At 60.6% G+C, this 56,174-nt stretch carries 59 protein-coding genes and 3 pseudogenes (2 of these 62 running past the window's edge); 41 read left to right on the plus strand and 21 right to left on the minus strand.

What is annotated here, in order from left to right; genetic code table 11:
• From M8J71_RS10915 to M8J71_RS10935, 5 genes are all read left to right on the plus strand, one after another.
• Positions 1 to 511 carry the 3' portion of a single-stranded DNA-binding protein gene (locus M8J71_RS10915; protein ID WP_256247939.1) on the plus strand. 74 nt of this gene lie to the left of the window's left edge, so only the last 511 of its 585 coding nucleotides appear in the window; its start codon lies off the left edge, out of view; its stop codon occupies positions 509 to 511.
• Between the two features lie 79 nt (positions 512 to 590).
• Positions 591 to 782, plus strand: coding sequence for a hypothetical protein (locus M8J71_RS10920; protein ID WP_256247940.1), 192 nt, complete (start codon positions 591 to 593; stop codon positions 780 to 782).
• Between the two features lie 22 nt (positions 783 to 804).
• Positions 805 to 1,260, plus strand: a complete 456-nt coding sequence (locus M8J71_RS10925) for a hypothetical protein (RefSeq protein ID WP_256247941.1) — start codon at positions 805 to 807, stop codon at positions 1,258 to 1,260.
• Positions 1,261 to 1,275: 15 nt separating this feature from the next.
• Positions 1,276 to 1,545: a ParB family protein gene (locus tag M8J71_RS10930; protein WP_256247942.1), complete on the plus strand. Its 270-nt coding sequence runs from the start codon at positions 1,276 to 1,278 to the stop codon at positions 1,543 to 1,545.
• A 3-nt stretch (positions 1,546 to 1,548) separates the two neighbouring features.
• Positions 1,549 to 1,836, plus strand: coding sequence for a helix-turn-helix domain-containing protein (locus tag M8J71_RS10935; protein WP_256247943.1), 288 nt, complete (start codon positions 1,549 to 1,551; stop codon positions 1,834 to 1,836).
• An 8-nt stretch (positions 1,837 to 1,844) separates the two neighbouring features.
• Here the strand turns inward: M8J71_RS10935 and M8J71_RS10940 are convergent, their stop codons facing one another.
• Complete coding sequence (locus M8J71_RS10940; protein ID WP_256247944.1) at positions 1,845 to 2,039, minus strand: hypothetical protein; 195 nt, start codon at positions 2,037 to 2,039, stop codon at positions 1,845 to 1,847.
• A gap of 283 nt (positions 2,040 to 2,322) precedes the next feature.
• Positions 2,323 to 2,631, minus strand: coding sequence for a hypothetical protein (locus tag M8J71_RS10945; RefSeq protein ID WP_256247945.1), 309 nt, complete (start codon positions 2,629 to 2,631; stop codon positions 2,323 to 2,325).
• Positions 2,632 to 2,897: 266 nt separating this feature from the next.
• Here M8J71_RS10945 and M8J71_RS10950 point away from each other — a divergent pair, with 266 nt between their 5' ends.
• The 3 genes from M8J71_RS10950 to M8J71_RS10960 are packed head-to-tail and all read left to right on the plus strand — an operon-like array spanning position 2,898 to position 6,195.
• On the plus strand, positions 2,898 to 3,290 hold the full coding sequence (locus M8J71_RS10950; RefSeq protein WP_256247946.1) for a MobC family plasmid mobilization relaxosome protein: 393 nt from the start codon (positions 2,898 to 2,900) through the stop codon (positions 3,288 to 3,290).
• A gap of 4 nt (positions 3,291 to 3,294) precedes the next feature.
• A complete protein-coding gene (locus M8J71_RS10955) occupies positions 3,295 to 4,932 on the plus strand; it encodes a relaxase/mobilization nuclease domain-containing protein (RefSeq protein ID WP_256247947.1) in 1,638 nt (545 codons plus the stop codon).
• 30 nt (positions 4,933 to 4,962) lie between these two features.
• On the plus strand, positions 4,963 to 6,195 hold the full coding sequence (locus M8J71_RS10960) for a hypothetical protein (RefSeq protein ID WP_256247948.1): 1,233 nt from the start codon (positions 4,963 to 4,965) through the stop codon (positions 6,193 to 6,195).
• A 55-nt stretch (positions 6,196 to 6,250) separates the two neighbouring features.
• Here the strand turns inward: M8J71_RS10960 and M8J71_RS10965 are convergent, their stop codons facing one another.
• A complete protein-coding gene (locus tag M8J71_RS10965) occupies positions 6,251 to 6,880 on the minus strand; it encodes a helicase associated domain-containing protein (RefSeq protein ID WP_256248970.1) in 630 nt (209 codons plus the stop codon).
• A 326-nt stretch (positions 6,881 to 7,206) separates the two neighbouring features.
• Between M8J71_RS10965 and M8J71_RS10970 the strand changes: the two genes are divergently transcribed.
• Both M8J71_RS10970 and M8J71_RS10975 read left to right on the plus strand, forming a co-directional pair.
• Positions 7,207 to 8,253, plus strand: coding sequence for a PASTA domain-containing protein (locus M8J71_RS10970; protein WP_256247949.1), 1,047 nt, complete (start codon positions 7,207 to 7,209; stop codon positions 8,251 to 8,253).
• 217 nt (positions 8,254 to 8,470) lie between these two features.
• Positions 8,471 to 9,271 carry a PDDEXK nuclease domain-containing protein gene (locus M8J71_RS10975; RefSeq protein ID WP_256247950.1) on the plus strand — a complete coding sequence of 267 codons (801 nt, stop codon included), beginning with the start codon at positions 8,471 to 8,473 and terminating at the stop codon, positions 9,269 to 9,271.
• Position 9,272: 1 nt separating this feature from the next.
• On the opposite strand, the gene M8J71_RS10980 is transcribed toward M8J71_RS10975, so the two are convergent.
• Both M8J71_RS10980 and M8J71_RS10985 read right to left on the minus strand, forming a co-directional pair.
• Positions 9,273 to 11,567 carry a tyrosine-type recombinase/integrase gene (locus M8J71_RS10980; RefSeq protein ID WP_256247951.1) on the minus strand — a complete coding sequence of 765 codons (2,295 nt, stop codon included), beginning with the start codon at positions 11,565 to 11,567 and terminating at the stop codon, positions 9,273 to 9,275.
• 160 nt (positions 11,568 to 11,727) lie between these two features.
• Positions 11,728 to 12,639, minus strand: coding sequence for a tyrosine-type recombinase/integrase (locus M8J71_RS10985; RefSeq protein WP_256247952.1), 912 nt, complete (start codon positions 12,637 to 12,639; stop codon positions 11,728 to 11,730).
• 337 nt (positions 12,640 to 12,976) lie between these two features.
• On the opposite strand from M8J71_RS10985, the gene M8J71_RS10990 reads away from it, so the two are divergent.
• Positions 12,977 to 14,026: a PDDEXK nuclease domain-containing protein gene (locus tag M8J71_RS10990; protein WP_256247953.1), complete on the plus strand. Its 1,050-nt coding sequence runs from the start codon at positions 12,977 to 12,979 to the stop codon at positions 14,024 to 14,026.
• A 16-nt stretch (positions 14,027 to 14,042) separates the two neighbouring features.
• Here M8J71_RS10990 and M8J71_RS10995 read toward each other — a convergent pair whose 3' ends face one another.
• A complete protein-coding gene (locus M8J71_RS10995; RefSeq protein WP_256247954.1) occupies positions 14,043 to 15,176 on the minus strand; it encodes a tyrosine-type recombinase/integrase in 1,134 nt (377 codons plus the stop codon).
• 222 nt (positions 15,177 to 15,398) lie between these two features.
• Between M8J71_RS10995 and M8J71_RS11000 the strand changes: the two genes are divergently transcribed.
• The 8 genes and pseudogenes from M8J71_RS11000 to M8J71_RS11035 all read left to right on the plus strand — a co-directional run bounded on the left by M8J71_RS11000 (position 15,399) and on the right by M8J71_RS11035 (position 22,493).
• Positions 15,399 to 15,800, plus strand: coding sequence for a hypothetical protein (locus M8J71_RS11000; protein WP_256247955.1), 402 nt, complete (start codon positions 15,399 to 15,401; stop codon positions 15,798 to 15,800).
• Positions 15,797 to 16,555 carry a hypothetical protein gene (locus M8J71_RS11005; RefSeq protein ID WP_256247956.1) on the plus strand — a complete coding sequence of 253 codons (759 nt, stop codon included), beginning with the start codon at positions 15,797 to 15,799 and terminating at the stop codon, positions 16,553 to 16,555. Before M8J71_RS11000 ends, M8J71_RS11005 begins: the two co-directional genes overlap by 4 nt.
• Before the next feature lie 283 nt (positions 16,556 to 16,838).
• A complete protein-coding gene (locus tag M8J71_RS11010) occupies positions 16,839 to 17,558 on the plus strand; it encodes a hypothetical protein (RefSeq protein WP_256247957.1) in 720 nt (239 codons plus the stop codon).
• Positions 17,548 to 18,714, plus strand: coding sequence for a helix-turn-helix domain-containing protein (locus M8J71_RS11015; RefSeq protein ID WP_256247958.1), 1,167 nt, complete (start codon positions 17,548 to 17,550; stop codon positions 18,712 to 18,714). The genes M8J71_RS11010 and M8J71_RS11015 overlap by 11 nt, the downstream gene beginning before the upstream one ends.
• Positions 18,715 to 19,009: 295 nt before the next feature.
• Positions 19,010 to 20,530 (plus strand): AAA family ATPase, encoded by a 1,521-nt coding sequence (locus M8J71_RS11020; protein ID WP_256247959.1) that lies wholly within the window; start codon positions 19,010 to 19,012, stop codon positions 20,528 to 20,530.
• Between the two features lie 64 nt (positions 20,531 to 20,594).
• Positions 20,595 to 21,356 (plus strand): HNH endonuclease, encoded by a 762-nt coding sequence (locus M8J71_RS11025; RefSeq protein ID WP_256247960.1) that lies wholly within the window; start codon positions 20,595 to 20,597, stop codon positions 21,354 to 21,356.
• Between the two features lie 291 nt (positions 21,357 to 21,647).
• Positions 21,648 to 21,965 (plus strand): annotated as a pseudogene (locus tag M8J71_RS11030) (PDDEXK nuclease domain-containing protein); the annotation flags it as partial.
• Between the two features lie 327 nt (positions 21,966 to 22,292).
• Positions 22,293 to 22,493 (plus strand): hypothetical protein, encoded by a 201-nt coding sequence (locus M8J71_RS11035; protein ID WP_256247961.1) that lies wholly within the window; start codon positions 22,293 to 22,295, stop codon positions 22,491 to 22,493.
• Positions 22,494 to 23,182: 689 nt separating this feature from the next.
• On the opposite strand, the gene M8J71_RS11040 is transcribed toward M8J71_RS11035, so the two are convergent.
• The 3 genes from M8J71_RS11040 to M8J71_RS11050 form a co-directional block, all read right to left on the minus strand.
• Positions 23,183 to 23,932, minus strand: a complete 750-nt coding sequence (locus M8J71_RS11040) for a hypothetical protein (RefSeq protein ID WP_256247962.1) — start codon at positions 23,930 to 23,932, stop codon at positions 23,183 to 23,185.
• Positions 23,933 to 24,054: 122 nt separating this feature from the next.
• Positions 24,055 to 25,460, minus strand: a protein-coding gene (locus M8J71_RS11045; protein WP_256248971.1) for an IS3 family transposase whose coding sequence is annotated in 2 segments (ribosomal slippage) — positions 24,055 to 25,121 and positions 25,121 to 25,460 — 1,407 coding nt in all. Because the reading frame shifts where the segments join, the coding sequence is not laid out codon by codon here.
• Positions 25,461 to 25,504: 44 nt separating this feature from the next.
• Complete coding sequence (locus M8J71_RS11050) at positions 25,505 to 26,308, minus strand: SIR2 family protein (protein ID WP_256247963.1); 804 nt, start codon at positions 26,306 to 26,308, stop codon at positions 25,505 to 25,507.
• A 744-nt stretch (positions 26,309 to 27,052) separates the two neighbouring features.
• Between M8J71_RS11050 and M8J71_RS11055 the strand changes: the two genes are divergently transcribed.
• The 6 genes from M8J71_RS11055 to M8J71_RS11080 all read left to right on the plus strand — a co-directional run bounded on the left by M8J71_RS11055 (position 27,053) and on the right by M8J71_RS11080 (position 32,461).
• Positions 27,053 to 27,541, plus strand: a complete 489-nt coding sequence (locus tag M8J71_RS11055) for a TIR domain-containing protein (protein ID WP_256247964.1) — start codon at positions 27,053 to 27,055, stop codon at positions 27,539 to 27,541.
• The gene (locus M8J71_RS11060) at positions 27,519 to 27,968 is read left to right on the plus strand and encodes an HIT family protein (RefSeq protein ID WP_256247965.1); all 450 of its coding nucleotides are present in this window, start codon (positions 27,519 to 27,521) and stop codon (positions 27,966 to 27,968) included. Before M8J71_RS11055 ends, M8J71_RS11060 begins: the two co-directional genes overlap by 23 nt.
• Positions 27,965 to 28,450: a hypothetical protein gene (locus M8J71_RS11065; protein WP_256247966.1), complete on the plus strand. Its 486-nt coding sequence runs from the start codon at positions 27,965 to 27,967 to the stop codon at positions 28,448 to 28,450. Before M8J71_RS11060 ends, M8J71_RS11065 begins: the two co-directional genes overlap by 4 nt.
• A 422-nt stretch (positions 28,451 to 28,872) precedes the next feature.
• Positions 28,873 to 29,904, plus strand: coding sequence for a UDP-glucose 4-epimerase GalE (gene galE / locus M8J71_RS11070; RefSeq protein ID WP_256247967.1), 1,032 nt, complete (start codon positions 28,873 to 28,875; stop codon positions 29,902 to 29,904).
• A 473-nt stretch (positions 29,905 to 30,377) separates the two neighbouring features.
• Complete coding sequence (locus tag M8J71_RS11075; protein ID WP_256247968.1) at positions 30,378 to 31,256, plus strand: ATP-grasp domain-containing protein; 879 nt, start codon at positions 30,378 to 30,380, stop codon at positions 31,254 to 31,256.
• Positions 31,253 to 32,461, plus strand: a complete 1,209-nt coding sequence (locus tag M8J71_RS11080; protein ID WP_256247969.1) for a DegT/DnrJ/EryC1/StrS family aminotransferase — start codon at positions 31,253 to 31,255, stop codon at positions 32,459 to 32,461. The genes M8J71_RS11075 and M8J71_RS11080 overlap by 4 nt, the downstream gene beginning before the upstream one ends.
• 317 nt (positions 32,462 to 32,778) lie before the next feature.
• Here M8J71_RS11080 and M8J71_RS11085 read toward each other — a convergent pair whose 3' ends face one another.
• Together M8J71_RS11085 and M8J71_RS11090 are read right to left on the minus strand one after the other, a co-directional pair.
• Entirely contained in the window at positions 32,779 to 34,107 is a 1,329-nt protein-coding gene (locus M8J71_RS11085) for a glycosyltransferase family 4 protein (RefSeq protein ID WP_256248972.1), read from the minus strand.
• A 19-nt stretch (positions 34,108 to 34,126) separates the two neighbouring features.
• Positions 34,127 to 34,972: a hypothetical protein gene (locus tag M8J71_RS11090; RefSeq protein ID WP_256247970.1), complete on the minus strand. Its 846-nt coding sequence runs from the start codon at positions 34,970 to 34,972 to the stop codon at positions 34,127 to 34,129.
• A gap of 544 nt (positions 34,973 to 35,516) precedes the next feature.
• On the opposite strand from M8J71_RS11090, the gene M8J71_RS11095 reads away from it, so the two are divergent.
• The 5 genes from M8J71_RS11095 to M8J71_RS11115 all read left to right on the plus strand — a co-directional run bounded on the left by M8J71_RS11095 (position 35,517) and on the right by M8J71_RS11115 (position 40,318).
• Positions 35,517 to 36,524, plus strand: a complete 1,008-nt coding sequence (locus M8J71_RS11095) for a Gfo/Idh/MocA family protein (protein WP_256247971.1) — start codon at positions 35,517 to 35,519, stop codon at positions 36,522 to 36,524.
• Between the two features lie 200 nt (positions 36,525 to 36,724).
• Positions 36,725 to 37,135 (plus strand): hypothetical protein, encoded by a 411-nt coding sequence (locus M8J71_RS11100; RefSeq protein WP_256247972.1) that lies wholly within the window; start codon positions 36,725 to 36,727, stop codon positions 37,133 to 37,135.
• A gap of 238 nt (positions 37,136 to 37,373) precedes the next feature.
• Positions 37,374 to 38,498 carry a tyrosine-type recombinase/integrase gene (locus M8J71_RS11105; RefSeq protein WP_256247973.1) on the plus strand — a complete coding sequence of 375 codons (1,125 nt, stop codon included), beginning with the start codon at positions 37,374 to 37,376 and terminating at the stop codon, positions 38,496 to 38,498.
• Positions 38,491 to 38,844, plus strand: coding sequence for a helix-turn-helix domain-containing protein (locus M8J71_RS11110; RefSeq protein ID WP_256247974.1), 354 nt, complete (start codon positions 38,491 to 38,493; stop codon positions 38,842 to 38,844). Before M8J71_RS11105 ends, M8J71_RS11110 begins: the two co-directional genes overlap by 8 nt.
• Positions 38,837 to 40,318, plus strand: coding sequence for a Fis family transcriptional regulator (locus tag M8J71_RS11115; protein ID WP_256247975.1), 1,482 nt, complete (start codon positions 38,837 to 38,839; stop codon positions 40,316 to 40,318). The genes M8J71_RS11110 and M8J71_RS11115 overlap by 8 nt, the downstream gene beginning before the upstream one ends.
• Positions 40,319 to 40,372: 54 nt before the next feature.
• Here M8J71_RS11115 and M8J71_RS11120 read toward each other — a convergent pair whose 3' ends face one another.
• From M8J71_RS11120 to M8J71_RS11130, 3 genes are all read right to left on the minus strand, one after another.
• Entirely contained in the window at positions 40,373 to 40,651 is a 279-nt protein-coding gene (locus M8J71_RS11120; protein WP_256247976.1) for a hypothetical protein, read from the minus strand.
• Positions 40,652 to 41,267: 616 nt separating this feature from the next.
• On the minus strand, positions 41,268 to 42,329 hold the full coding sequence (locus tag M8J71_RS11125; protein ID WP_256247977.1) for a Gfo/Idh/MocA family protein: 1,062 nt from the start codon (positions 42,327 to 42,329) through the stop codon (positions 41,268 to 41,270).
• Positions 42,330 to 42,743: 414 nt separating this feature from the next.
• Positions 42,744 to 43,205 carry a heme-binding protein gene (locus M8J71_RS11130; protein ID WP_256247978.1) on the minus strand — a complete coding sequence of 154 codons (462 nt, stop codon included), beginning with the start codon at positions 43,203 to 43,205 and terminating at the stop codon, positions 42,744 to 42,746.
• On the opposite strand from M8J71_RS11130, the gene M8J71_RS11135 reads away from it, so the two are divergent.
• The 4 genes and pseudogenes from M8J71_RS11135 to M8J71_RS11150 all read left to right on the plus strand — a co-directional run bounded on the left by M8J71_RS11135 (position 43,195) and on the right by M8J71_RS11150 (position 46,855).
• Positions 43,195 to 44,058 (plus strand): TetR/AcrR family transcriptional regulator, encoded by an 864-nt coding sequence (locus M8J71_RS11135; RefSeq protein ID WP_374114837.1) that lies wholly within the window; start codon positions 43,195 to 43,197, stop codon positions 44,056 to 44,058. The genes M8J71_RS11130 and M8J71_RS11135 overlap by 11 nt on opposite strands.
• Positions 44,055 to 44,531: pseudogene (locus M8J71_RS11140) on the plus strand (MFS transporter); the annotation flags it as partial. The gene M8J71_RS11135 and the pseudogene M8J71_RS11140, both read left to right, overlap by 4 nt.
• 35 nt (positions 44,532 to 44,566) lie before the next feature.
• Complete coding sequence (locus tag M8J71_RS11145; RefSeq protein WP_256247979.1) at positions 44,567 to 45,664, plus strand: alkaline phosphatase; 1,098 nt, start codon at positions 44,567 to 44,569, stop codon at positions 45,662 to 45,664.
• Between the two features lie 417 nt (positions 45,665 to 46,081).
• On the plus strand, positions 46,082 to 46,855 hold the full coding sequence (locus M8J71_RS11150; protein WP_256247980.1) for a CPBP family intramembrane glutamic endopeptidase: 774 nt from the start codon (positions 46,082 to 46,084) through the stop codon (positions 46,853 to 46,855).
• Positions 46,856 to 47,077: 222 nt separating this feature from the next.
• Here M8J71_RS11150 and M8J71_RS11155 read toward each other — a convergent pair whose 3' ends face one another.
• Entirely contained in the window at positions 47,078 to 47,515 is a 438-nt protein-coding gene (locus tag M8J71_RS11155; protein ID WP_256247981.1) for a protein phosphatase 2C family protein, read from the minus strand.
• A gap of 770 nt (positions 47,516 to 48,285) precedes the next feature.
• Positions 48,286 to 48,462: a hypothetical protein gene (locus M8J71_RS11160; protein WP_256247982.1), complete on the minus strand. Its 177-nt coding sequence runs from the start codon at positions 48,460 to 48,462 to the stop codon at positions 48,286 to 48,288.
• A 149-nt stretch (positions 48,463 to 48,611) separates the two neighbouring features.
• Here M8J71_RS11160 and M8J71_RS11165 point away from each other — a divergent pair, with 149 nt between their 5' ends.
• The gene (locus M8J71_RS11165; RefSeq protein WP_256247983.1) at positions 48,612 to 49,634 is read left to right on the plus strand and encodes an HAD-IC family P-type ATPase; all 1,023 of its coding nucleotides are present in this window, start codon (positions 48,612 to 48,614) and stop codon (positions 49,632 to 49,634) included.
• Between the two features lie 49 nt (positions 49,635 to 49,683).
• Positions 49,684 to 49,905: pseudogene (locus M8J71_RS11170) on the plus strand (HAD family hydrolase); the annotation flags it as partial.
• 88 nt (positions 49,906 to 49,993) lie between these two features.
• Here the strand turns inward: M8J71_RS11170 and M8J71_RS11175 are convergent.
• Positions 49,994 to 50,317 carry an ester cyclase gene (locus tag M8J71_RS11175; protein ID WP_256247984.1) on the minus strand — a complete coding sequence of 108 codons (324 nt, stop codon included), beginning with the start codon at positions 50,315 to 50,317 and terminating at the stop codon, positions 49,994 to 49,996.
• Between the two features lie 114 nt (positions 50,318 to 50,431).
• On the opposite strand from M8J71_RS11175, the gene M8J71_RS11180 reads away from it, so the two are divergent.
• On the plus strand, positions 50,432 to 50,893 hold the full coding sequence (locus M8J71_RS11180) for a MerR family transcriptional regulator (RefSeq protein WP_256247985.1): 462 nt from the start codon (positions 50,432 to 50,434) through the stop codon (positions 50,891 to 50,893).
• Positions 50,894 to 50,895: 2 nt separating this feature from the next.
• Positions 50,896 to 51,888, plus strand: coding sequence for an arsenic resistance protein (locus M8J71_RS11185; RefSeq protein WP_256247986.1), 993 nt, complete (start codon positions 50,896 to 50,898; stop codon positions 51,886 to 51,888).
• Between the two features lie 56 nt (positions 51,889 to 51,944).
• On the opposite strand, the gene M8J71_RS11190 is transcribed toward M8J71_RS11185, so the two are convergent.
• From M8J71_RS11190 to M8J71_RS11205, 4 genes are all read right to left on the minus strand, one after another.
• Positions 51,945 to 52,475 (minus strand): DinB family protein, encoded by a 531-nt coding sequence (locus tag M8J71_RS11190; protein WP_256247987.1) that lies wholly within the window; start codon positions 52,473 to 52,475, stop codon positions 51,945 to 51,947.
• A gap of 23 nt (positions 52,476 to 52,498) precedes the next feature.
• The gene (locus tag M8J71_RS11195; RefSeq protein WP_256248975.1) at positions 52,499 to 52,984 is read right to left on the minus strand and encodes a GNAT family N-acetyltransferase; all 486 of its coding nucleotides are present in this window, start codon (positions 52,982 to 52,984) and stop codon (positions 52,499 to 52,501) included.
• A 23-nt stretch (positions 52,985 to 53,007) separates the two neighbouring features.
• Entirely contained in the window at positions 53,008 to 53,358 is a 351-nt protein-coding gene (locus M8J71_RS11200) for an ArsR/SmtB family transcription factor (protein ID WP_256247988.1), read from the minus strand.
• A gap of 63 nt (positions 53,359 to 53,421) precedes the next feature.
• Positions 53,422 to 54,162: an aquaporin gene (locus M8J71_RS11205; protein WP_256247989.1), complete on the minus strand. Its 741-nt coding sequence runs from the start codon at positions 54,160 to 54,162 to the stop codon at positions 53,422 to 53,424.
• A 46-nt stretch (positions 54,163 to 54,208) separates the two neighbouring features.
• Between M8J71_RS11205 and M8J71_RS11210 the strand changes: the two genes are divergently transcribed.
• The 3 genes from M8J71_RS11210 to trxB all read left to right on the plus strand — a co-directional run.
• Positions 54,209 to 54,880, plus strand: coding sequence for an arsenate reductase/protein-tyrosine-phosphatase family protein (locus M8J71_RS11210; RefSeq protein WP_256247990.1), 672 nt, complete (start codon positions 54,209 to 54,211; stop codon positions 54,878 to 54,880).
• Between the two features lie 191 nt (positions 54,881 to 55,071).
• Positions 55,072 to 55,494, plus strand: coding sequence for an arsenate reductase ArsC (locus M8J71_RS11215; protein WP_256247991.1), 423 nt, complete (start codon positions 55,072 to 55,074; stop codon positions 55,492 to 55,494).
• Between the two features lie 26 nt (positions 55,495 to 55,520).
• Positions 55,521 to 56,174, plus strand: partial view of a thioredoxin-disulfide reductase gene (trxB, locus tag M8J71_RS11220; protein ID WP_256247992.1) — the 5' portion only. 324 nt of this gene lie beyond the right edge of the window; the window shows 654 of its 978 coding nt (coding positions 1-654); the start codon lies at positions 55,521 to 55,523; the stop codon falls past the right edge of the window.

A 56,174-nucleotide genomic window follows, 5' to 3' on the forward strand; every position in this document is an offset into this window, starting at 1 on the left:
ATCCGCGGTCGCGAACTTCACTATTGCATCGACGCCGCGCGTCTTCGATCAGGCCTCTGGTGAGTGGAAGGACGGCGAAACTCTTTTCCTCCGGTCTACGGTCTGGCGGGAAGCGGCGGAGTACGTTGCAGCTTCGTTGACTAAGGGCAGCCGCGTGGTGGCGAGCGGCCGACTGAAGCCGCGCACGTACGAGACGAAGGCGGGGGAGAAGCGCACCGTGATCGAGTTCGAGGTTGACGAGATCGGGCTGTCTCTTCGGTATGCGGCGGCTCAGGCTGTTGGGTCGGAAGCGAAGCGGCCGGTCCAGGATCAACCTCAGGTACAGGACGGGGCGCCGGCACGGGAAGAAGCACCGGGTGGTGAGGCCCCGCGTATCGGTTGGCGGGACCGGGTCAAGGCGTTGAGCGAAACCGGCGACGACGGTTACGCCGACGATGACCCCTGGTTCGGCAAGAACGCCGCGGGGGCGGGGTACGCCCAGGCGGCTCGGTCCGCCGAACCCTCGTTCTAAAGCGCTGCACCCTGTCGGGGTCAGCAGATACGCTGACCCCGACAGGCTTCACTCTTACCCTTCAATGACTGGATCCCGAATGGCCGAGAACTTGCCCACCTTTGAAGAAATGCGCGCCGGCGCTTTCTCGCTCTTGGGGGACGCGGAAGACGAGCTCCGTTCCGACTGGCAGGCCGGGACCGGACCCACCGCGGAACAAGGCCGTGCTGCCAGCGAAGCCAAGCAAGCCATCGCCCAAGCCAAAGCCGCCCTCGACCGCGCCGCCCGATGACAGACGAGCTAAGGACATGACAATGACGCATGCAGATGACCTTCGCGCTTGGGCCAGGGGCTCCTACAACACGATCGAGGCGGCCACTGAGCTGTTGCTTCGCGCTTTCGGTGGTCGTTATGCCACCCCCGGCAACTCCTGGGTGCACATCAGTGAGGACCCGGAGGGGCCTCACAAGGTGCGGGCGTGGATCGATTTTGAATCGATCCCGGAAGAGGTAGGGGTGCTCTCCGGCCGTGAGCGCCCGTCCCTGCTGATCGCAGCTTCTATCGCGGAGAATGTTCCGGTGGTTTTGGGCGAGGTTGTGCCGGGGCTGGACAGGGAGAACCCGGACCTGGTGCTGGCTGGGATCGCTCGTGCCGGCGGAAGCCACCAGCACTCGGATATCCGCGAAACGCCGGACGGTTCCATGACGCTGCGCCCAGGTTACTTGGACAGTCTGCATCCCTGGCCCAATGCCTTGCGTGCGGTGAAGTAAGAGCGGTTCGGAGCGATGGCAGAGAAGCCGCGGAAGGTCGGCCCTTTCACGCCCTACTACACCGAGGAGCAGGGGGGGCAGGTCCGTGCAGCGTTTGTCGCGGCCGGGAAGGCGGAGGGTGATGCGAGCGTGTCAGACTTCATCATCCGGGCCACGATGCGTGAGGTGAAGCGGCTGCAGCGCAAGTACAACGGCGGCAAGCCGTGGCCGGCCGTGAAGGCCGGCGAACTGCGCCGCGGACAGAGAACAATGGATGAGATGCAGCACCGAAACGAGGAACCATAAACCGTGGCGAAACGGACTGAAGAAGCGACCACAGCGGCCGTGCCCGGCACGGCGCCCTTCCCAAAGATGCTCACCCTGGACGAAGTCCAGGAGATCCTGAACCTGGGTAAACCACTGGTTTATGCCCTGGTGAAAAGCGGGGAATTGCGGGCAGCCCAATTCGGCGGCCGCGGGATCTGGCGGGTACGCCAAGACGACCTGGCAGCGTACATTGACGCCGCCTATGAGAAGACCGCCGAGCGCATCGCAGCTGGCCAGATTCCCGAAAGCGACGCACCCGCCGACGATTAGAAGAAGATTCAGACGACGAGCGGCTCGAAGGCCGGCACCCACGGGTGCCGGCCTTCGTCGTCTTCACACCTTCTCCTGGCGCCCCGTTGCCTCATGGTGCCCCGTGCCAGGAACACGCGCGTGTGCGTCAACTGGTGGTGGCCAAAGCCAACACCGCAGCTCCAGAAGTCATCCACCACCGACGGTTCCGGTTCCCGTCCCACGCCGCCCCCTCGGTGCTGGACGTGTATTGTCCCGGCTGAAAGAAACGCTGCCGCCCTTTTGGTTCGTCGGCAGCGGCGGTGTTGGCCCATGTGAAACCGGCCCGTTGGTGACCGCGTGCGTTCCCAGGCTGTGCACAGTCGCCGGTCCCGGGGGTGACCTTCCCGCCCGTGGTGAGCTGGCGATTGTGTGCAGCCGGTCGGGGTGGGTCCCGTCGTCCACCTGGGTGCGGGAAAAGCCCGGAGGAGTTAGCTTTTGCCGTGCCCATGTGGGCGAGGGGCAAGACTACTCGGCCCCGGTAGCCCCACCGTCAGAGGACGGCGAACCATCGGCCATTGATCGGGTAGTGGCCGGTTTCCGGCGGCGCGTCGCGGCGCCGGACTCGAGCCCGAGTTTCTTCAGTTCCTCGGGGCTCCACCCGTCCTTGGTGGCGCGCACGTAGGCGCGCTTGTCTTCACGTTCGGCGTCGGCGAGCTGTTCGCGCAGGTCGGTGATCCGCTGCCTGGTCTTGACCAGGTTTGTGACGGACTCGACCCGCGAATCCAGCAGGGCGCGGGCCTGGTTGCGGGTCTGTTCAATATCAATGGTTGGCATGCCCCCACCGTAACCACAGCGAAGGCCGCTTCTGGGGGAGCGACGCGCAGCGGCGGCCCAATTCCCAACCCCAGACGCGCCTGACCCCGGAAAGGATGCTAAGCCGACTTCGGCGGAGCAAGCTATACATTTACGGGGCCGTAAATGGTGTGTCGCTCACGGCACTGTGGTTGTTCGCTTGGCACACTGGCTTGTGTGGTTCCCGGTTTCGGGGTCGCTGCGCTGGGCTTTTGAAGTGCTGTGCTGTTGAGGGATTGGAGGAGTGCGTGTCTGAAGAGGGTGAGAAGCCGCGCTCCAGGCTCTCGAAGCGGCGGCGGGCGAATGCTCCGGCGGGGTCGAAGAAGCGCCGCGGTGTGTGGGTGACGGCGGAGGAGGAAGCGGCCTTGGTTGCGAAGGCTGCCCGGCAGAAGGTCACGGTCCCGAACCTGCTGCTGACCGCTGCGCTGTCGGAAGGCTCGGAGACGCCGACCGAGCGCAGGGCGGCGATGGCCGAACTGATGGCGATCCATACGTTGCTGGCGCGGGTGTCGAACAACGTCAACCAGATCGCCCGGCACGCGAACGCGGGAGATGAGTTCCCGCAGGACGCCAAGGCTGTACTGGCGTATGTGCGCGGGGTTGCGATGCGTATTGACCGGACGATCGAGGGGCTGATGTAGGCCCATGATTCCGAACATCACCCGCGGCTCCCGGATGTCAGGGCTCATGCTGTACCTGGCTTCGACCGATGCTGATAAGACGAAGAACGCGCACACTGACCCGCACCTGGTGGCCGGGGACGCGGCGATCATGGCCTGGTACGACGACGGTGTCCTGGACAAAGACGATGCGGTCGCGATCGCGAAGCATTTGGACCAGCCGCGCAAGGCCTTCGGGGTCGAGGTGCTGCAGAAGGATTTCCGCTGGGACCCGATCAAGAAAGAACGCGTACCGAACGGGCACAAGCAGGCCGATGTGTGGCACTGTTCCCTGAGCCTCCGTGCCGAAGAAGGAGCCCTGACGGATCAGCAGTGGGGCGACATCGCGAACGACTTCGTCGACGCCATGGGGTTCACTGAGGCAAGCGGAAAAGCCCAGTGCCGGTGGGTAGCGATCAACCACGGCACGTCTGAGAACGGCAACCACCACATCCACATCGCCGTGTCCCTCGTCCGCGAAGACGGCACCAAAGCCTCCACCCACGGCGACTACAAACGCGCCCAACAGACCTGCCGCGAACTGGAAACCAAGTACGGGCTCGAAGAGCTCTCCAGTGTGCACGCGACCCGCGGCTACCACCGGGCCGAGAAGGCCACCGCCGTCAGGGACGACCGCGAAATGCACCGCGCCTCCCTGGCCCGCAAGGTGCGCGCCAGCGCCAGCGCATCAGCCACCGAAGCGGAGTTCGTCCGCCGCGCCCGCGACACCGGACTGTTGCTCCGGCCGCGCTACGCGAAGAACACCACCGACGTCATCGTTGGCTACTCCGTTGCCGAGCGCCCCAAGCCGGGAGAGCGGCCTATCTGGTTCGGCGGCGGCACGCTCGCGTCGGACCTGAAGCTCGGTGCATTACGCGAGGAATGGATGGACTCCCCACACCTGGCAACCGAGGCCGCCGCGGAATGGAACGCCGCCGCGCGCAACAAACGCAAGGTCTCCAGGACCGGGCCCGAGAACGCCACCCCAACAGCTGATGTGTGGGTGGAATACACCCGCAACGCCACCGCACTGGCCGACCAGCTGCGCACCATTCCGCGTGAGGATCACGCAACCTGGGCGAAAGCAGCACGTGAAGTATCCGGCGCCTTCGCGGCATGGTCATACCGGCTGGAGGCCACGCCAGGGCCGCTAGCCGCCACAGCCGCCGAACTGTCCCGCACAGCCCAACTTCGGGCACCCCGGCAGCACGGCAAACCCGTCGCGCTGCCCTCCATTGCCGGCGCGGCCATGTTGTTCATGGCAGCGTCGAGCAAGGACAAAACGGCCGCGCAAACAGCACTTATGGTGCAGCTGATCAACACCGCCTTCGCGGTGTACGAAATGCACGCCCAGTCCGGCCGGGCACGCGAAGCCCAGCGCATCCGATCAGTGGTCGAAAACCAGCTGGCCCCGTTCACCGCGACGATGCCCAAGGCCGTCCTTGTAGGAGCAGAGCAACAGCCGGCCGAAGCGGCTGCGGTGCGGCCGAGGGCAGTTGATATTGCCCGCCGCGGCATGGCCCCGATCCGTCCCGGTTCGGTGGTTCCCACAACACCTACACCGGCAACACCAGCGAAGACCTATCAGCCCGGCCGCGATACCGGGCCGGGCCTCGACCGATAAGAATCACACCACCAGTGCAAGGGGAACACCATGAGTGAATCAGACGGCATCGACGACGTTCTAGACAACGGGATGCGGCAATCCTTGATGATCGCCTCACGCATCGCAGAGACGCTGGCCCGCCGCCGACAGGAAGCCCAGCGACAGCAGGAACACCAGGACATCCAAACAGCACACGAAGCCCGGGCACGTCTGGCGGCCGAACGCTCCGCAGCGCACGCCGTCCTCGCACCCGTACAGAGGGATGAGTGGTGGGACAAGGCGCTGCCGGCCGACATCGCCACGGCACACGCCGTCGCCGAAGGCTGGAAGGACCACGAGCCTGCCGCCCTTGAAGCCTCCCTGAAAATCCGGCTTGAAGTCCTTGCCCGGTACGGCATCGACACCAAGGACGTCGGGACGGACGCCACCAACCTTGAAGCGGGGATCAAAACGGCCGCAGGCGAGAAGGCCGCGCTGGACGAGGTGGCGCGCCGTGAGGAGGAGACACGTCAGGCAGCCGCCGAACACGAGAAAGCAATGCAGCTGCTGACAGCGGCCCGGGCCGAAGAACTCCGCAAGCAGGCCGCGGCACTGGCGCCGGAAATGGAGCGCCATCAAGTGCCGGTCGAGTACCTGGCCAACCCCGAACTGGCACAGGCCCTCCAGCGCGCCCACGATGCCAAAACGCCCAAAGCCGTGGCGGCGGCAGACGCTGAGATCAAAGAGCGACTGTTCCTCATCGGCAAGGAAGGTATCAACGGCCCCGACATGGAGCAGCTGCGCAAAGAAACCGCCGCCAATGTCAACGGCGCCGACGACTCCCACTTCAAGGATCCCGCGTTCGTGAACGCAGCGAAGGAGATGCACGAAGCCAAACTCCTGGCCGAGGGCGGCTTCACAGGCTCACAGTGGGCATCGATGGAACAGCGGTATGAACGGGCCGAAAAGGAACTCTTCGCCCGCATCGAAGGACTCGGCCGAGAAATTGAAAACCGCGTCACCGGCAAGGACAGTAACCGCCTCAGCGACCAAGGGCTGAAAGCTGAGAGGGAATCAGCTGCCGGCTACGGTACAGCCGAACACCACGCAAAATTCGCGGAGTCCCTGGAGGGAACCGGCGCGAACGAAGCCCAGATCCGGGGCCGGCTCACAGCAGCCCGGAGCGAAGGAACCCACCCTAACGCAGCAGTCACCATGGGCAAAGGCGCGGCCAAGGCCAGGAAGAGCCGTGCGGGGGCAGCCGTGGGAGCCGAAAGGTCCAAGGGCGGACCCAGCCGATAAACACAGGAAGGCAAACAGGCGAGGGCGGGACCGCAGCGTCTCCGTTTCGCATGGTCTACCTGTCGCCAGGGCTTGGTGTTCGTCGTGGTCGGCGGCCACGTGGCCGGCCCTCGCGCCATCCCGGCAGGACCTCATTCAGCAGAGACTCCTTCTCCGGGGCCAGCTTTCCTTGGTTGTAGTTGATCCGTTGGGCGTGCAGCCACACGCCCAGGACGCGTTCGTCCGCATCCGGGGTCTTCTGATGACGCGGCCACTCGCCGCCATCACCCCGGATGTCCTTCACCTGCTGCAAGCGCTTCTGCCACCTGGCCTCGTCCTCGGCCTTCCGCTTCGACGCCAGGTCCCAACCGGGAATCACATCCAGCCCGTCCCGGAAAGCGGGGGAGAGGGTGCCCGCCTGCGCTTCCCTGCGCCGGCGGTAAAGCCACCTGCCCAGCGCCGCCTCACGGGGTGACTTCGCATGGGCCGATGGCAGCCGACCGCAGGTGCCGTAGAAGTAGACAACGTCTTGCATCATCCGCAGAGCCGCCGCGGATGGTCCCACACGCTTCGGCAGCGCAGCCGCATGCTCGGCTTCGAGCTCCGGTTCGAGCTTCTTCGCGACTTGCAGGTGATAGCGCACGGTGGTGGCGGGAGCTGCGTCCAGCACCGCGATCCTCGAGGGAGCGATACCCCTCCGGTACATCTCCACCCACTCAGGGTAAGGAGCTGCGCGCCGAGCATCCGTCATACCTGCCGACACCTCGCCACGGCCAACCCCCATTGTTCTGCACAACTGTTGCGCTTCAAATAACCTACGACGAACCCAAGCACGCACACGCTTTCACAGCAGGTGAAAGGACAGGAACAGGGGGTGGCGCAGCGAGGTGGACCAGCTCGGACAGCCGAGTAACGGTCACAAGTCTTGGACTAGCGTTTCGAGGGTCCGTCGAATAGCGGAACCATTTAGGGGCCAAGTGTGCGCGCCGCATAGGATGTGAGCGCATGTAAGGTCTGGGGCTGGGGGAAGAAGTGAAATACAAGGTCATCGCGGTGGCTGCTGCCGCCGGGTTGCTGCTGAGTGGATGTGGTGGCTCTGCCCCGGAATCGACCTCCTCTTCCTCGTCGGTAACTCCCACTCCGTCCGAAGCGCCGAAGACCATCCCGAACCTGGCTGGCCGCCCGTTCCCGGAAGCCCGCGGTATGCTGGTCGCCGCCCGAATCGAGTACGAGGCAGTGGGTATCGACGGCAAGATGTTTGCCGGCGGCACCGGCGATGCCTCGAAAGTCCTCGAAACGGAACCTGCCGCAGGAGAGAAAGTTGAGCTCGGCGAAAAGGTGACGGTCAAGATCGATAACACTCAGGGCGCCGTCGATGCCGCGGCGGCCGTCAAAGTAGCCGCAGCAAAGCGGGCTGTGCGGTACAACTTCAAGTGCTCCGCGTCCGAGAGTGCGATCACAGCGAAAGACAACCAGTCCTTCAACTCGGTTTCAAAGATCTGGGCCGCTTCGGATTTCGCAAAGTTCAAGTCCTGCGACCTCCGTGTTGATGGCACCTGGTACCGGGACAAGTACACCCTGGAGCCGGACGAGGCGGCCGTGGTGCAGCAGATGGGCGCCGACGGCGGTGACATCAGCCTTCCCTCCTCCGCGTACGGGGGCGTCTTGCTGCTGTGCGCGCTGCCGCCGAAGGATGGATGGGACACCAAATATGGGGAGTACCCCTCGGGTGGGCCGAAGGTCAGAGCGGAGGCCAAAGCCGCGGCCGCCATGTGCCCTGACGCGCCCCATATCGCCGAACTGGTTCGGGTCGCCGGAGGTGTACCTCCTGCACCCAAGACCTTAATGGGAGATGGGACCTTCGTAGTGGGCAGGGACATCGCAGAGGGCACCTACCAGGTGAGCGTGCCGGCTGGCGCCAACGGCGTGCATGACTGCTACTGGGAACGCACGGGCCCTCAGGGCGGAACGATTGACAATGACTTCATCTCGTTCGCTCCCCAGGGGCCAGTGGTTACGATCTACGCGGGTGAGGGCTTCGTAAGCAAGCGTTGCGGAAGTTGGACCAAGGTGGGATGACTGGCCGGTACTCCTACGCGCAAGGGCACTTTTGCTCTGCACTCCTGTTCGTAATCCGCGACATAGATTGTCCCGAAACCTCAGGGCTTCGAGACAGACGGCAGATCATTCATCTGACTGCTACAACAACCGATTTAGGTTGACGTTTAGCAGGACGAGCAAACGACGGCCACAGTGAGTGTCCGCCAGGTCGGTGCCCGTCGATAGGATCGAATCCATGACTGATGCCGGCGACCTCGCCCTTCCCAGCGGCTACACCGATCTCCTCAGCGAGCTCAAGAATCGGGTGAGGGCTGCCCGTACCCAGGCGATCAGGACCGTCAACACTCAGCTCATTGCACTGTATTGGTCTGTTGGGAAAACGATCTTGGAGCGGCAAGCTGTTGAAGGTTGGGGGAGTGGCGTCATCGGCAGGCTGGCCGAAGACCTGGGTGCAGAGTTTCCCGATATGAAGGGCTTGTCACGGTCGAACCTGCAGTACATGCGCAGCTTCGCTGAGGCCTGGCCGGCATTCGATCCAAATGTCCCACAGCCTGTGGGACATTTGCCGTGGGGCCACATCCGCACCATCCTCGACAGACGGCTCGACGGGGAGGCAAGGGACTCGTACGCCGCCGCTGCCGTCCAGCACGGCTGGTCTCGCAACGTCCTCATGAACATGATCATGAACAAAACCTTGGAACGCACGGGTGCGGCGCCCTCAAACTTTATGCAACACCTCGTTGCACCGGACTCAGAGCTCGCCCAGCAAGTCGCCAAGGACCCCTACAACTTCGAATTCCTCGGCCTCTCCGGGGAAGTCGCTGAACGAGAACTCGAAAACGCCCTTACCAGCAGAATCACCGAAACCCTCCGCGAACTCGGACCCGGCTTCGCCTTCGTCGGCCGCCAAGTCCACTTCGACGTCGACGGTGACGACTTCTACGTCGACCTGCTCTTCTTCCACATCGAACAATCCCGCTTTAACTGCACTAAGGGTTTGTGTGGGCTGGGGCAGGAGTTTGTTTTAGCTGCCTGACCTAGTGTGCGTTGTAGAGTTCGGCGCCATCGCTGACCCGTTCGTTGATTTGGGTTGCCTGGACCTGTTTCTCTCGGATGTGGCGCAGTGATTCCTCGAGCGCGGCGACTTCGCCGAGCCACGTCTTTTGCTTGGCCTCCTCGAGACGGGCGACCGCGTTCGTCTCCAACTCGTGCAGCCGTGGTAGCTGAGCCGGGTCGACTTGAAGCATGGGGCAGCGCACACAAGCATGTTCATGGATGCAGGGAGTGCCGTAGGGGCGGTGGCATGTTCCGAGGGCAACCCTCCTGAGGGTGAAGTGGTTTTCGAATTCCGCCCATTCTTCTGAGGTCGGATCCCGGTACTCCTGAGAGGGCCGAAAGACTCGTCGGTTGTCGATGAAGGTGCGGTAATTTTTGATGACCTGCTCGGGGTAGACGGCGATGTAGCCCTGCGTCGTATTGAGGTTGAGGTGGCCGAGTAGGTGCTGGGCAATGTGGACGGGAAGACCACTGTTGACGGTTTCCGTTGCGAAGATGCGGCGCAGGTCGTGTGGGGTGAAGCTCAGCGGTGTTCCGTCGACGTCCCTGCAGTCCGTTTTGGCCGCCAAGGCCCGGAGGAGGCTCCGAGCACCTGCTGTGGAAAGTACCCGGGGGACTCCGCCAAGCCTGAGCTGGAAGAGGTGAGGAAGCTTGGCTCCCCAACTGCGTTCCAGCGGGTCGAAGCGGCTCACGAGGGGAAGCGTGTCATCCGGTCCCTTCACCCTGCGAATAATGGTGGCCAGGACTGAGGCTAGTTCGGGGGAGGCCGGGATGAGCCGTTCCCTGTCGGTTTTCGATGGAGCGACGTGCAGCAGGACTGTAGCTTCTCCAGCAGTCGGATCGTAACGCCGGATGGAGGTATGGGTCAGTTCAACGAGTTCCTCAACACGCAGTCCTGTCAGGCGGAGGACCTCGAGAATCGCCCAGCTCCAGAACGCCGTTTCTTCCGCGCGGTGCAACCGTATGACCGCGCCAGTCTCCAGGTTCTGAACCGATGGCCACCCGTTGTCCCGGTAGTGGCCGCGGACCACGCGGCGGTACGTCGTCCCCTGAATGGTCAGGAGTTCACCTTCCGCTGCCAGGGATGCTGTTTGGAGAAGAGCGGCCGTTTCGGTGCGCTCCTTCGCGGCCGCGGAGACGAGGGAATTTAGCCAAGGTGCAAGGGTTCGGGTGCGCTGATGCATATGCGACTGCCGTTGGTGCTTTTGCTTGGCCAGGCTGCTGGTTTCGCCCACACTGACTGGCGACGGACAGGCCCACAGCGCCCACCGCTCGGGCTCTGCGATCGCCCACTGGGCAAGGTCGGTGTAGAACGCCCGCACCGCGGTCAGGTGCGCAAAGTAGTCTCGGCGTTCCCGGCCTCCAGGCAGGTACCGAAGGCGCTGCTTCCAAGCTGTCGCGGTGTCGTGCGGGAGCCTGATGCTGTCCTGCCCTGGATGATGGCGTTCAACGTCAGCCCAGAAGTTCCGGACCAGCATGCGGGTCAGTCCGACCAACGACGAGTAATCGAGAGCGGCAGCTCTCTCCGTAAGGTAGTCGATGAGCAACGAACGGATCCTTGAGTTACTCACCCCGTACGCGTCGACGAGCTGTGGAACCGTGCGTTGTCCCTTCAGCAGCAGCGCACGGTAGTCGACGGGCTCCCCTAAAAGCGCCCCGCAGGCCTGGAGTGCTTGCCAGACCACGCCGACCGACCGGGTTCTGCCCAAGGCTTTCCATTCAGCTTCGGCACTAAGGAACTGTGATGCCGTGACACTCAGCAACGGGACGCCTGTGCGGATCCGCAGGAGGGTCATTGCGTTCAGGGCTGTCATTTTGGAGGTTTTCGACAGGCGAAAAGTACCGAGCTTTGCATCCAACAGGGCAAACGCTTCGGAGTCGACAACCCTTCTGTACGTGATGAACAAGTGCGGCGGGGTGGCGGTCCGCAGCCAAAACATGGACGGCCGGACGACGCCAAGAACGACAAGCGCGATCACGGCACTGCCTTGCAGCGACTTCCTATACGGAATGAGCTCCTGTTGCCCCCATGACGTGCCGGCCTGGTCGCAACCTGCCGCAATCCAACGCTGCTGCCAGTTCTCGCCGGGGAAAGAGCCGAGCCATTCCAGGAGTTGGGCCAAACCTTTTGCTCGTTCCACCTGCCTTTTCCTGGTGCTTAGGAGCAGTTCGGCGGAGCGGGCAGTAATTTCGTTCAGGCTCCATTGGGCGCCGTCAGGGGTGGAGCGTGACACCCGAGGGGTCGAGATCTCCGGGCCGGTCACGGCGGCCGTCATGGCAAGGTACCGAAGAGTTCGGCCATGTCGGACGGGTCGTATCCCCAAGCGCGTGTTGGTGTTGAGGCAGGGGGCGCCTCGTGGTGCTGCAGGACGCGTTGAACCATGTCTTGGGTGTTGGTGTGGATGTATTTGGATGTCGTGGTGAGGTGCTTGTGCCTTAGGACGGCCTGTACGTCGGTAAGAGGGATGGACGGGTCATTGGCAGCCGGGAGGCGCAGGTATGGCGGAAATCGTGCAGCGTTATGCCGGTACCCAGGGTCTTGTTGACTCGTACCAGCATTGCCCGCAAAGCAGAGTATTGGAGTGGGCGGTAGGGCCGTCGAAGGGTACGCCACAGGGCGTCCTCAGGCGAGTTCAAGGGCATCTCGCCAAGGTAGAGCCTCAGCCAGGTCAATGAGTCCGGGGACGTGGGCACCCATTGGTAAACGCGAGTCCCTTTGGATACGACCGCGATTGTATGGCTGCCCCAGTCGACGTCCCGGGTCTTCATTCCGAGCAGTTCGCTTGCGCGGGCGCCTGTGGCGAGGTACATGGCCACCAGCGCTTTGTCGCGTGTTGAGGTCAGGGTCGTGAAGACCCGGTTTACGAGGTCATGTGAAAGCGCCCGGGGTGCCCCGGTGATGACGCGCTGCCGGTATGGCGCCCGCTTCCGCGGCTGGTAAGGGGCCAGCGGATTGTGATGTTCGTATCGGCGCATCCCCATGGCAGCACTAGGTACCGGATTCGCGACCGGCCCCTGCCCCAGGCGGGCGTGATGTTCATAGAACACAAAAAGTACCGAGAGCATGTGGTTGATGGAGGTGGGGCTGTACGCCCGACTGCCTGCCTGATGTGGCTGCCTCATCCAGAGGACCAGGTCGCGTACGTCCTCGCGTGTCGCGGCGTCCCAGCGGATCCCGACGGCGGCCATGAATCTCCACCAGCGAAGTAAGTCGAATGCGTAGGAACGGAGGGTCTGCGGGCTGCAGTCATTAGTGGCCAGCGTGAGCAGGAAGTCGTCGATGTCCTTGGCATCGGCGGTCAGGCCGGTGATACGCCATGGCAAAGAGCTGTCCGCCGTCTTGGTCACGCGGCCGATCTTGGGCAAGTCCGCGCCCGGTAGAACACGTGGAGAACGGAACTCCTGACGGGAATCGGTCCAGTCCATAACTGAGCCTTGCAGAACGGTAGCCCGTCGGCTGTACGACACTCCGCCATGCGCCGAACCTTGGGTGAGCGGCCATCTGTGCGCCAAAGCCGGCTGATCCTCTGTCTGCCGCCCAAACTGTCCAAAGTTCTCTGGACTATCTGCTGCAAGAATTGGGAGCCATGCAGCAGTGGGTTCTGAATTGTCCAAAGTTCTTTGGACTATTGAGGCGCAGGCCGTGCCGAGGGGCCCTGTCGGCTCCAGCGACTAAGGTGGGGGCGTGCCCCGGATCGAACCTGAACTGCCTACCGGCTATGCCGGCATCCTCGTTTCCCTCAAGGAACTCGTCAGCTCGGCGCAGTTCCGCGCTCAGCAGGCCGCGAGCAATGCCATGGTCCAGATGTATTGGGAGATCGGGTCCACGATCCTGGAACGGCAGGCAGCCCAGCCTTGGGGGACCAAGGTTCTGCAGCGACTGGCGGCGGACATGAAATCGGCCTTTCCGCACATGCGTGGCTTCTCTCGTTCAAACCTCTTCTATATGCGGGCATTCGCAGGAGCCTGGGACTTGTCCGACCCCGCGGACCGGGCCCGGGTGGGCGGCCTGCCTTGGGGTCACATCATTGAACTGCTCAAACTGAGGGACCCGGAGATCCGCAATTGGTATGCGGAACGAGCAGGCGAGCACAACTGGAGGCTTGAAGTCCTCGAGCACCAGATCACCACAGGACTTCATCGCAGGGCTGGCGCTGCACCGAACAACCTTGAAGAACGTCTGTCCGAGGATGGGGCGGCCTTGGCGCGCAGTGTGGCCAAGGATCCTTTGGTCTTCGACTTTCTGGGCTTGACCAAGGAAGTCGAAGAACTGGCTATGGAGGAGGCCATGACCCAGCGGATGTCTCAGACTTTGGCTGAGTTCGGTCGAGGGTTCGCGTTCTATGGCCGGCAGTTCCACCTCGATGTAGAAGGTGAGGACTTCTACATTGACCTTCTCCTGGTACACGTGCCGACCAACCGTTTTGTGGTCGTGGAGCTCAAGTCCGGCAAGTTCAGACCCGAGCACCTTGGACAGTTGAACTTCTACGTGGCAGCCGTCAACGGCCTGGTGAAGTTCCCAGGGATGGCCCCCACAGTGGGCATACTCGTGTGTGGGTCAAAGCATGAGCCGACAGTAAGGTACGCATTGGACGGGTCGTCCCAACCGGTCGCCGTCAGTTCCTACACCTACGACTCGCTGCCTCCGGAGGAACGGGCGGCGCTGCCATCGCCAGAGGCAATTACTGCGGCGCTTGAGCAGGGGACAGTGGCAGACTCCAATGACGATGACTGAAAACGGGATACACAAGTTATGAAATGAAGCCTCTGATGGACCGTTCGGTGGCGTCGGCACCATCTTGGAGTGCTTGGGGCATGAGATGCCCGTACACCTGCTCAGTAGTTCGAACGGATGCATGGCCCAAGCGGCGGGAGATTGCGAAGAGGGAAATTACGCCGTCTTGGATGAGCCATGACGCATGGGTATGCCGGAGATCATGGATTCGTGGCGTTTTCGTCAGGCCGCGGGAGTGAGCGGCTCGGACGGCTGGCACCCACTGATGTTGCCAGAATGGTTTGTGAGCGATTCGGCGGCCGTCGGTTGTTGTGAACAGCAGGTCGCTGCCTGACCGGCTTGCAACTAGGGGGATGAGGAGGTTTACCAGGGCGGGGTTGAGCCCGATAGTGCGCTTTCCTGCCCCAGTTTTGGTCGGCCCTATGTAGTAGTGGGATTGCCCGTCGCGTTTCCACGCTTTGTTGATTCGTGCGGTTGGCGGCTTGGAGAGCAGATCGATGTCGGCGACCTTGAGTGCGGTTGCTTCGCCAAATCTGGTTCCTGTCATGACCAGGAATTGGGCCAACGTCTTGTACTGCTCATTCATCCCTTGCATGAGCAGGCTGAACTCGGCATGGGTGAGGAACATGGCATCGTCCTCTGCCCTTTCAACCGTAGGAAGGGGGACTCCGCGGCAGGGATTGCGGGAGACGTACTCAAGTAACTCCGCGGTCTTCATCGCAGCCGACAGCAGTCCATGCATGTTGTGAATACTTTTAGGCGCGACACCCTCGGTGGTAAGGCCCTTGACCCAATGCATGATTTCGCGATGCCCGAGCTCGTCAACCGGGATGTGACCGATCGTGTTCCGGATATGCAGGTCGAGAATACGCTGATACGTCCCGATGGTCCCGGGGGAGGGACGAACCAACAGGTCGATGTGTTCTTGCACTAGTTTCGCGACGTTGGGAAGGCCGGGCTTCCCCAGATAGTCGGCAGGCGGAGACAACTTCTGAATCCGCCCCTCGTGATTGAGGTACCACAGAAGGCTGCGAGCTTCCTGCTCTGAGCGCACGGTCAGACGGTGCTGATGACCGGATTTATAGTCCCGCCATCGCACGGAGAAAGCTGTAGTCCCATCCCAACGGGCGCGAGTCACAACGCTGGCCACGAGGACAGGCTACGTCCAAAGGGAATAGTAGTCAGCAGGTGAACTGAATGTGATGTGGCCCGGCCAACGCATTATCCCTCTCCAGGTTGCTCCCTCACCTGGACCGAATGTCTGAGCGCCGTGGCACGTTCTTGCCCCCGGTACAGGAGTTGTTTTAGAAGCTGCCACTGCGACGCGCCCTGGTCAAGCCACTGTCCCGGCCAGCTGCGTTACGCTCCAGCTGTGACCCATGATGCTCCTACCAGCGCCGATGAAGCAGCCGCTAAACTCTCTAGTATCTGTCTGAGGGACTTTTCCGCTCCTTATGATGCTGATGCCGGTGAGGTCATGAAGTTCAGCGTCGCTCGTGACGAGTGGCCTGTTCCCTATCTCATTCGCTACGCCTTACTACTCATTGGCCTCGAGGACATGGGCCGGTGGGACAAGACGGCTTTCCGCATACCCTTCCGTTACCGTGGCCGAGCGGCTGCCATCACCTATGAGAAGTTTGGCATGCGGTTCTACTTGCAGCACGCCTCCCAGGATGAGGCTGACAGAACGGCGGCCGTAAAGGCTCATCGGGAAATCGTCGACAACTGCAATCCGCTGTACGGATTATCGAATCGAGGATACTCAAGCCCTTGAGCAAGGAACAGGTCAGCGCCGGCAACGTCACAATCGTCAACCAATACGGAACACTGCGCCGATCCTACGAGTACTTTCGAGAGGCCGCCGGTCTCGCGTTCGGTGGCGAAGGAAGGCATCCCAAGAACAGCCCCTCCCTTAACGGCGGTTTCTACTTCATGCCCGAACAAACCGAGGGCTTCTATAACCTGGTTGCCGCAATCAACGCCTATCTAAGCCTGCTGGAGCACACCCTCGTGCTGGCGCTGCCGTTCATCGAATTCGAGCCCGCGGGGGCAAACCTAACAGACTTCATCTCTTCACGATGGGGAGACAAGTACAAGCGTGTATTCGGCAGCCACGATCGTGCAGCAAACAGGCACAGAGATGCTTTGTTTCGACTAGTGGAAACCTGGCGCAATACGTACTCCCACGGAGGTTTCGACAAGCGACACTCGACTATCTATTTCCACATGCCAGAAGTTGGCGCCATACCTGCCGCATTCTCCGACGCCCGCAACAGCCCCCACTTCCAATTCATACCTGCCCGGGAGAGTGACTTTGACGAAGCGATGGAGATCCTAGATGCTGTAGACGAGTGGCTGAAATCTGGCCCCCTGCATGACGCCATGCTGTGGATCATTGGCGGACTCGATGTGAGATACGACCAAGAATTTAGAGACGAACTTGGAATTGCGCGCCACGCTGGCAAGCTCAAAGAACTAATCGACCACCAAAATCATCTTTGGGAACGGTCTGCCAACATGGACTGGTAAATGGGCTAGCCCGTGACTCCTTTGGTCTGGTTTCCCAGCCAGTCCCCGTCTCTTCGAACTTCATCAGTCCTGGGCTACGACCACTCCTTGCGCTACTTGTTACATAGTTTTGCTAGGGGCCATCCCAGGGGGATGCCAGATCTGCTGTTAACCCGTTGGCGAGTCAGGGATTGCCGAGTTGTACCTCCCGCACCGATTCAACCGACACGCGCAAAGTGTCGGTTATGCGACAGTTTCTAAAGCATTGGGGTATGTTGGGAGTCGAAACTCAAAGGGAGGCAGTTTGGAAAACTCGACGGACACGCAATGGTGGTTGGAGCGCTACGGCCGGTTAGGCCATTTCATGCGCAAAGTGACCATAGAATCCTTGCGCAACGCACATGAGGAGCACGCAAATGCCCAGGCCCAGATAACGGCCAATCACAGCAGGGTATACGGTCCCGTCAATTTCAGCGCTCAGGATTTTTTTCACGCAGCCCTTAAGAGCCGCGCCGAAGTGAGCTTTGAACGTCCTCGACCGGGTGCCTCCAGACTTCCAGTTGTTAATGGCCGCGCAGTTGTCTTTTGGCGCTATGCCAACAAGGAAGGCGTCGACGTCTTAACTAAGACATTTGGAACATCAGGGCACAGGATCGCGGCCTTCAACATGGAGAGGACTGCACGCCAGGAGGTGCTGGACTTAGACATTGACGAGGATTTACAGCTGACGGCAGCAGACGTGGCATTTCTTGAGAAAATGGAGGAAGTCATTGCCACGGAGGAGGAAGAGGCTGTCTACCCCGTTACGGTAGTTGCCTATTCGAGCAACGTGAGCGGTCTGTACAACATCCTCTGCGCCGACGCGAAGTTGAATAACGACGGGACCCTTGGCTTGAGTGACATCAATAGCCTTGTCACAGACCTTCGGGAGCAGCCGCTGGCACGATCTAGCGAGTCCAAGCGTTTCGACCAAGCGCCAAAGAAGCAGTTTAACTTGAAATCGAAGACGGGAAATGAAGGATAAGTCAGGGCTGCAACTGCAGTTATTTTCAGATGACGTTCTGCTTTCCGCCCGAGCAGTTCATGATGATTTTGAACCGCGCAGACTTGGGCAGGCTCGACGGTTAGCTGGACTGACCAAGCAGGCGCTTGGAGAGGCGATCGGCGTTTCCGGCGCCTCCATCGGCCAATATGAAGCTGCCGTAAGCGTTCCCGGCGCACCCGTTATTGCCGCCTTGGCTCGCCAACTGGGCATGCCTGTGGCGTTCTTCACGCCTGGGCGTCCAATGGGCCAGATTGACGCCAGCCAAGCGCATTTCCGAAGTCTGCGCTCTACCCGTTCTTCTGAGAAGCTAAAGGCAGCTACATACGCCGAGTGGCTTTGGGAGCTCTCTCTAGCCATAGAGAAACGTGTTCTGCTCCCTGAGCCGAACGTTCCTTCTTTGGATGACAGTTCTGATCCCATGACACCCGCTGAAGCAGCTATGGCTCTCCGCGACTACTGGGATCTTGGCCCCGGCCCACTGAGACACCTAACACTGACGATGGAGCACAACGGGATTCTGGTGAGCTGCATGCCTTTCGAAAATGACCGGCATGCTCCAGTGCGTGTGGACGCTTTTTCCACGTCTGCGCTTGAGCGTCCCATAGTCGTGACTACTTCGGAACGGGCGAAATCGGTGTATCGACACCGCTTTACGTGTGCTCACGAACTTGGCCACCTCGTTTTACACCGGGACGTCCTTCCTGGGGATCCAAAGCAGGAACGGGAGGCAGACATTTTCGCGGCCGAATTCTTGACCCCTCGATCTGAGATTGAACCGCTGCTGCCGTCTACAATGAACCTTGCTCGCTTGGGCCGGATCAGCCTGGAGTGGGGCGTATCCACGGAGTCTCTTATTTACCGCATGCAGGAAGTGAAGGGTGTGGCAGATGTGTCTGTTCGCCGGGCCTACCAAAAGATCCGCGAGCAGAACCGTTTAGGAACACGCCGGGATCCGACGACAGCGGATTCGTCTGGGGAGCAGCCTTCGTTGCTAAAAGAAGCGATGTCGATGGCTCAGCGCAATGGCTTCTCCATTGTGGATCTTGCTAATGAACTTCGTTGGCCGCTGCAGCGAGTTCGGGAACTCTTGAGCATTGACGACGGCCGCCCGAGACTACGCCTCGTAGACAGCTGAAAGCCAGTCGCAACACACGTAGCATGAGCTCAAGGCAACCGGCCCTTAGGTGCTTCGGACGCCAAAGTGGATGCAAGCGCTGCAGCTCTTGATCATCCAGTGAAGTAAGTACGAACGATATACGGAGCGCCACTATGATCGAAGCGCAGCCCCCGGAGGCTTAAGCAGTTCAACAGGTCCATTCGGCATCTGCCAAGACCGATAAGTCTGACCGATGCATGTATCCAGACAACAACAGCAGGGGAGGGGCCAGCAAGTGAAATGTCGCGTGCTAACCCGAGGAGAACCTATTGATTTGGATCAGGCAGACACTCTCTACCTCCGCGCGAGCAATTGGGATGATTGGTTCAAATTTGAAACCTCATTTTATGTCTCCTATGTAGACAAAAAAGGCAAAGAGCATTCGATAGGAGGAACCAAGATCGGTCGCTTCGGCCTTCGTCCGGCCGGGGCAGGAGAAGTGCCGGAAGAGGGATACCGTCGACCCAATCCACCTCTGTCGTTTGTGAAGCTGCCAGCGGAGTTTTTCTCCCTAGGGCAGGACCCGAGCTTTTATGAAAACTTAGGAGAAATTAGTCCACATACTCGCGATCGGGCACTTGAGGCTCTGCGGGACGTCGCCTACGATCCTGCCCTCCTGGCGCGAGCGGAAGCCGAAGAAGTCATGCGCGTATCCCTACTGAGAGAGGTCCCGCTGCTGACGGTTCGAGACCAGTTCGCCCGCCTTGCTCGGGGCGGTGCAAGACTTACTCCATACAGCTTTAGGTATAAGGGCAAGCCTGTTGGCGATCACGCCTTTGAGTTGAATTTCGAAGTCCAACCTAACTCCTTGCCACCGAGTAACATCCAAGTCTTGATTGGTCGTAATGGTGTAGGTAAAAGTACATTGCTCAACACATTGGCGAAGGCCTTGGTTCTGCGCGCGCAAAAAGCAGCTAAGGAGGGAAACCGTGGTACAGCAAAGACCGGTTTGGATATCTCGAACCTTGTATCTGTTTCGTTCAGCGCCTTTGACGCGTTTGAACCGGTAAGCGTCCCGCAGGACAGAACGAAGGGGCTCAGTTACCACTACGTTGGCCTAAAAAAAATCGCACCAAAGCGTGATGATTCACCAATCAAGGATCAGGCTGCACTTTCCCGAGAAATGACTATGTCGGCACGGGTATGTCTTCAAGGTGCTCGTCGCCTTAGATGGTTGCGTGCCATCTCCCTTCTAGAAACTGATCCCATATTTGCAGAAGCCGACTTGGCTGATTTGATCCAGGAAGACGACGATGAAGCATTCCTCGACCAGCTTCCAGCTCTCTTTCGTCGTCTAAGCTCAGGCCACAAAATAGTGCTACTCACCGTCACTCGGTTGGTCGAGACTGTAGAGGAAAAAAGCTTGGTGTTACTGGATGAGCCAGAGACTCACCTACACCCACCACTTTTGTCGGCATTCATTCGTTCGCTTAGTGATCTGTTGACTAATCGCAATGGACTGGCCATTGTGGCAACTCATTCGCCGGTAGTTCTGCAGGAGGTTCCGCGCTCTTGCGTATGGAAGCTGAACAGATCCGGGAAGATCATGACAGCGGTCAGGCCGGTTCTTGAGACCTTCGCAGAGAACGTAGGTACTCTGACTGACGACGTTTTCGGTCTTGAAGTGACATCAACAGGCTTCCACCGAATGTTGACGGATGCGGCCAACACTTACCGGCAGTACGAGCTTGCGCTTGCTGCATTCGGCGGCCAACTTGGAGCCGAGGGCAAAGCACTTCTCAGGACGCGGGTGGCCCTCCAGAACCGTGATTCGTCCAACCATGTGGCCGGTTAGCCCTCCCAGGCACACCGCACGGGAAACGGCGGAAGAATGTGTCAATGGAATAAAAAACGCTGATTTGCGTCGCAAGGTCATCAGGGCATTAGAGGACATTGAAACGAACAATGGTACCTTTAAGAGTTATATATCGCAGAATCTCGGACACGCTCTATCGGAGGAGAGCCTGCAGGTCTCTGGTGTGTCGAAAGACGACTTCATCTGGCTTTATACGACACAATTAGCAAAGCGGACTAGGCCAGCCCGAGTCATATACGACTCAATTGTCCAAGCCGCGCCGAACGGGCTCTGCTGCTACTGCCAATATGGCAAAGCCTCGACTTTGGATCACTTTGTGCCCAAGGCTGTTGTCTCTGCCCTGGCTATCGATCCCTGGAACCTCGTGCCGGCGTGCAGCGACTGCAACCACGAAATGCTGGATGAGTTCAGCAACCAAGAAGAGCGGCAATTTCTTCATCCATATTTTATCCCTGCGATTGGACGCTGGTTATACGCAGAAGTAGTGGAGGGATCCCCGGCTACATTGCAGTTTTTCGCGAATCCCGATAGCGCGTTGCCAGATGCCCTTCGCCATCGAATATCCAATCAGCATACTGAGCTGAAGTTAAGCGGCCTCTATGCCATAGTTTCCGCTCAAGATCTAGCCGAGATCTCAAACAATGTCCGTCGCATTTACGCTGCCGGGGGCGCTTCAGCTGTTCAGGATCATTTAAGGGAGATGTCGCAGGATTGCTTTGCTGCCGACGTAAATAACAGACGTGGTGTGCTCTACGAAGCGCTTGCGAACAGCCCTTGGTACTACGGCGGCGGCTTTAATGAATAACCCAGCGAAAACGCGCTCGTAGATCAGCAGCTTTGGACAGTTGCGGCACGAAGGACAACCAGCAGCGTGCGCCGCCGAACAACAGGCGCTGCCCAACAACGGACATCTCGTAGCCGCCCTGGCATGGGTCGAGCCGGAATCTTAAGGAACGGCCGGGCCGAGGGCAGCGTCAAGCTAATTGACATTGGGCCCAGCTCCCATTCCGTCATTCACCTTGATTTGTCCAGGGAACTTTAGACAATTCAGTTAGTATGCGTGACGGGGCTGGACGCGTTAGTGCGGTTAACGGGCTACGTCGTCATCGAACTCAAGACGGGCAAGTTCCAGCCCGAATACGCCGGCAAACTCAACTTCTACGTCGCCCTCGTCGATGACATGCTCCGCCGGGAACACCACAACGAAACCATCGGCATCCTCATCTGCGGCACCAAGAACGACCGCAGCGTCCGATACAGCCTCGGCCGCTCAACATCCCCCATGGCCGTGGCCGCCTACACCTACGATAAATTGCCCGCAGCAGAACAGAAAGCACTTCCCGACGAGGGACACCTCGTCGCCGCCTTAGAATGGGCGGAACCGGACTCCGAAGTAATCGAAGGTGGCGACTAAAAGGGCCTAGTTGATCGACAACCAGCCAGACGTCGGTCGGCCTAGCGACATTGGGCGTTCGTACCCTAATCGCCGAAAAGAACACGCCTAAACGTCCGCGTCGTCGGCGACGCGCCCCTGGCTGTGCTCTCCTGTTAACGGATCGCGGTGGATACGCTTCGCGGCGTTCTCCAGATTGGCGGCACCGGAGCGTCTTTTTCTTCATCAGTGGACATGGCGCCAAGTCTAAAGCGAGACGGATGCACGAGGTTGGTTTTGGCGCATACGTGTAGGCTGGCGCCGCAAAATAGCGGACCAAAGAATGCTCTATCCGAAAGTGGAGACCCAATGATCAGCAGTCAGCGTGAGCTAGTTCTGGAAGCAATCGAAAAAGGCAAGGTGGCGACCGAAAAGGCCGTCAAAGTCAAGTCATCAGCAGACCCGGAAGTGCAGGAACTTGCTGCCGCCGTGCACTACCTTGCCTACGCTCTTCAGCAGATCGGTCTGGCGCTTACGGATGAGGGGCGAGACAAGAACCTCAGCTTGTAGCTGAAGCACCGCCAGAGACGACCTGGCGGGGCTTCAGCTGCTCAGGCTTTCGTCAGCCCCTTGACGATCTCGATGATGAGAGCGGCGGCTGGCATAGACCATCGTTGGAGCATTGCTGGCAGGGCGGACCTGCAGCGATCACATCGGCAGGGTCGGTGCGGGGTGTTTCGCTTTCCCATTTCGCACTAGCTTTCCCGCAAGGGTGAGTGCGTTCCGTACCAGGGTTGGGTAGCATTAGGCACGAAACACACGGCTTGCGCTGGTTGTTTTGGGATGGCAGGGCCCCTGAAAGTTTGGCGACTGGTGGGGCCCTGCCGCTTACCTTTAAATGCTATCTTCCCGAGCCGAGGCTTCGGACTGACATCGCGCGCATTCGTCACCACCGGCGGCCCTCGCCACCCTGGTTCCGTCAACATTAGGGAAACACCGCATGTGCACAATCTGCTCCCTATGTGCACGCAATGCGCCATATGGACACGCAATGCGCTTTATGCGCGCTCAGCGAGTGCCTGAACATTCCCTAGCTTTCCCCCAAGGGGTGCAGGAAAATAGCCCGGAAATATTACTAGGAGTCGGCGTGTCGCGTGAACGGGGAGAGGCCTGTTTAGGGCGTTGACTTGTATTCCTGCAGCCCCGTGAGCCCTCTACTGATCGGCTTCCGCGCTTGCCGCTGCACATACGCGACGACATTATGTTCGGGAATCCAGCAAGATCTCGGAAGGTATGATGCCGCCGCCGGGGCCGATGCCTTTCCAAGAAAGCCGATCCGCTGATCGCCCGGCCGCTGTGCTTACAGCTCTAATGGCGGCGGCCAGTTCCTTGGCATCGTGGGAACTCCATGCTTGGGCAAGGGGGTGTGCCTCCCCTTCGGCGTCTAGTTCTTTCGCCAAACGCTCGGCGACGGGAATGTGCCAGTGATCAAGCCGCCTTTCGACCACATACAGATGAGCCCCGTGAACTGGTGCGAGGTTAGCCAAGTTTTCGAGGGCCTGGCGTCTGCCTTCGGCGGCTTTTTGCCATGCAACGCGTGCTTCTCCGACCACCTTTCCATCTTGCTCAGCAGATTTATGTGCCTCTTCCGCCTTAACTGAGCCATCGTCCGCGTACTCAAAGATCCTGCTTAACCTGCCGTAGGAAGGACTTGCGAACAGGACAGCGCTGATCCTGAGAACCTCAAAAAGTTGCCATGCTTCGTCAATGCGCTCCTGCCCGAGAGAAAGGGAATCGGCGAGGAGCGGAGCCAAGAATGAGAGCAGACGCGGCGGGGTGTTCTCTAAAGCGCGGTCTGCCTCCAGCGCATCGGAGAGAAGTTGATCGCTATCCGAGTACGCGTGCGGTCGTTTTAGCCGAAATAGGCGGACCAGCAGGCCATAGCGCTTAGATGCTATGGCGGCGATGCCGGCGGCGTAGAAAAGAGCGGATCCAGCAACGAGACGCAAAGTGAGGAGCCTGACCGAGCCAGACGCGTGGTGTTGCCTAGAGAGCCGCTCTATCTCGTCTATCCACCAATGATCCGTAGCCTCATCCGGAATTTTTCAAGCTGAACGGTACCAACGGGAGTTTAGGCGGCTGACTGTTCGGTGTATTCCTTGGGTTGGTTGATCCACGCCGGTCCTGGGAGCGCCAGGATCTTGGGATCGGTGGTGTTGGTGAAACGTTCGGGGTGTCTAGCGCGGGCTGCAGCGAGCGTTGCCGAGCGTTCCTTGGCTATCGCGGACGCGTGGCCGTAGTGGACGTTGGCGGGCGTGTGGAAACCAATGCCGGAGTGCTGGTGATGGTGGTTGTACCAGTCCACGAACCCGCTGATAAATGCGCCGGCGTCGTGGACTGAGGCGAAGCGCTCGGGGAATTCGGGACCGTATTTCAGCGTCTTGAACAGTGCCTCGCTGTAGGGATTATCGTTCGACACCCGGGGCCTGGAGTGGGACCGGGTAACCTCCAGGTCCGAGAGCAGCGCGGCGACGGTTTTGGATGTCATGGACGTTCCCCGGTCCGCGTGCACGACCTGGGGGATGCCGTGGATCCCGAAGATTTCCTTCATCATTTCCACTGCCAGCGACCCGGATTCAGTGGTGTGGACGTGTGCACCGACGATGAATCTGGAATGGATATCGACCATCATGTAGCAGTCGAAATATTTGCCCCTGACCGGGCCGGCGAGCTTTGTAATATCCCACGTGAACACCTGGCCCGGGGCCGTTGCGACCAGCTCAGGAACCGTCCGGGGCGGATGTTTAGCCAGCCGACGGCGTTCTTTGACCTGCTTGTTTTCCTCCAGCACCCGGTAAAAAGTCGACAGGGACCCCAGATAGATTCCATGGTCCAGCAGCTTCGTGTAGACCTGCATCGGTGCAAGGTCCACAAACTCCGGTGAGTTCAACGCCGCCAGGATCCCGGCCCGCTCAGCGGCGCTGAGCTTGTTCTGCGGTACCACCGGGGCACGGTCCCTCGGCGGGGCCGGTTTCCGGTTTGCGGTTGTCCTGGAAACACCAGTCAATGTTGCCGCCCGACGTGTGGGGATTTTCAGTTCCAGCATCGACCGGTACGTGGCCATCAGCGTTTCTTGGACCGGGGCCCGTCCGGCATATCCTCTGAGGCGCTCTCTAAGAACGCCTGTAGTTTTCCCATCAGGTCCAAGGCTGCCTCGGTCTTCTCCAACCGGCCTTGAGTCACCTCTAACTGGCGGCGCAAACGCGCGTTCTCGGCCTGCTCCGCCGAAAGTTTCCCGATCGATTCCCCGGCCTTCTTCCCCGCCAGGACGCCCGCGTCCCTCAGCCGACGCCACTCGGTCATCTGTGAGGAATACAGCCCCTCCCGTCGCAGGAAAGCACCACCCTCATTGCTCTCACACGCACTCTCGTACGCGGTCAGGAACTCGAGCTTCTGAACCGGGGTGAACGATCGGCGCGGCCGAGGACCACCGGCCCGAGGCCCGTTACTACTACTACTACTACTACTACTACTCACAGCACTATCTTCGCGTACTGCACTCAAAACTGGACTGGACATGATCACTGGATTCCTGGCTCTCGCCCCACGCGATTAAACGGACTTGCTATGAGCCATTGGTACCGTTCCAGCCTGACACGTAGGGCATCGCCCCAATAGGCCATAGAAGCAGTCAGTGCCAAGCACACTTTGCTTGCCTCCTCGACACGTTCCAGCATTGCCACGTACCCGTCTGGCGCGTCTTGCTGATAACTCTGGAGGTTGAATTCCGGGATGAGGCGGAGCCGTTCGAATTCAGCACCGAGCCTGTCATGTAGGCCTATTGCCACCCAACGCCCTGACAACTCCCTCTTTACCGTTTCTGCGACAACTCCAACGGTGAGCGGATGGCGAGAACGCCTGCTCTCAAAGGCCGTGAGGGCATCGATGAGGAGACCGAATGCGGCATCTGCGGTTGTGGGTACGAGGATTCCTTTCATGAGGTTTCGAAACTCTGTCGCCTCCTGGCTGGGGGTACCTGGCTCAATCCATGACAGCGTGTACCTCGCTGGATAATTCGTTTTTATGGCTTCCATGAGAGCTGGGTCATATGTTCCCGACCAGCCAGCGATGATCAACCCGTAGTCGGTCAGTACCCTCTGCAGCAGAGCCATCATCTGCGGCTCATAGGAATCAAGTTCAGTGCGCGTGTTTAGCATGGATGCGGGATTCAAGTAGTCACCATGGAGATGGATGACACAGCATTGCAGAGTGTGCAGGGGAGCAAGGCCAGCGACATCAGCCGCTGTTGTCACGATGGTCGGTTCGATCCCTTCGGCACGGATTGCTTGCTCTAGAAGCCGGTCGAAGTTGAGGGTTACGATCATTCGGATTGCTCCCATTTTTACCAGTCGAGCTATTGCCCGATGTGCAAGGGTTGGGCGGCGTTCTTCGCTCCTGGATTCCGGGTCTGCTGGTTCAAAAAATTCGCGAAGAAGTCGTTGGCGTTCCCACGGGGACGGGGCGAGTTTTTCCAGCAGCGTTTCGTACCGCGCTGGGGTACCAAATCGATCGTGGTACCACTGCGCATGATCATCGGGCTCCGGTTCGCCTACCTGGTGGGCGACGCGGGAAATTAGGTCGGTAACAACTCCCCAAGCGGTGAGTATTCCGCTGGGTGCTGATACGCCAGCCCCGATTAAAAGGGCGTAGGCGCCAGGATTTGCTCGCAGTGAAAATGCCAGAGTCAGGAGCGCATCCTCATGAGGTGCAGGGCTCGGAATCATGCCTAGTACCTTATCTGCGGTCCTGATCTACAGACTGTATGTCCCTATGTCGCGTGGCGGCGATTCAAATGCGTGGGCCTATGGCACCCAACATTAGGCAGCATGCCGGGCCTACCAGAGACCTTCGGGACAGTCTGGATGAAACCGCGAGGACCAACGTCCGAAAGGCGAACTGTGGGGGATCAACGGATGTATCTAGGGCGCGTCCTGCCAGCGTGTCGGATGGCCATACTACGGTTGCTGATAGGACGTTTTCCTCACCCTGAACCGTAGCCAGAGTGACCGGAGTGTCCGGCAGATGTTCAGTCACCGCTGCGGAATCAGAACCAGCTCTAGGAGGAGCATATGGCTAGGTCAGTGTTCTACAGCTTTCACTACGACAAGGATCATTGGCGGGTGCAGCAGGTCATGAAAATGGGGGCCCTGGAAGGACAAGCGATTCTCAATTCCCAGGAATGGGAATCCGTCAAGCGGCAAGGTGACGCAGCGATCAAGAAGTGGATCCACGATCAGATGGCTTATAAGTCGGCTGTAGTTGTGCTTGTCGGCGCTGAGACGGCAGACCGCCCATGGGTCCGCCATGAGATCGCGTACGCATGGGACAACCGGAAGCCTCTTGTCGGAGTTCGCATCCACGGACTTGCCAACAACAAGGGCTGCACGGCCTCTCAGGGCGCCAACCCGTTTTCCAAAGTGAGCCTGAAGGGCGGCGGCACCGTCGGCGACTATGTTCCGCTGTATACCCCTTCGGGTCATAACAGCCAGGCTGTTTACGCTGACATTCAAAGCAAGATGACCACCTGGGTGGACAGTGCTTACAAGCGCCGCGGCTGATTGCCCGTTTTGCCAGATCATTCATTTAGATGATCCGGACGTTAGGGAGGTTTACCGCGACGATCAGGTTGTGGCGTTCTTTCCGTTGGAACCCGCAACCCTTGGGCACACGCTGGTGGTACCACGACAACATGTCCCGGATATTTGGTCACTTGATGAAGAAACGGCCTCCCGGCTCGCACGGGTTACGGTCCGGTTGGCGAATGTGATGCGACGATCCCTTCAGCCGGAAGGGTTGAATGTAATTCAGTCCAATGGCAAGGTCGCGACGCAGACAGTTCTACACCTCCACGTTCACTTAGTGCCGAGATGGACTGGCGATGCAGTCGGGCGCATTTGGCCCCCGGAGACGAATTACTCGGACAATCAAAAGGATGCTGCTTGGGAGAAGCTCCGGGCAGCATGCAGAGAAGGAATGGCCCGGTGAGCGAAGCAACCAGCACACCAATTTCGCCCGATGACCGGCGCAAGCACTTGGATTTTATTCAGGCCACCATCACACGGATGTCGGCAGCGTCAACTACAACGAAGAGCTGGATGCTGCCCGTGGTCAGCGCAACTTATGGCTACGCGCTGGTTCAAAAGGCGACATCAGTGGCCGTACTTGGAATTGCCGCCGTAGTCCTCTTCGCCTACTTGGATGCGAACTATTTACGCCAGGAAAAGCGGTTTCGCCGTCTATATAAGGCTGTCGCTCAAGGCAGCGATGAGATCGCTGTCTTCTCGCTCAACCCGGACGATGTAACACCTCATCAGAATGACAAGTCGAACGAGGAGTGGGCCACGTGGATGCCACGTTGGATCAATCGGCTCTTGCCCGGTCCCGCTGTATGGGCATCATGGTCAGTCGGCCCTTTCTACCTCGCCTTATGTGCGGCAGGAACTGTTGTTGCGATCCGAACGGGCTAACCCAATTCACCGTGTTTGACCGCCGCGACATAGTGCATGAATGGGCTCTCTGTCAGGTTGATATCTGAGAGTGTCACTCAGGTCGGACAGGAAAAACGCTTCTGGACCCTATTCTTACGACGTGGAGGCCATCCTGACGTCAGGCTGGAGTGTGCTCCACCTGCACGGCAAAGGGAGATGCAGGATGCCTAAGCGCAGGGTCCTGCCGGATCCCCGCTGAAGCAGACGCCGGCGACCCTCAAGCCGCATCGCATCATTTTGCCCAAGGCCCCAAGCGTTAGATCGCGTCTGTCAAGAATCCATAGATCATGATCGTGATTGCGTGACCGCGGATGGGCGCTCAGCTGTTGCAGAGCATATCTTCCGTGCGAATATTCGAAGAGGCGTTCCACGGCACCATCTGAAACTTGATAAGGAGGCCCATGCGTATCCTCGTAACGGGTGGCGCTGGCTACATTGGCTCGCACACTGTCCTGATGCTCCTTGAGGCGAACCATGACGTCACCGTGGTGGACTACCTCTCGAACTCAAGCGAGGAGGCGGTCCGGCGCGTGGGTCAGCTGGCGGGACGTGAAGCTGCCTTCGTGCGGGCCGACATCACCGACGAGAAGGCACTCGATGACATCTTCGAGGCGCACTACCCTGATGCGGTTATCCACCTCGCCAGCCTCAAAGCGGTCCACGAGTCTGTTAGCACCCCGCTCGACTACTATTTCAACAACGTGGCGGGCACCATTGCGCTCCTGCGTTCAATGGAGCGGCATGCTGTGCGCACGATTGTTTTCTCCTCTTCGGCAACCGTCTACGGCGATCACAATCCCAAGCCATTCACCGAGACAATGACAATCGGCGCGATGAACCCCTACGGTCGCACCAAGGAGCAGGTCGAGAACATCCTGAGCGACCTCGGGTCCTCCGACGAGCGCTGGCGAATTGCGATCCTGCGCTACTTCAACCCTGCAGGTGCCCACCCTTCCGGTCGAATTGGTGAGGATCCGCAGGGCACACCGAACAACCTCCTGCCGTCCATCGCCCAAGTAGCCGTGGGCCGCCGCGAGACGTTCATGGTCTTCGGCGGGGACTACGATACACGCGACGGTACCTGTCTGCGAGACTACCTGCACGTAGTTGATGTGGCGGAGGGCCACGCTGCTGCCCTGCGCTACCTCGAGAGGAACCCTGGAGTGTACCGCTGGAACCTCGGCTCCGGTGAGGGGACGTCCGTCCTCGAGATCCTTCACGCCTTCGAGGCTGCCGTCGGCACCCCGATCCCATTCGTGATAACGTCCCGCCGAGCAGGAGACCTCCCCGCAATCTGGGCCGACCCGTCAGCGGCGTTGACCGATCTCGGCTGGTGCGCCACAAAGACATTGGCGCAGATGTGTGAGGACCACTGGCGCTGGCAAAAGAACAATCCGCTGGGTTACACCGTGGCGCACCAAAATCATATATAGGTGACCTTGGGGCCTCTCGCATCATCCCGTGGCAGCACAGTGATGGACAACCTGGGAAGGGGCTCGGCGCGTGGTCGTGTCTTGCCCTCAGACCCTGTAGACGCACGGAGACTTGGGAACCCTTCTGCCGGTCCGAGGACCACATGCCCTGAAAGGATCGACGCGACTAGCACAAACCTTTACTTGTTAGCAAATGTTTCCGTGTGTTTTGAGTCTTGCCCAGTGTAGAGCCCTGTCAGGGGACGGTGCTGGCCTCGAGAGACTGGCGTGGCTGCCCATATTTGTTAGCTCGAAACGTCTCGTGGGCGAGATGCGCGCCTGTTGCTGGTTAGACCCTATTACCAACTTATGAGCCGATATGAGTGGCGCGGTGGTCACCTTTCTCAGAGCCGCCAGATGCACCGGCGGTAATCGCTAACGAGTCCCCACCTTTAAAGATGGGCTCCAAGTGGCGGGATTGTTATGGTTCCTTTGTGGAAGCAAAGATAAGAATGCTCGTGGTTGCACGCTGGGTGCCTGAGGATTCCAGCTGGGACGATTTGGGTCTCGTTGAGCTGATGCGATCTCGCGGCTACGAGGTCGATCTAGAACCCGCTTCCTCGTTTGGGAAGCCGTCAAGAATTGTTCCGTTGCTGTCCCGTGACTACGCGGTAGTGGTGTGCCGGTTCTCGAGTGATCCCCTAGCGACGCATGCCGCCCGTCGTATGGCTGCAGCTGGGGTGCCCATCGTGGGGGGGAACAATCCCATCACGCCAGGCGACGACCAAGAAGTCACTCTGGCACTCCTAGACCAGGCAGGGATCCCTGTGCCCAACTGGTCATCCGTACGCCGCGTCGACGACGTGCCCGCCGCATTGCAGCATCTCGGTCTGCCCGTTGTCACGAAGGACCCCTTAACCATGGGCGGCTCGGGCGTCCGCCTGGCCAGAAGTGCCGAGGCGGTGCATCGACACTTAGCGGAGACTCCGGCTGGACGTCTGATAGTGCAACAATTCCACCACGAATGTGCGGGACGTGACCTCCGACTATTCCTGGTTGACGACAGGGTCGTCGGGACCATCGAACGTCGGGCGACGCGGGAGGGAGAATTCCGGGCTAACCTCTACCTTGGAGGACAGGCCTCTCCCCGAACTGCAACCCAATATCAGGCGCAGATTGCGGTCGACGCCTCAAAGGTCCTCGGGCTCGATGTGAGCGGAGTCGACATTATCCGCACGCAACACGGGGACAAAATTGTCGAAGTCAACCATAACCCTGGAGGAATCGGCATTCCCATGGCTGCATCGGCCATACTCGATTTGGCTATGCGGAAAGCGAAATCAAAGTTACGGCTGATGGAAGGACCGGCATGAATCTACCCGCCATTCTTGGAGGGCGACCCGTGGCAGCGGGCCGCTCTTGGGGTCCGCCCTGGCCGGTGCACAGCACCAGGGAACGCCAACTCTTGGCAGAAGTCCTTAGTGCTCCAACATGGGGCGCAACTGGAATGGGGCCGAAGATCGCTCAGCTAAATCGTTCATGGGCGGCATACTGCGGCACTGCCCGCAGTGTCGCATTGGCCAACGGAACCGTCACGATGGAACTGGCCCTGCGCGCTTACGGGGTCGGCCCAGGGGAGGAAGTCGTTGTACCTGCGTGGACTTTCGCTGCCACCGCAATTGCCGTCAGTCGGGTCGGCGCAATCCCCGTCTTCGTGGATATCGACCCTGACACACTCTGCATTGATCCTGCGGCCCTGGCAGCAGTTATCGGCCCAAGGACGCGCGCTGTTATCCCGGTGCACTTCGGAGGACACCCCGCCGACATGCACGCCATTCTCGACCTAGCCCGCGAGCACCAGCTCAAAGTAATCGAGGACGCGGCCCAGGCTCACGGAGCAATCTTAACGGGGCGCTTGGTAGGTTCATTCGGCGACGCGGGTTCCTTCAGCTTTCAGCAGTCGAAGAACCTGCAGTGTGGTGAAGGAGGAAGTCTAGTCACCGACGATGAGGAATTAGCTGACAGGCTACACTTCAGCTTGAGCAAATTTGGGCGTGGACTTCGGGAACGCTACCAGCCGTTCACCCACCATGAACTCGCTGGAAATGAGTGCATGACGGAGTTCCAGGCAGCGGTGCTGCTGGCCCAGCTCGAACGGTTAGACGATCAGCTAGGTGCCCGTGAACGCTCGGCAAACTACCTCAGGAAAGAGCTAACCGGCACCGCGGAGCTGCAGCCTTTGCCTGTTGAGGCTTCTGTCGACCGGCACGGCAACCACCTTTTTCTGCTGCGCCTTCGTGACGGATCTCCAGCGCTGCTCCAACGGGTCGTGGAAGCGCTTCAGGCCGAGGGCGTGCCAGCCTTCAGTCTCTATCCGCGTCCCCTCTTCGAGGAGCCTATCTGGGCAGCCGGGGGGGCGCATGCTCGAGTGGTAACCGATTGTCCCGAAACTTACCGCGCCTCCCGCGAGATCGTCGCGCTGCCCCAGACACTACTTCTAGGTAATCGCGAGGACTGCGACCTCGTGATCGAAGCGTTCATCAAGGTGGCACGGTATCTTGATGTGCTGGCCAAGTGATAGCCGGGGGTCTGGGTCGGGCAAACTGGTCCCGAATGGATGCGGTCGCGCTGGATTCCGCCGTTGATGGTGCTCCATCCTTGGGAGCACCCATCCCTGCTTTTTTCGCCTGCACTACCTCGTTTTTTCGCCCCCCAGAGCGGAGAGTTCTCGCATTTGTAACGACCACCAGGACTACCGTAAGTTACGTCACTTGACGTACACCGCGTATCGATCGGTGTGCCAATCAAAAAGGTCACCTTAGGCTACGACCCGCAATTTCTCACGCACACCGCCTTCTCCGTCGCCGACCCCTAGGTTTCCGCCGTTAGGCACTGTTAGTAGGTAGGCACGAGCCAGCCAGCGCGCACGAGGGGTTTTAGCAGGGAGCGGAAATCGTCACTAGCGTGAAAAGCGTCATGCCCATAGGACTCCCACACATGGCGTAGCTTAGGGTCCGGGATCATCCGGCGCTCGTATTCGTCGTATAACACTTCCTTCTGTACGGACACCCAACTGGGAATCTTTAGCCTGGTCGGCTGCTGCCGACCAGGGGCCAAAGCCGGCAGCACTTCCGCGTTCTCTATCAGATCAGCGAAGGCGTCGAGCATCACCGGCATGGCATGACGCTCTCTAAGAGCGCGGTCAATGGCGGGCCAGTCCCGAGGCTGCCGGCCCTCCATCTCATCGATGATCCGTTGCACGAGGCTGGACAGCTCGCCAATAGGGGTGACGGCGACACCAGGGAGTTCGGGATAACAGCCAACCGCGAAGGCGTGCACAGGAGTGTGACAGGCAAGCGATTCTAGAGCCGTGTTGCTGCACGCCTCGACGATGGTACCTATACACAAGGTCACGTGGGACGCCGCATAGTGACCCGGCATCTCATCTGGAGCCGCCCAGTCGGAGATATTGACGTGGCCGGATAAACCAACACTCTCGATACTTCGATGGAGATCTCGATAAAACGACGCAACTTCTGGCCGAGTCGCCGCGTCCACACCACGAAATAGTTGTAAGCGTGTCCCCGAATATCCGAGCTCAACCAACCGACTGGTCACCTTTAGCGCATCTTCAAAGCCCTTCTCGGCCTCAGGACGATGCGGGAACAAGAGTGTCGGGCCGGCACTGGAGGAACGAACTATTCGATCGACAGAGAGGTCTACTCCGTTAGGAATCACGTGCACCCGCTCGGCCAGGCCCGGCAATAGACCGCCCATTGTGTCCGTAAAAGCTTGCTTTATGTACTGCGATGGTGCAACCAGCACGTCGCGGCGAAATGCAGTGGATCCTAACAGCGCATGCATGTAGGTGTAGTCACGCAACGACCAAATTAAGGGTACATCGTCGGGTAGCAGGTCGGGGAAGGGGAAGTGCGAGTCGAAAATTATAGTTCGCTGCGACCTTGATGCGTGCTCACGGACCAGAGTGACGATTCGGGCCATCGACGCCGGCTTAACATACCAGGTATCGACCCATGAGTCCCGGAACGGCAGCGCCGGAATAATTCGCACACCCTCCTCGGTCATATACTCCTTGTCGTTATCGGCAGCACGCGCGCAGAGAATGGTCACTTGGTGACCTCTTCCAGCGAGATGACTGCTAATTGCCAAAAGGTGTTTGCTTGAGCCCCCATGAATGACGCGCGGCCGGATCGACTGCAGCATCACGAAGAGTATCCTCAATTCAGACCCTTGGGCTGTCAGCCGCATAGTCGAGAGCCGCCCTAAACTCGTCATTGCTCCTGAGTACAGCTTCTAGAAAGCCCGGTTCGTAGCCCTCCGAGCGGCTGGCCGCTACGATGGCGCGAAGGTCCTTGGGCAAGCACTTTCCGGCGAAACCTGGAGCATCGGTAAATGCAGCAGTATGCATCGGCTCGATTCTCGGATCTAGAAGCCAACCCTCCCGCACCGTATGCCAGTCGGCCCCGAACGCCTCACTAATGCGGCGGAATTCGTTCACAAATGTGATTTTGGTTGCGAAATAGGCGTTCTCGGCATATTTGATGATTTCAGCTTCACGCGACGTGCACTGAAAATATTTTTTCGTTGGGCCAAGAACCGTAACCAGCACGTCCACAAACCATTCCCGTGACTTAGATTCGCCGCCCAGGATAACGAAGGGAACCTCGGCGATACTGGTTGGAAAATAGGGGTTATGATAACGGCTCTCACCAATGTACTCCGGCCAGAAGCAGATTTCTTTGCCAGTTTCAGCGGCCAAACGCTCCGTAGTTCCAGGCGGGACAGTCGATTTGAGCAGCACTCGGTGGACCGGCACTCTGGACACTGCATCCTCGACGGCGACGACATGAGCGGCACCGCCGGGTCCCTCGGGGGTGTCAACGCTCACGACCGCGAAATCGCAGGTAGCTAGCTCCTCGATGGGATAGGCCGCCTGGCTCTTAATGTCCCATTCCACCACCTCAGCAACCGGCGCGAAGAGGTCGCGGACCGACGCGCCGACGTAACCCAAACCAATGATGCCCACCTTCATATTCACCTCTGGATCCATGTCAATAACGATGAGCAAACAGTCTCACGCTCGCGGCTACAGATCTACCATTGCGTCCAACGACACGGCTACCTGCACAGCGTGTAAGCGCAGGACTGCCATCGAGGCAGGCACGGTATACCGCCGCTTAAGTGTTGGGTGGAGGCCGGTGATCTTTAGGGCCGATCTAGACTAGCGACAGCATCAGTTTGTGACGGGACCACCGTGCCCGGGAGCATTCACGGCTCTCTCGGTAAACTGACGCAAACACAGGAGGAGACCCCTTGACTGAAACTACTGCAGCAGTGAGACCTCTTTCCGGATTCCCCGAGGACATACCGATGCAGGTCCCGACCAGCACGAAGTTGTGCAGTCGGAATGAAGTGTGTCTAGTCGTAATGAAGTGTGTGCAGTCGCAAGCATATTGCTCCGCCATAGCGGCCGTGAAGGCTGCCAGCGACGCCTTACTGGAGTCGCAACTGGCCAGCCGGCATGAACTGGGAGGCTTCTCAGTCCCCATTGCCTCGGGTGTCGCATCCCGCGGCTGCGGCGGGCCGACCGCCGAGAGCCGAGGGCAGCTGTCATGACCACCGCCGCAGTCATCGGTTGTGGTGACGTTTCTTCCGTCCACTTTGCGACTCTTTCAAAGCTCGAGGACGTAGAGCTGGTGGGCGTATGCGACACCCACCAGGGACGGCTGGCTAGCGCCGTTGCCACGTATGGAGTCCCCGGTTTCCGCAGTCACCTAACCCTGCTGGAGGATTTGCGCCCTGACGTCGTCCACATCACAACGCCGCATAATCAGCATTCTTCCCTGGCAGTAGATCTTCTGGAGCAAGGGGTCAACGTCATCGTCGAGAAGCCTTTGGCCCATACAACCGCTGAGGGGCGCCGAATGGTGGAGGCGGCTCTGAGGAGCACCGCCACGATCGCAGTGTGTTTCCAGAACCGGTACAACGCGACCTCGCAAGCAATGCACAAGTTGGTTTCGGGCGGTGAGCTCGGGGCCATTATCGGCGCCTCGGCCACCATCATGTGGCAGCGGACCGCCGAGTACTATCTCAGCCGCCCCTGGCGAGGCAGCTGGGAGGGCGGCGGGGGAGGGTTCATGATGAATCAAGCCATCCACACGGTGGACCTGCTCCAATGGTTGCTGGGAGACGTCGTTTCCGTCAGCGGCCGCGCCTCCACGCGGTTGCTCGGCGGGATCATCGAGGTAGAAGACACGGCCGAGTTTGTCGCGGAGCATGCTAATGGTGCCAGAAGTGCCTTTTACGGCACCCTGGCCAACGCTTTCGATGCCCCGGTCACCTTGGACATAGTCACTGAACGGGCAACGCTAAGCTTGCGCGGTGATCTCACGGTTACATATACCGATGGCCGGGTGGACACAGTGCCTGAGCGCGTCCTCGAATCCGGGGGTCGGGCATATTGGGGCGCGTCCCATGAACTACTCATTGCTGATTTCTATGCCCATCTGGGCGAGTCCGAACCGTTCTGGATTGGCCCGAAAGAGGCTGAAAAGTCATTGAGGATCGTCAAGGATATCTACCGGCAGAGTTACCCAGATATGATCGCGATCGTGGCTTAAGCAACTTTTATCAGTGCTTGATTACAGACCAACGCTGAGTGAGCCGCAGCCGACTCAAGTGCCCCGCTTTGTCCATGGCGGGGAAACGATGTGCATCGCATGGACCGGCTGGCCACTAATCAACAGCCTGCCAGCCCGGAGAAGAGTCCAGATGGCTGACATGTCAGTTCGCCGCAACTGGTGCCAATAGCATTTTAGGCATGACCAGACAGACGAAAGATCAGCAAGTGAAGCAGGTAGTTGAGGGGCTGGCTTTGGGCGTGTTGGCCCGCGGCGTAGTGCGCTTGCCAGGCGGGAAGGTTGACCTGGAATTAGCATTCAACCGTGCGTGGCGTTCATGGTCACGTTCCGGCAGCTTCCCGACCATCCGTGGAATCAGTGCCGGTAATCAGATCTGGCTGGGCATGGGCAAGTCCGAACGGCGGACAGGTGTCCGCGCAGGATGGGCGAACCATAGCGAGCCGTATCTTTTGGAGGGCTTCGATCAATGGGGCGCAGAGGAGTGCCTCGACCTTTTTGCCGACGATCTGGCTTCGGCGCAGGACTGGGTCACCTTGGGAGACTTGTTTGTTGAGGCACTGAAACCTGAACACACGCGCGTCGGAGAATGATGCATCGGCTGAGATACGCCGGATTCACTTTACATAACCTACATTATCGGCGTTTAACCCACGGGAGTAGAAGTAGCTGCGAATACTCCCGCGCATAGACGAACCGGACGTCTTCGCAGGTCAGAAGCGCTTTGCATGCTTGGGAGTCTTCGCCCTGGACATTTGGATTTGCCGCGTTGAGCCTTGATGCCATAGGTTTCCTGCATCTAATGCATGTTTCCATGGTTTAGGGGTTGCAGTGAGTGGTGCCGTTCCGGGTTTCGTCCCGCGAATGCTGGTGGATCCGGATGTCGGGCTTTTCAGGGCCGATGAGCGAGCTTTCACTGCGATGCTGGACGGCTGGCGGGCGCAGATGCTTGCTCGTGGGCTCACAACAGACACCATCAAGAAGCGCTGCCAGCTGCTGGAGCGGTTCCAAAGGTTCACGGGTGAGTTCCCGTGGCAGTGGCGTCCGGCGGACGTTGAGGATTTCCTGGCTGACCTTCGGTCCGGTGAGAAGCCGATCAGCCTGAAGACGCTGCGCTCGTACAGCAACGCCGTGGCGATGTTCTGCTCCTACCTGACGCATCCTGGCTATGGCTGGGGCGAATTCTGCGAAAGCACTTTCGGCGATATTCCGAGCCAGATCTGCTTCGAATGGAACACGCCACGGCACACGACCGATGACGCCGTTCCGGCGCAGAAGCGATCGTTCACCAAGGCGGAACTGCAGCGGCTGTTCGATCACATCGACGATCTCATTGACCGTGAGTACGCGGCCGGCACCAAGCGCTGGCTGCCCCTGTTCCGCGATTCCGTGGCTTTCAAGGTTTGCTATGCCTACGGGCTTCGCCGGCGGGAAATGACCATGCTGGATCTGGAAGACTTCGGTCCAAATCCCCACGTCTCCGACTATGGGCGCTTCGGTGCCCTCCAGGTCCGTTTCGCCAAAGGTACTGCAGGCTCCGGTCCCAGACGGCGCACTGTCCTCACGGTTCCGGAGTTCGACTGGGTGGTGGACCAGCTGAAGACCTGGACGTCCGGCGGGATGCGGCAGCGGTTCGCGACGGCTGATCGGTCATCGGCTCTTTGGCCAAGCGAGCGGGGCGCCCGGATGTCGCTTGGTTCTTTCGGGGATGCCTTCGCAGCTGCACGGGACGCCGTTGGACTGCCCAAGGAACTGGGGCTGCACTGCCTTCGGCATTCCTATGTAACCCACCTGATCGAAGCAGGCTACGACCCGGCGTTCGTGCAGACCCAGGTCGGCCACTCGTACGCCTCGACCACCGGCCTCTACACATCGGTATCGTCGGACTTCAAGCAGAAAACCGTGCAGCAGATGATCGCACGCCGCATCACGAACTTGGAGGACCCAGATGCCTGAACAGCGCCGGATCGGCTACCGCTGGAACTTGCGTTCCCTCATGGCCAAACGCAACCTCTGGAAGACCACAGAACTGATGCCTCTTCTGAAGTCCCGCGGCATCCACCTCTCCGAAAGCCAGGTCTACCGGCTGGTCACGGCGACACCGGAACGTATCCCGGCCAGGACGTTCGCGGCGCTCTGCGACATCCTGGACTGCACACCAAACGACCTGTTTGAGCCATTCGTTGAGATGCGCGCCGCGGCAACAGCTAACGCCCCGCAGCGCAGCGAAGACCTCGGAATCCAACCAGGTAACCCGATAGCCAAGCGCATCCGCCTCATCACGCCCGAGGACGGTGAGTAGGCCGCGCAAAGCAGAGGACCCGATCCGCTGGCCGGTCCCCTGCGCCCGCTGCGGCCAGCACCACCAAACCGTCGCACGATGGCCCGACGGCGGAGTCTGCGGCTACTGCTACCAGCAGGCCAAACGCACCCGGGGCACCTGCGCCTGCGGCCACGAAGGCGTCCTGCCCGGAATGGTCGATGACCAACCTGCCTGCCGTCGGTGCTCGGGCGTCCGGCTCAACATCGACTGCGTGAGCTGCGGAGCCGAGGACGAACTGCACAGCCGCGGCCGCTGCTGGACGTGCGTTCTGGGCAACGTCGTAGACGACTTGCTTACCGATCCGGCTACGGGATCCATGGCCAACGAGCTCGTCCCGCTGGCAGCCGCGCTGAAGTCAATGAAGCGGGCCAACAGCGGCATGACCTGGATCCGCCAAAAGCACGTCACGGCATTCCTTCGGAACCTGGCAGTCGCACCCACAATCACTCATGAAACCTTCGACCAACTGCCGGACTCACGCACCCGCGAATACGTCCGTGGCCTGCTCACGGAATATGGCGTGCTCCCCCGACGCGACGAACTTCGAAGGCGCTACGAGAACTGGGCTGCGGAAGCCATTGAACGGACAACCGACCCCCAAAACCGTGAGCTCATCCGCCGCTACGTTCGCTGGCACCATCAACGCCGGATGAACCAGATGGACGAGGTCACGCGCGGAACCTTCCTCCGCGCCAAGCAGCAAGTGACGGTCGCAATTGAACTTCTCAACTGGCTGACCGACCACGGAATCAGCCTGCGGGACCTAACGCAGGCACATCTAGACGTATGGCAGGCCGGAGGACCCACCACCCGGCGCATCGCCGAGCGCTTCCTGAAATGGGCCATCAAGACCAAAGCCGCTCCGGCAGGGCTGGCCATCGTCCCGCACCGCCGCGGCACCAGCCCCAAGCTCGCCAAGTCAGGGCAGGATGAAGCACTCAACCGCGTGGTTCACACCCACGGACTTGACGCACGAGACCGCGCCGCCGCCATCCTCATCCTCGTCTTCGGACAACAGGCTGAAAACATAGCGCGGCTTACCTGGGACGACGTGACGGTCACCGACGAACTCGTCACAGTCCAGCTCGGGACAATCGACATCGCCCTACCGGATCCCTTGGACAAACCTTGGCGGGAACTCGCTGCGAACCCCGGTCATAACTTAACCGCCTCGCACCCCAACACCAATTGGGTATTCCGCGGAACCTCACCAGGCCGGCACATCCACCCCGGACATCTCACAACCCGTCTCGGCAGGATATTCAGCACCCGGGCCGCACGGCTGGGAACCCTCCATGAGCTCACCAAGCTCGCCCCAGTGGCCATCATCGCCGAAACCCTCGGCTACTCCCCTACAACCATCGAACGCCACGCCACCGACTCAGCCGCCGCCTACGCCCAGTACGTAGCAGCAGTTAGCGATTCAGTCCTGCACGCAGAGCGGGGCAACTAGGACTATCTGGACGCGGTTGCGTTCGAGGAGCAACTCCCTCGACGTTATCGGGGCCTAAAGCCGCCTGCCCCGACGATCCCAGTTCTGGCGACGGGCCTCTTCCTCGTCCCAGAAATGTCCCTCGTGGTGGCGCACGTAGAACAGATAGCCAGCGAAGGCTGCGCAGATTATCAGCATTGCCAGCATGAGGTAACGAAAGGCGTCCCAGGCTTCATTCCACCGGAATGCAATTTGCACGATTGCGTTTAGGGCCATGAAGGACACCATGACCAGCTGCCAGCGAAATCCGCCCCGCGTCATACGCGGCTCAAGGCGCTTGCGACCCTCAGACATATCCGGAGCCTACAACCGGAGGAGCTTTCTGTCATGAACTCACACCGGCACCACGAAGCAGGATGAGTCCGTCCCGCGGCGCGAGAATGACGGAGGGCAACTCCCGTCCCATGAATACCCGTGCATGCCAGTTGGAAATGGGCGGGGGAGTGCTTGGAAAGGGGATGTTTCCGGCCGATACGTCGTGGCGTTTTTCCTGGGCTCCTTGAGTCAGATCGGTGGAGGGCTATGGCTTTCGGGGTGCTACAGGTTAGAACCTAAAAAGGTAACAATCCGATCGGCATTGATGGTGGCCCGGGCTGGCATCATTCACCAATGCCCCGTACACCGACGGCATCCCCGAGCCAAGTGGACTCGTCCCCACGCACAGGTGGGTAACCTCTCGACCGACGCCAGGCAACATCGTTTTCTTCATAATGGCCTCCCAATATATCGTTCACAAACATAGTCACGGGGATTGAACAGTTTCTCCATGTAGACCAGACACTCTTGGATTTGACGGCTACGTCGGGCCCTTCTGGCGCATGCGCTGCATGCTCAGGGAATACCACGTCCTTGGCCCCGCAAAGGCCCGAGTTGCAGGGTTGCGGCGATGTCTGCGCGGCGCTGACGCTGGTTAAACATTGTTCCCTACGCCTTGCGGATCGGAATGGGCAGGCTGGAGGACCTGGCGCCGTATCTCCTCTACCGTCTCCATGGTGGTGATGATCTCGGTATGGGTATGCATCGGAGACTCGCGCAGGTTCTGGCCAACGTATGTGGCGAAAGCGGTCGCCTGGTGGGCCATCCCGTCGTACAGGTCGGCAACTTCGTCGCGCCACTCTGCTGTTTCCGCCACGCCGAACTGACCGAGGGTCATTCGGATGGCGCTGGGGCCGAAGAACGGTGCGAGAACCTCGAGCCTCCCGGACGAACCGTACAACGCGGCCTCCGGGGAAACATCAGCCTGGAGCGATGCCGAGAGGAGCGCCTGCGCACCCCCCGCTGCCTCCAGTCGGATGGCTGCGCTGGCATCGACCCCGCTTGAGGAGACGGTTCCTCCCGCGGAGATGGTGATGGGGTCACCTATGATCGACGAGCTGAAGGACACGGGGTAGACGCCGACATCGAGCATTGCGCCCCCTCCTAGCGCCGGATCCCACAGGCGGTGACCGGGGATCTCGGGCATGTAGAACCCGAAGCTTGAGCGCACCAGCGAGATCTCGCCGAGCACTCCGCTGTCGAGAACCTGGCGGATCACGTCGGACTGCGGCAGATAGCGAGTCCACATCGCCTCGGTCGCGAGCACATCGGCTCGCCGCGCGGCCGCGAGTATTTCTCGTGCCTCGGATGCCGACAACGCGATGGGCTTCTCGATCAGGACGTGCTTGCCCGCAGCGATGGCGGAGAGCGCGACCTCCCGATGCGAGCTGTGCGGCGTTGCGATGTAAACGACGTCGATCTTTGGGTCTAAAACGAGAGCGTCCACACTCTCGTAGACACACGGGATGCCGTACTGGGACGCGAACTTCGCAGTTTTGTTGCGGTCTCGCGCTACGACGGCGATCGCACGCTGAGACGTGTGCGCGTGCAGAGCACCGACGAACTTGCCGGCGATCCCGGTGCCGACCACACCCCATCCAAGGCGAGGAGCGGAGTGCGGGTCGAGCATTCGGGGAGCGGGGATGTTTGCAGGCATGTGAGTCCTCTGCAGAGTCGCTCCTGCGCGACCGAGACGTCGCCCCGAGTCAAAGTTGGCAGTTCGCGTGTCGGCGTTCGTCGGCGATGCGGATGGAAGCGGTCGTACGGCCAGCCGCACGAGGAAACCTGTCGGCTAGGGCGAGGGTCGGCTAGTAACTTGGACACAATCCGCGCACCGGCCGGTAGGCCCTGCCCTATGAGCTGCCGATGTCTTATTGCGCATTCCCGAAGGGCCTGGGCGCCGCTCCACGAACAAGGAGCACGGGGGTGCGAAGTGCTGCGCGGCTAGAGAAGGAGCCGCGAGCATAACTTGACCATACGGGGACTGCTGAGTTCGAACGTCGCGCCGCCGGCCATGTGTCGAGGAACTCCTGTCCGTCTCAGCGATTGCGACCGGGCTTCGCCTGTGCACTCACGCGGCCTTGAGGGTTCGGATCCCCTCGACGATCAAGGCGTGATCCTCTGCCGAGCTAGCCCCCGAGACGGTCACCACGGCAACGACGCCGGCACCGGTGACTTTGATCGGCACGGCACCGCCGGCGAGCACATAGCGAGCCGGATCCAGCCAGCCCGTAGATCCCTCTGGCAAGCCGAAAGAAGCCATGCGTTCAGTGACGAGTGCAGACGATTCCTCGAACCGGAAAGCTAGGGCGCTCTTACGGTCGATCCAGTCCTCAAGATCGGCGGTCAAGCCGGGAAAAGAGGCACGGAACAGCACCGCACCTGACGCGCGGCGGATGTCGATCGCGACGCGGAGGCCGGCCTGCAGGGCGCCCTCCCGAATCGAGGTCCCAAGTTCCCAAGCGTCGCTATGGTCGAACTTGGCGAGTTCGAGCTCCGAGGCCTGGCTCTCAAGTTCAGCGATGTCGGTCATTATCCCTCCTCGAAAGGCAGCAGACCGTTGCCTTTTAGTATTTCACCAGCTTACCAGTGGCTATGGTTTACGCAATCCCTGGGTGGAAATCATGGAGAATCTTGTCTTCGCTCCACCGAATAGCGCCCAGGATTCCATTCGCCGCTTGCACCCTAGTCATAATAGTGCAAAAATACACTATATGTGTTTGGGTGCAGATCGACCACCAAGTCTTAGAGAGCGCAAGCGTGCGGCGACGCGAAGCAACATCACCGCAGTTGCCCGCGCTTTGACTGCTGAGCGGGGCCTTAACGGCTATACCGTGGAGGAAGTGTGCGAGGCGGCTGGCATCTCGCGTCGGACCTTTTTCAACTACTTCCCCACAAAGGAAGACGCGATCATCGGCCACGTTGAAGATGAGGTTTCTAACGTCCACGTCGAGGAATTCGTAGCCCGCGGTGCGGGCTTCTCGGCCGGTGAGATTTCCCCGACCCTTTTCCGCGACCTGGTCCAGCTTTCGCTGCGCCTGGCCGAGGAAGTAACCGCATCGGAAGAAGACACCCGTCAACTCATAGACGTGCTCAAGAAGGAACCTCAGCTCATACTCAAAATCATCGGCGTCACTGAGCAGCGCGAGACGCAGTTCGCCCACGACGTTGCTCGCCGTGAAGGGGTGACTCCTGATCACCCCGTGGTCCAGATGGCCGTGGTGCTGCTCAGCGCCATTACCCGCAAGAGCAGCATTACCTACTTCTCGGACGGCAACACGCGAAGCTACCCGGACCTCCTCTTGGAGAATATTTCCGCCGCCAGCCTGCTCTTCTCCCAGCCATTCGAAATTTTGGAAACTCCAGCCGTAGAAGGACACCCATGAGTACAACCAGCAAGCCACCGGCCGGCCCGCTCCTGCTGACGCAGAAACGCATCTGGATCATCTTTTCGGCGCTGATCGCCGGGATGCTGCTGTCCAGCCTGGACCAGACCATCGTTTCCACGGCCATGCCCACTATCGTGGGCAAACTGGGCGGCGTGGAACACCAGGCCTGGATCACCACCGCCTACCTTCTGGCCACCACCATCGTGATGCCCATCTATGGCAAGTTCGGCGACGTCCTTGGCCGGCGGAACCTGTTCCTGATAGCTATCGCGCTGTTTACGCTGGCCTCGGTGGGCTGCGCCCTTGCCGCCGATTTCTGGGGCTTCGTGATCTTCCGGGCCATCCAGGGCCTGGGCGGCGGCGGCCTGATGATCCTCTCGCAGGCGATCATTGCCGACATCGTGCCGGCCAAGGACCGCGGCAAGTACATGGGGCCGCTGGGCGCCATCTTCGGCCTTTCCGCCGTGGCAACGCTGCCCTCGGGGTGGATGCCAAAGGCGCCGTGGTGCCAACCTTGATGGAGTTGGCCAGGCAGGCCGGCTACGGCACCGGCAGTGTCTCGACTTCTGAAGTTACCGACGCATCCCCGGCCGGGCAAATTAGCCACGTCCTGTCCCGCGACTGCCAGGGACCCGACTACTCCGCCGAGGCCTGCCAGGATACAGAGATCACCGGCAAACCGTTGCCTACCAGTGACGTGCGGGTGACGCCGATCGCAGACCAGATCGCCCGCAATGGCACCGCGGACATCATTTTGGGCGGGGGCTTGCGCCGTTTTGACGCCTCGGATGAAGCCGAGCTGAAGGAGCAGGGCTATTCGATATTGGGGTCGGTATCCAACCAGGTCCCCGCCACCCGCGCCGACCTGAACGGAGCCGCGGGGGAGAAGGTCTTTGGCTTGTTCAACAAAGGGAACCTGACTGTTGAGAAAGCTAAGCAGGACAACCCCGAAGATCCCGGGGCGAAGGAGCCCTCCCTGTCGGAGATGACAAAGAAAGCCATCGAGCTTCTGGACCAGAAAACCAGCGGCAAGGGTTTTTACCTGCAGGTTGAAGGCGCCTTGATCGACAAACGCTCTCACGACAACGACGCGGCCCAGACACTGGGGGAAGTCAAGGCATTCGACGACGCCGTCGCCGCAGCCCTGGACTTCGCCAAGGAGGACGGCAATACCCTGGTTATAGTTACCGCAGACCATGAAACCAGGGGTTTCAACATCATCGAAAAGGGCACCTTCACCAATGCCGAAACAGCCGGCCCTCCCGCCAACGCCGACTCGGGCGACACCGCCAGTAACTCCACACCGACCCTGGCCGACGGAAACTCCAGTGACCCGGACCGCTCAGCCGGTGCCGGCAACGGTGCAGGAGCAACGGACCCGAAAAACTTTGGTCCCGCCACCTTCCGGACTCCGAGCGATCCGGCCGGGGTTGAGGACGGTTCCAAGGAAGCTAGCCTCTGGCTGACCTACGCCTCTGGCAACCACTCCAGTGCCGACGTGCCCGTTTACGCCTACGGCCCAGGTTCGGAACAGCTGCAGGGCAGCGTGGACAACACCGACCTGTTCGACATCGTAGGTAACGCCCTGCGCGTCCTGCGCTGACCCTTGCCGCAAATCAGAACTGCAAAACTGCCACGCCGCGGTGCATGCGGGGCGTGCACGGGTAGCCAACGGCCTGTCCCCATTCGTGTAGGTAACATCCTGTCCGCTTCGGCACCCTAGATCCAGAGGCTGCCGTCCCCTCCCTTGATGGCGCCAGCGCCAATACCTGGGCCTGGACTCTGCGCCTTTTCGTCCAGGTGGTTCCTGATCAGCGGAATGGACACGCTATCGTCCGGTTCAATGCAGAGTGTTAGGAAAGTCAATAAAGCGCCAACGGAAAAGTTAGCCGGCATGCAGGTGTTTTGGCCGGCGGTCAGTGGCAATGGGTGCGGTAGCGGGCCGGGCGCGGGTGGCCTCCTTGTGGTGTCTTTGTGGCATCCCGGCAGAGCTTTGACAACCGCAGGTAAGAATAGGACCATGCTGGTTCCTTCCCGCCGCCGTCTGCGGATCGAAGTCTTGATAGTACTGGGACTGTCGTTAGGACAGTCCGCCATCTACTCTGTGGTGCAGCTTTTGGACAAGATAACCAGCGCGCCGCTGGCCCAGGGCACCTCCACTCTCAACACCTCCCAAAGCACCCGCGAATATTTTGATTTGACGTATCAGCTGCTGGAGATCTTCTTCGCGCTGGTACCTGTCGTTCTGGTGTTCTACTTCCTGACAGAGCAGCACAGAACAAACACCGGCAACGGCAGTGTTTCGGCCTTCACAAAAATCGGTTTTAATCTTTCCCGCCCCGGAATGGACATGCTGCAGGGTTTCGGGCTTGCCGTCCTGATAGGCATCCCCTCGCTGGGCCTCTATGCGGCCGGGCGTGCCCTGGGCATCACGACATCGATCATACCCAGCGCCCTGGATCCTTACTGGTGGACTGTTCCCGTTCTGGTTCTGTCTGCGGTGCGGCACGCGATCGTCGAGGAAGTCATCGTGGTGGGCTATCTGCTGGACCGCTTTGGAAAGTTCGGCTGGTCAGTGCCCCTGGCCATTCTTGCCAGTTCCACGCTGAGGGGCAGCTACCACCTGTACCAGGGCTTCGGGCCATTTATTGGCAATGCGGTGATGGGGGTGGTCTTTGCACTGATCTACGCCAAGAGCCGCCGTGTGATGCCGCTTGTCGTCGCCCACGCACTCATCAACATTGTGGCGTTCGTCGGTTTCAGCCTGTTTGGAAGGGCGGTCGGGCTCGGCTGATGGCCTCAGCCCTCGGTACTGGGCCTCAGTGGAAAGCTTCCACACTGATGCCAGTCCCTTATCACCGGTGGTGAGCGCGCTGCCAGTCTTATTGACCGCTGTAGGTGTGCTGATCGGCTCAGGTAAGGATCGGGGAATCATGGACCCCTTCAATTGAGGCTTCTCCTGTGCCGTTCAGCCCCGCAAAGTGGCCCTGATCACCTGCAGTTGCAGTTGCAGTGGCTATGGTCGAGGAACGAGCTGGTATGCGTAAAGCAGAGGCGCGTCCACGCTTGATGCGGTGAATTCCACGGGGCCTGATTGCGGTATAAGGACTTTGATGCTCTCGCGAGCGCCGTTGCAGGCAGCACCAAAGTCGATCAGCTCACGTTCTTCCATGCGTGCCGTCAGGAAGGCTTTGCCGCCGCCGTCACACGCCAGCACAAGGGTGTAGTCGCCTTCGGGCACAGTGACGATGTTGCTGACGGGCTCAGCATTCAGGATTTTGCCCGCGCCCTCGGCCACTGCTGCGCCAGCGGTCGGGAGCGCGGTGGCCTCCCACGATGGGACATCAGCGTTCTCGACCGAAAGCTGCTGCGTGCAGCCCGAGAGTGCGACCGCCACTGCAGCGGCAGCGACACCCTGAAGGGCGCGCGTAACGGACAAGAATTGGAAGGGCATGCCTCCAACCTATCCGGAAGTCCGGCGGGGCGGTGGCACCTTCAGCGCCAAACCGGCCCAGGATACCTCCTGATAGCTTAAGAGCTGTTCCCGTGAGATGCCGCCACTGCGACCGCGCCGATTAGTCCGGTTAGGGCGAACAGAATTCCTACGATTCGGTCTGTGCCGTGGACGCCCGCCGCGATAAAAGTCACCCCCAGCAAACTCAGAAGTGCCATTGCCGTCAGACTGAAACGCCGCATTGATAACTTCCGGACGCAGGACAGGGATGTGTGGGGGAGCAGGCGACTAATACTGCACGAAGCAGCACCAGCCCTGGGCCGCTCGGCTGGCGAAGCTCCGGTCAAATAGCGGTTGACCGGAGCTTCGGTCCATTATGCCTACCTGAACCTTGGGGTTTGCTGGAAAGGCAGCACCATGGCCTGGATTATCCACAAGATAACCGCCGGACTCCCCAGGCCTGGCGGATTACGCAGCTGTGCTCGGGACGGTCCGGCCCTGTATCCAATCCTGCAATGTTGGGAAGGTACCCCGGTGCCTGTGATCAAGGGCCGATTCAGCTGGACGGCCACAAACAGCCAAATAGTTTGAGCTGACGCGCCAGCTACTGGACATTTTCCCTTTCGTGCCGGTTCTGTTGTTGCGCTGCACCGTCAGGGCCAGACGAAGTTGGAGGCCGGGGCTATGACCGTGCATCTCATTTTCCCCTGCCTGGCCTTGGCACAGGGTGTCGATTGCCCTGATCCTTGCTTTGGTCTTGATGGCCCATTTCAAAAAGTGTTCAGCGATCCGCCTGGTGGTGGGTCCTTCTGCCTGCCAGCGGTCGAGATGAGCCTGTGCCAGCCCGGCGAGGCTGGTGGGTGGCCGGTGAGCCAGTTGAGCAGATCGAGGGCGACGGTCACTTGCTGCTTGGCTCGCAGGAAGGTGCCGCGGGTGACTTCGTCCATCAGGTTCGTCCGTCGTAGGTGGTGCCAGCGGATGTAGCGGCGGATGATGTCGCGGTTCTCTGGGCCTATGGTCCGGTCAAGGGCTTATACTGACCAGTTCTCGTAGCGAATGCGGAGTTCTCGGTGACACCGTCATCATCAAACCGAACATGCGCATCCCCTCGGACGGTTTCGTCACCCTGGGCCGCAGCAGTGTCGATCAGTCGGCCGTGACCGGGGAGAGCATCCCGGTGGACAAGGCCCCGCTCGGGGCCCGGACCCCGCGCGGGGATCAGCCGGTCCCTGCGGAAAGCCGGATCTATGCCGGCACGGTCAACGGACCCGGCGTGCTGGAGAGCGAGGTCATGAAGCTGTCCAGGGATTCCACGCTCGCACGGGTCGTGCGGATGGTCAGCGAAACCCAGGCCCAGACCTCGCCCACCCAGCGCTTCACCGACCGGTTCCAGCGGGTGTTCGTCCCGGCCGTGCTGATCCTTGTCGTGGTGCTGCTGATCGCCGGGCTGGTCATTGACGAGCCGTTCTCCGCGACCCTGTACCGGGCCCTGGCCGTGCTGGTCGCGGCCAGCCCCTGCGCACTGGCGATCTCGACACCCAGCGCGGTCCTGTCCGGTCTGGCGCGCGCCGCACGCGGCGGGCTGTTGATCAAAGGCGGCGGCCCGCTGGAAAACCTCGGCACTTTGCGTGCGATCGCCTTTGACAAGACCGGCACCCTCACGGAGGGCAAACCGGAAATGACCGATGTCGAACGGGCCGCCGGGGTCACGGAAACCGAACTGCTCAGCGTCGCCCTCGCGGTCGAGTCCAAGAGCGATCACCCGCTGGCCGCCGCCATCGTCACCGCCGCCCGCGACCGGCTCGACGGGACACCCCTGCTCAAAGTTGGCGCGGTCACCAGCATCACCGGCCGCGGGGTCAGCGCCCTGATCGACGGCGAAGAGATCCACATCGGCAAGCAGGGGCTCTTCAGCGAAATCGACGGCGCCTCCTTGACCAGGGAAATCACCGAAACGGCAGCCCGGCTCGAAGCCTCCGGGAGGACCACCATGGTCGTACGCCGCGGAATCCGGTACCTGGGCGTCCTTGGCCTCATGGACACCCCCCGCGACTCGGCAGCGACGGTCGTCACGAGGCTGCGTCGGGCCGGCATCCGCCACATGATCGCTCTCCGGTGACAACCAGACCGTCGCGGACGCCGTCGCCGGGAAGCTCGGACTCGACGAGGCCCGGGGGGACCTGTTGCCCGAAGACAAGGTCAGGGCCGTGATCGACGTGCGCACCAGGGAACACAAGGTCGCGATGGTCGGCGACGGCGTCAACGACGCACCCGCCATGGCCAACGCCACCGTCGGGATCGCCATGGGCGCCGCGGGCTCGGACGTGGCCATGGAGACCGCCGACATCGCGCTCCGGGAGATGATTTGGAACGGCTCCCCTTCGCCGTGAACCTCAGCCGGCAACCCAGCCGTATCATCCGGCAGAACCTCTGGGCAAGCCTAGCTGACGAAGCGTTTGAGCTGGCCTCGAAGCCGCGTCACCACTGTCCATTCAGGAAAGTAAAGAAGTACACCTCGTCAACCCGCTCAAAACGCTTGTCAGTCGGGGCATGCCCGCGGCAGACACCGAGGTGAGTACCAGAACAGCGCAGCCTGGCGACGACGGTGTCGCCATCAGCGACCACGTGGACGACGTCCATCGTGACAGCGGGAAAAGACTCCAGAAATGGCCGGCTCCAGTGACGGGCTTTGACAGCGGCCTCTGCGGTGTAAAGCTCGTCAAACGCTGCCAGGTCCCCACGACTGATGGCGTCAACCAGCATGGAAACAAGGCGCCTGTTGTGCTCGGCCGTCTCGCTCATGCGTCAACAATAGGACCGCAGTTGATGCTGCTACAGTCCCACACCGCCCACAGTTTCAGCTAAAGACGTGCTGAGTGGACCTTCGAGTGCACTTGAAGGTCTACGCTAGGCAGCGTGCGAATTTCAGAGCTGGCGGCAGCATCGAGGGTCCCTGCTACGACGCTGCGCTATTACGAATCGGTAGGGCTGCTCACTGCGAAGCGGGGCCCTAACGGGTACCGGGACTACGACATTGATGCGCTGAGCCAGCTGTCGTTCATTGAGGCAGCCAAACAGCTGGATATGTCGCTACCTGAAATTGTGGATCTTCTGACCGTTATCGAGGGTGAAAGTTGCACCCAGGTGCGTGAAGTTCTTCACCCCCGGCTACAGCAGCGGCTCCTTGAAGTCGATAAACGCCTGGCGAGTCTGCGCCTGCTGCGTGACCGGCTCGACGCGGCAGTGACCAGAGTTGGCGCCTGTCCGGACAGCGGCCGATCCTGCCGCTCCGAATGCGCACTCCTCGGCACCCAGCGGGAAACATGCGCCACGCAGACAACCGACCCAAAGACGACAACCATCGAAGGAGCACGGTGATCATGAACCGCATTATCGGCTGGTGGGACGATCACCAGGTTCTGCTCTACATGGCCGCGATCCTGGCCGGGGCGGCGGTCGGTCTGGCTGGGCCGCAGCTCGCGCCGGCCCTGGAACATTCCATAAAACCGGTGCTGATTCTGCTGCTGTTCGCCACGTTCCTCGCTGTCCCACTGATCGAGGTGGGCAAAGCATTCCGCGACATCCGCTTCCTGGGTACGGTGCTTATCGGGAACTTCATCATCGTCCCTGCCGTCGTGTTCGGTCTTTCCCGCTTTGTCGCGGACGACCGCGGGTTGATGCTCGGCGTCCTGCTGGTGCTGCTGACCCCATGCATCGACTACGTCATCGTCTTCAGCGGAATCGCAGGCGGCGCCAGCGCCCGTCTGCTAGCCGCAACTCCGCTGTTAATGCTGGTGCAGATCCTCCTGCTCCCGGTCTATCTGCTCCTGTTCGCCGGTGGCGATATTCTCAACGTCATCGACGTCGCCCCGTTCATCGAAGCCTTCCTCCTGCTGATCGTGCTGCCCCTGGCCGCCGCCGCCACAGTGCAGGCCATCGCCCGCCGCCACCGTGCAGGTCAAGCCATAGAGCAGGTCATGGCTGGTGCGATGGTGCCTCTGATGATGGTCACTCTCGCGGTCGTTATCGGATCACAGATCGCGGCAGTGGGTTCCCAGGTCCTCAATCTCATCCGCGTCATTCCCCTTTACGTGGCCTTCGTCGTCATCGCCGTCATCCTAGGAAAAGTTGCAGGACGCGCCGCCCGCCTCGACGTCCCGGGCACCCGCGCCGCCATCTTTTCCACGACTACCCGCAACTCCCTCGTAGTCCTCCCACTGGCCCTGGCCCTGCCGCCGGCGCTGAGCATCGCCCCGTTGGCTGTTGTCACCCAGACACTCGTCGAACTGGTTGCCATGGTCGTCCTGGTACGCATCGTTCCTGTCATCGTGCCGGAGCGCGAGTCACACGATCTGACCAGCGCACAGTCGTAAAAGGGGCCCTGAGCAGCTGAGAACACGGTCCCATCAGGCAATTGGCAGTTGTGCAGTTACTGGGTTGGGCGGTCCAGGCTGAGTTGCCGGCCATGAAAGTCGAAGTGTTGTGTTGGGTACGCGTAGACATCGTTGAGCGTCATGCTGGGCGCGAAGAATGGATCCCACCTGTCCGGGAACGGCATGGACCTGGACAGCGACGCCGGACTCTCGCGCTCCAGGCTCCGGGTGATGGCGTTGATGGTTCTCTCGAGTTTCCGGGCCATCCGTCTCCGGTTGAAGTACACCGCCGCGCTCTTGGAGCCCCAGTAATTGATGACGTCAAAGGGGCGCGTTCCGGCGTTCAGGAGTGCGGCGAAGGCCTTCCCAACGGGTGCGGGAAGCCGGCTGATGAGGTGGACCAGCGGAAGCAGCGCGCGGACCACCATGTAGCCGAAAACCATGTGGAAGAGCAGCTCTTCGTTAGTCCACTTGGTGCCGTTGCTCTTAAGGTGAAACTGCTCGGCGGTGGCGGCCGTCAGCCACCTATCAAGGCCGTCCTGCGCCCGTCCGTATCCGGCCAGGATCTCGCCTTTTGTCGGTTCCATCCTCTCCCGGTTCATGCTGGGTGTCAGATGCTGGGTGAGCGGTGTTCGATCAGGAGGGTGTCCCGCCACTGCCCGGTCAGCGGGCCATGGGTCATCCTGGCGATACGCTGCCGGCGGCCGACGATGGTGAAGCCGTTGTCCACGTGGAGTTTGAGGCTGGCTTCGTTCTCGGGGAAGATGCTGGCCTGGATGGTCCAGATGCCGGCGTTCCCGGTCGATTCGATGAGTGCCTGGAGGAGGGCTTTGCCAATGCCCAGTCCCCGGGCAGAGGACGCAACATATACGGAGTGTTCCACCACTCCGGCGTATACCGGGCGGGCTGATACGGGGGATACGGCCGCCCAGCCCACGACTGTGCCCTCGGCGGAGGCTGCGACGTGGCGGTGTCCGGGGAGCCTGGACTGATCGAAGTATTCCCAGTCCGGGGCGGTCGCTTCGAAGGTCGCGTTCCCGGTGTCGATGCCTTCCTGATAAATGCTCTGCACCTGTTGCCAGTCCGCCGGTGCCATGGCCCGCACGGTCAGGGTGGGGGTCACAGGTTGGCCAGGAGGTTTGCTGTACGGTCCAACGCGCCGGGGGCAAGGGAGAAGTAGGCCCAGGTGCCGCGCTTTTCGCGTTGCAGCAGGCCTGCTTCGACCAGGACTTTGAGGTGGTGGGACACTGTGGGCTGGCCCAGGTCCAGAGGCTCCGTGAGGTCGCACACGCAGGTTGATCCGGAAGGGGAGGCCTTGATGATGGAGAGCAGCCGGAGCCGGTTCGGGTCAGCCAGGGCCTTGAAAACCAGCGCCTGCCGCTTGGCTTCCTTGGCCCCCAGGGCAGCATCTCCTGCCGGCGGACAGCAGGTGGTGTCCGTGGTCGGCTCAAGAACGGGCAGCAAATTCATCTACCCATTATGCGCCTATATTGACATCCATCAATAAGTAGCAGGGGTGCCTGTTTGCCGGGGCTAGGACTTTGCCTTGTCTGCCTCGTGCGGGAGCGCCACGTCATCGGCGGCGCGGCCGGCGGAGGGGAAGAAGAGGAGTACCAGGCCCAGCCCTGCCGCGGCGCCGACGAGCTGCGCTAGGACGAACGCGGGCACGGAGGCCGGGGCGATCCCGGCGAAGGTGTCGGAAAAGATCCGGCCGACCGTCACGGCAGGGTTCGCGAAGGAAGTCGAGGACGTGAACCAGTAGGCTGCCCCGATGTAGGCGCCGACGGCCGGTGCGGCCAGGACGCCCCGCTTCGTGGCGGCCAGTGTGAAGATCAGCAGGATCAGACCGGCGGTGGCAACGACTTCGCCGAGCAGGTGCCCGCCGGTGGCGCGGTCCTTGCCGGAGATGGAAGTCCCGACCTCAAACATCGCATTTGCAATGACGCTGCCGCCGATGGCCCCGAGCGTCTGGGCGACAATATACGCCCCGAGCTCCGGCAGGGTCAGGCCCGTGCCGCTGCGCCGGCCCAGGAGCCAGTCCACGAGCGAAACGACGGGGTTGAAGTGTGCTCCGCTGACCGGACCGAACACCAGGATCAGGACCGTCAGGCCCAGCACCGTGGCAGTGCTGTTCTGCAGGAGCTGCAGACCGACGTCGTTGGGGGAAAGCTGCTGGGCCATGATCCCCGAGCCCACGACGATCATCACAAGCAGGCTGGTGCCCAGAAGTTCGGCGATGGAACGGCGCCACAACGGCGGCTGGTTTGTAGTCATGGCACCAAGCTTGACTCAAGATATTAACTCAGTCAAAATTGACTCAATGAATACTGAATCAGCAGATGTGTTCCAGTCGCGGGTCGTCAAGCATGCAGCCCTCGCCGATCCGGCGCGGCTGCGCATTGTCGACCTGCTGACGCTCGGGGATTTCTCGCCCACCGAACTGCAGGCTGAGCTGGGCATGCCCTCGAACCTACTGTCCCACCACCTGCGCGCCCTTGAGGGAGCGGGCCTGGCGACCCGGCACCGCTCCGAGGCGGACAAGCGCCGCAGCTACATCCGCCTGGCCGCCGGCGCCCTGGACGGACTCGCGCCCGGCATCGAACACGGCGCCACCCGCATCCTGTTTGTCTGCACGCGGAACAGTGCACGCTCCCAGCTGGCGGCCGCCCTCTGGCGCCAGGTCAGCGACATTCCCTCCACCTCCGCCGGGACCCACCCGGCTGAACGCATCGCCCAAGGTGCCATCGACGTTGCCCGCCGTCATGGCATGGACCTGCCGGAAGTTCCGCCTCGGAAACTGGATGGCGTGACCGGAGGCGATTTCGTCGTCACCGTCTGCGATAACGCCCATGAGGAACTCACCGACTTCCGTGCCGTCCACTGGTCGGTGCCGGACCCGTTGAGGACTAACACCGAGGAGGCCTTTGAGTACGCCTTCAACGACATTTCCCACCGCATCACCGACCTCGCGCCCCGGCTGCACGCCGCCTGATAACGCCGCCCCATCCCCGCGCGGACTCAGCCAGGCAAAAGGAATCCGCGGGAGCACCGCTTTATATTGACAATCATCAATCAATCGTCCGATACTCCATACATCGATCAACATCACTATTCAGATTGCGGATGTGTGGGCGTGACGGCTTCCACCAGAACCGATCCACCAACTGATCCAGGAGACACCCCGTGAGTACCGAAACCGCCAAGAAGCCCTCCGTCCTGTTCGTCTGCGTCCACAACGCCGGCCGCTCCCAGATGGCCGCCGCTTTCCTCACCACCCTCGGCAAGGGCCAGATCGAGGTCCGCTCCGCCGGGTCCCAGCCCGCCGACAAGATCAACCCCTCCGCTGTCGAGGCCATGGCAGAACTCGGGATCGACATGTCCGCCGAGGTCCCCAAAGTCCTCACCACCGAAGCCGTCAAAGAGTCCGACGTGGTGATCACCATGGGCTGCGGCGACGAATGCCCCTACTTCCCCGGCAAGCGCTACGAGGACTGGGTCCTGGAAGACCCGGCAGGCAAGGGCGTCGAGTCCGTCCGCCCCATCCGCGATGAGATCAAGACCCGCATCGAGGGCCTGATCGATTCCCTAATCCCGGCCGCCAAGTAACCCCCGGACCCCTGAGGAACACGCCCATGAGCAACGAACAACTGATCATCATTGGCTCCGGCCCCGCCGGGTACACCGCAGCCATCTACGCCGCCCGCGCCGGCCTGGCACCGCTGGTGCTGGCAGGCTCGGTCACCGCCGGCGGTGCATTGATGAACACCACCGAGGTGGAAAACTTCCCCGGCTTCCCGGGCGGGATCCAGGGCCCGGAACTGATGGACGGGCTGCAGGAGCAGGCCGAGAAGTTCGGCGCTAAGGTCGTCTTCGACGACGTCACGAAAGTTGATCTGAAGGGTCATCTGAAGACCGTGGTCACCGGAGGCGGGGAAACCCATCAGGCCCCGGCGGTCATCCTGGCCACCGGTTCGGCGTACAAGGAATTGGGTTTGCCGGAGGAGAAGAAGCTCAGCGGTCACGGGGTTTCCTGGTGCGCCACCTGTGACGGTTTCTTCTTCCGCGAACAGGACATCATCGTGGTCGGCGGCGGGGACTCGGCCATGGAGGAAGCGACCTTCTTGACCCGCTTCGCGAAGTCCGTGACCGTCGTCGTGCGCAAGGGCGAACTGCGCGCCTCGCGAATCATGGCCCAGCGCGCCAAGGACAACCCCAAGATCAGCTTCGCCTGGAACTCCGCCATCACCGCGATCCACGGCGACACCAAGGTCACCGGCGTGACCCTC

Origin of the sequence: Pseudarthrobacter sp. R1 (assembly GCF_024494415.1) — a bacterium.
Taxonomy (GTDB): domain Bacteria; phylum Actinomycetota; class Actinomycetes; order Actinomycetales; family Micrococcaceae; genus Arthrobacter.

Bases quoted from the DNA above. Each gene is read 5' to 3' on its own strand.
- M8J71_RS10920 (WP_256247940.1), top strand. From the start codon at position 591: ATGGCCGAGAACTTGCCCACCTTTGAAGAAATGCGCGCCGGCGCTTTC.
- M8J71_RS10925 (WP_256247941.1), top strand. From the start codon at position 805: ATGACGCATGCAGATGACCTTCGCGCTTGGGCCAGGGGCTCCTACAAC.
- M8J71_RS10930 (WP_256247942.1), top strand. From the start codon at position 1,276: ATGGCAGAGAAGCCGCGGAAGGTCGGCCCTTTCACGCCCTACTACACC.
- M8J71_RS10945 (WP_256247945.1), bottom strand. From the start codon at position 2,631: ATGCCAACCATTGATATTGAACAGACCCGCAACCAGGCCCGCGCCCTG.
- M8J71_RS10955 (WP_256247947.1), top strand. From the start codon at position 3,295: ATGATTCCGAACATCACCCGCGGCTCCCGGATGTCAGGGCTCATGCTG.
- M8J71_RS10960 (WP_256247948.1), top strand. From the start codon at position 4,963: ATGAGTGAATCAGACGGCATCGACGACGTTCTAGACAACGGGATGCGG.
- M8J71_RS10965 (WP_256248970.1), bottom strand. From the start codon at position 6,880: ATGTACCGGAGGGGTATCGCTCCCTCGAGGATCGCGGTGCTGGACGCA.
- M8J71_RS10975 (WP_256247950.1), top strand. From the start codon at position 8,471: ATGACTGATGCCGGCGACCTCGCCCTTCCCAGCGGCTACACCGATCTC.
- M8J71_RS10980 (WP_256247951.1), bottom strand. From the start codon at position 11,567: ATGACGGCCGCCGTGACCGGCCCGGAGATCTCGACCCCTCGGGTGTCA.
- M8J71_RS11015 (WP_256247958.1), top strand. From the start codon at position 17,548: ATGAAGGATAAGTCAGGGCTGCAACTGCAGTTATTTTCAGATGACGTT.
- M8J71_RS11035 (WP_256247961.1), top strand. From the start codon at position 22,293: ATGATCAGCAGTCAGCGTGAGCTAGTTCTGGAAGCAATCGAAAAAGGC.
- M8J71_RS11050 (WP_256247963.1), bottom strand. From the start codon at position 26,308: ATGATCGTAACCCTCAACTTCGACCGGCTTCTAGAGCAAGCAATCCGT.
- M8J71_RS11055 (WP_256247964.1), top strand. From the start codon at position 27,053: ATGGCTAGGTCAGTGTTCTACAGCTTTCACTACGACAAGGATCATTGG.
- galE (WP_256247967.1), top strand. From the start codon at position 28,873: ATGCGTATCCTCGTAACGGGTGGCGCTGGCTACATTGGCTCGCACACT.
- M8J71_RS11080 (WP_256247969.1), top strand. From the start codon at position 31,253: ATGAATCTACCCGCCATTCTTGGAGGGCGACCCGTGGCAGCGGGCCGC.
- M8J71_RS11085 (WP_256248972.1), bottom strand. From the start codon at position 34,107: ATGCTGCAGTCGATCCGGCCGCGCGTCATTCATGGGGGCTCAAGCAAA.
- M8J71_RS11095 (WP_256247971.1), top strand. From the start codon at position 35,517: ATGACCACCGCCGCAGTCATCGGTTGTGGTGACGTTTCTTCCGTCCAC.
- M8J71_RS11100 (WP_256247972.1), top strand. From the start codon at position 36,725: ATGACCAGACAGACGAAAGATCAGCAAGTGAAGCAGGTAGTTGAGGGG.
- M8J71_RS11110 (WP_256247974.1), top strand. From the start codon at position 38,491: ATGCCTGAACAGCGCCGGATCGGCTACCGCTGGAACTTGCGTTCCCTC.
- M8J71_RS11120 (WP_256247976.1), bottom strand. From the start codon at position 40,651: ATGTCTGAGGGTCGCAAGCGCCTTGAGCCGCGTATGACGCGGGGCGGA.
- M8J71_RS11125 (WP_256247977.1), bottom strand. From the start codon at position 42,329: ATGCCTGCAAACATCCCCGCTCCCCGAATGCTCGACCCGCACTCCGCT.
- M8J71_RS11135 (WP_374114837.1), top strand. From the start codon at position 43,195: ATGTCGGTCATTATCCCTCCTCGAAAGGCAGCAGACCGTTGCCTTTTA.
- M8J71_RS11130 (WP_256247978.1), bottom strand. From the start codon at position 43,205: ATGACCGACATCGCTGAACTTGAGAGCCAGGCCTCGGAGCTCGAACTC.
- M8J71_RS11150 (WP_256247980.1), top strand. From the start codon at position 46,082: ATGCTGGTTCCTTCCCGCCGCCGTCTGCGGATCGAAGTCTTGATAGTA.
- M8J71_RS11155 (WP_256247981.1), bottom strand. From the start codon at position 47,515: ATGCCCTTCCAATTCTTGTCCGTTACGCGCGCCCTTCAGGGTGTCGCT.
- M8J71_RS11160 (WP_256247982.1), bottom strand. From the start codon at position 48,462: ATGGACGAAGTCACCCGCGGCACCTTCCTGCGAGCCAAGCAGCAAGTG.
- M8J71_RS11165 (WP_256247983.1), top strand. From the start codon at position 48,612: ATGCGCATCCCCTCGGACGGTTTCGTCACCCTGGGCCGCAGCAGTGTC.
- M8J71_RS11175 (WP_256247984.1), bottom strand. From the start codon at position 50,317: ATGAGCGAGACGGCCGAGCACAACAGGCGCCTTGTTTCCATGCTGGTT.
- M8J71_RS11185 (WP_256247986.1), top strand. From the start codon at position 50,896: ATGAACCGCATTATCGGCTGGTGGGACGATCACCAGGTTCTGCTCTAC.
- M8J71_RS11190 (WP_256247987.1), bottom strand. From the start codon at position 52,475: ATGGAACCGACAAAAGGCGAGATCCTGGCCGGATACGGACGGGCGCAG.
- M8J71_RS11195 (WP_256248975.1), bottom strand. From the start codon at position 52,984: ATGGCACCGGCGGACTGGCAACAGGTGCAGAGCATTTATCAGGAAGGC.
- M8J71_RS11200 (WP_256247988.1), bottom strand. From the start codon at position 53,358: ATGAATTTGCTGCCCGTTCTTGAGCCGACCACGGACACCACCTGCTGT.
- M8J71_RS11205 (WP_256247989.1), bottom strand. From the start codon at position 54,162: ATGACTACAAACCAGCCGCCGTTGTGGCGCCGTTCCATCGCCGAACTT.
- M8J71_RS11210 (WP_256247990.1), top strand. From the start codon at position 54,209: ATGAATACTGAATCAGCAGATGTGTTCCAGTCGCGGGTCGTCAAGCAT.